This is a genomic window from Pedobacter petrophilus, from assembly GCF_009674725.1.
GTDB lineage: Bacteria > Bacteroidota > Bacteroidia > Sphingobacteriales > Sphingobacteriaceae > Pedobacter > Pedobacter petrophilus.
Genome location: NZ_WKKH01000002.1, coordinates 57282 through 114952, shown reverse-complemented (window position 1 = coordinate 114952; position 57671 = coordinate 57282). Strand labels below are relative to the sequence as shown.

Annotated in this window: 36 protein-coding genes (2 of these 36 cut by a window edge); 21 read left to right on the top strand and 15 right to left on the bottom strand. The window is 38.8% G+C overall.

Annotated elements, in window-relative coordinates:
- From GJU39_RS01675 to GJU39_RS01660, 4 genes are all read right to left on the bottom strand, one after another.
- Positions 1–2339, bottom strand: partial view of a DNA gyrase/topoisomerase IV subunit A gene (locus GJU39_RS01675; RefSeq protein ID WP_154278954.1) — the 5' portion only. The gene continues 646 nt to the left of window position 1, outside the view; 2339 of the gene's 2985 nt are visible here — the first part of the coding sequence; its start codon is at positions 2337–2339; its stop codon lies off the left edge, out of view.
- A gap of 1118 nt (positions 2340–3457) precedes the next feature.
- Positions 3458–3868 carry an endonuclease domain-containing protein gene (locus tag GJU39_RS01670; protein ID WP_154278953.1) on the bottom strand — a complete coding sequence of 137 codons (411 nt, stop codon included), beginning with the start codon at positions 3866–3868 and terminating at the stop codon, positions 3458–3460.
- A gap of 278 nt (positions 3869–4146) precedes the next feature.
- Positions 4147–5826, bottom strand: a complete 1680-nt coding sequence (locus tag GJU39_RS01665) for a PNGase F N-terminal domain-containing protein (RefSeq protein ID WP_154278952.1) — start codon at positions 5824–5826, stop codon at positions 4147–4149.
- Positions 5827–5860: 34 nt separating this feature from the next.
- Positions 5861–6349, bottom strand: coding sequence for a cytidine deaminase (locus tag GJU39_RS01660; protein ID WP_154278951.1), 489 nt, complete (start codon positions 6347–6349; stop codon positions 5861–5863).
- Positions 6350–6496: 147 nt separating this feature from the next.
- Here GJU39_RS01660 and GJU39_RS01655 point away from each other — a divergent pair, with 147 nt between their 5' ends.
- Genes GJU39_RS01655 through GJU39_RS01645 form a run of 3 tightly spaced genes read left to right on the top strand, consistent with a single transcriptional unit; the run spans position 6497 to position 14809 of the window.
- The gene (locus GJU39_RS01655; RefSeq protein ID WP_154278950.1) at positions 6497–11491 is read left to right on the top strand and encodes a translocation/assembly module TamB domain-containing protein; all 4995 of its coding nucleotides are present in this window, start codon (positions 6497–6499) and stop codon (positions 11489–11491) included.
- Positions 11475–13778, top strand: a complete 2304-nt coding sequence (gene tamL, locus GJU39_RS01650) for a translocation and assembly module lipoprotein TamL (protein ID WP_154278949.1) — start codon at positions 11475–11477, stop codon at positions 13776–13778. The genes GJU39_RS01655 and tamL overlap by 17 nt, the downstream gene beginning before the upstream one ends.
- A gap of 8 nt (positions 13779–13786) precedes the next feature.
- Positions 13787–14809, top strand: coding sequence for a YihY/virulence factor BrkB family protein (locus GJU39_RS01645; RefSeq protein WP_154278948.1), 1023 nt, complete (start codon positions 13787–13789; stop codon positions 14807–14809).
- A 17-nt stretch (positions 14810–14826) separates the two neighbouring features.
- On the opposite strand, the gene GJU39_RS01640 is transcribed toward GJU39_RS01645, so the two are convergent.
- Both GJU39_RS01640 and GJU39_RS01635 read right to left on the bottom strand, forming a co-directional pair.
- Entirely contained in the window at positions 14827–16959 is a 2133-nt protein-coding gene (locus tag GJU39_RS01640) for an ATP-binding protein (RefSeq protein WP_154278947.1), read from the bottom strand.
- A 39-nt stretch (positions 16960–16998) separates the two neighbouring features.
- Positions 16999–18870 (bottom strand): DNA topoisomerase IV subunit B, encoded by a 1872-nt coding sequence (locus GJU39_RS01635; protein WP_154278946.1) that lies wholly within the window; start codon positions 18868–18870, stop codon positions 16999–17001.
- A 342-nt stretch (positions 18871–19212) separates the two neighbouring features.
- Here GJU39_RS01635 and GJU39_RS01630 point away from each other — a divergent pair, with 342 nt between their 5' ends.
- Together GJU39_RS01630 and GJU39_RS01625 are read left to right on the top strand one after the other, a co-directional pair.
- Complete coding sequence (locus GJU39_RS01630) at positions 19213–20547, top strand: APC family permease (protein WP_154278945.1); 1335 nt, start codon at positions 19213–19215, stop codon at positions 20545–20547.
- A 267-nt stretch (positions 20548–20814) separates the two neighbouring features.
- A complete protein-coding gene (locus GJU39_RS01625; RefSeq protein WP_154278944.1) occupies positions 20815–22149 on the top strand; it encodes an MFS transporter in 1335 nt (444 codons plus the stop codon).
- Between the two features lie 76 nt (positions 22150–22225).
- Here GJU39_RS01625 and GJU39_RS01620 read toward each other — a convergent pair whose 3' ends face one another.
- The gene (locus tag GJU39_RS01620) at positions 22226–23938 is read right to left on the bottom strand and encodes a RagB/SusD family nutrient uptake outer membrane protein (RefSeq protein ID WP_154278943.1); all 1713 of its coding nucleotides are present in this window, start codon (positions 23936–23938) and stop codon (positions 22226–22228) included.
- 11 nt (positions 23939–23949) lie between these two features.
- Positions 23950–27180, bottom strand: coding sequence for a SusC/RagA family TonB-linked outer membrane protein (locus tag GJU39_RS01615; RefSeq protein WP_154278942.1), 3231 nt, complete (start codon positions 27178–27180; stop codon positions 23950–23952).
- A 521-nt stretch (positions 27181–27701) separates the two neighbouring features.
- Between GJU39_RS01615 and GJU39_RS01610 the strand changes: the two genes are divergently transcribed.
- Positions 27702–29003: a DEAD/DEAH box helicase gene (locus GJU39_RS01610; protein WP_154278941.1), complete on the top strand. Its 1302-nt coding sequence runs from the start codon at positions 27702–27704 to the stop codon at positions 29001–29003.
- A gap of 798 nt (positions 29004–29801) precedes the next feature.
- Here the strand turns inward: GJU39_RS01610 and leuS are convergent.
- Both leuS and GJU39_RS01600 read right to left on the bottom strand, forming a co-directional pair.
- Positions 29802–32606 (bottom strand): leucine--tRNA ligase, encoded by a 2805-nt coding sequence (gene leuS / locus GJU39_RS01605; protein WP_154278940.1) that lies wholly within the window; start codon positions 32604–32606, stop codon positions 29802–29804.
- 268 nt (positions 32607–32874) lie between these two features.
- Positions 32875–33279 carry a hypothetical protein gene (locus GJU39_RS01600; RefSeq protein ID WP_154278939.1) on the bottom strand — a complete coding sequence of 135 codons (405 nt, stop codon included), beginning with the start codon at positions 33277–33279 and terminating at the stop codon, positions 32875–32877.
- A 204-nt stretch (positions 33280–33483) separates the two neighbouring features.
- Between GJU39_RS01600 and GJU39_RS01595 the strand changes: the two genes are divergently transcribed.
- The 9 genes from GJU39_RS01595 (at position 33484) to GJU39_RS01555 (ending at position 42067) form a co-directional block, all read left to right on the top strand.
- Positions 33484–34362: a cell division protein FtsX gene (locus GJU39_RS01595; protein ID WP_154278938.1), complete on the top strand. Its 879-nt coding sequence runs from the start codon at positions 33484–33486 to the stop codon at positions 34360–34362.
- Positions 34362–34592 (top strand): DUF3098 domain-containing protein, encoded by a 231-nt coding sequence (locus GJU39_RS01590; RefSeq protein WP_154278937.1) that lies wholly within the window; start codon positions 34362–34364, stop codon positions 34590–34592. Before GJU39_RS01595 ends, GJU39_RS01590 begins: the two co-directional genes overlap by 1 nt.
- Before the next feature lie 84 nt (positions 34593–34676).
- The gene (locus GJU39_RS01585) at positions 34677–35480 is read left to right on the top strand and encodes an undecaprenyl-diphosphate phosphatase (protein WP_154278936.1); all 804 of its coding nucleotides are present in this window, start codon (positions 34677–34679) and stop codon (positions 35478–35480) included.
- A gap of 25 nt (positions 35481–35505) precedes the next feature.
- Positions 35506–36231, top strand: a complete 726-nt coding sequence (gene truB, locus GJU39_RS01580) for a tRNA pseudouridine(55) synthase TruB (RefSeq protein WP_342448163.1) — start codon at positions 35506–35508, stop codon at positions 36229–36231.
- A gap of 2 nt (positions 36232–36233) precedes the next feature.
- Complete coding sequence (locus tag GJU39_RS01575; protein WP_154278935.1) at positions 36234–37094, top strand: YitT family protein; 861 nt, start codon at positions 36234–36236, stop codon at positions 37092–37094.
- Between the two features lie 135 nt (positions 37095–37229).
- Positions 37230–38228 carry a bifunctional riboflavin kinase/FAD synthetase gene (locus GJU39_RS01570; protein ID WP_154278934.1) on the top strand — a complete coding sequence of 333 codons (999 nt, stop codon included), beginning with the start codon at positions 37230–37232 and terminating at the stop codon, positions 38226–38228.
- Positions 38229–38286: 58 nt separating this feature from the next.
- Positions 38287–38634: a hypothetical protein gene (locus tag GJU39_RS01565; protein ID WP_154278933.1), complete on the top strand. Its 348-nt coding sequence runs from the start codon at positions 38287–38289 to the stop codon at positions 38632–38634.
- 81 nt (positions 38635–38715) lie between these two features.
- Positions 38716–40929: a cation:proton antiporter domain-containing protein gene (locus tag GJU39_RS01560; RefSeq protein ID WP_154278932.1), complete on the top strand. Its 2214-nt coding sequence runs from the start codon at positions 38716–38718 to the stop codon at positions 40927–40929.
- A gap of 103 nt (positions 40930–41032) precedes the next feature.
- Positions 41033–42067 carry a DUF2157 domain-containing protein gene (locus tag GJU39_RS01555; RefSeq protein WP_154278931.1) on the top strand — a complete coding sequence of 345 codons (1035 nt, stop codon included), beginning with the start codon at positions 41033–41035 and terminating at the stop codon, positions 42065–42067.
- Positions 42068–42324: 257 nt separating this feature from the next.
- Here GJU39_RS01555 and GJU39_RS01550 read toward each other — a convergent pair whose 3' ends face one another.
- On the bottom strand, positions 42325–42978 hold the full coding sequence (locus GJU39_RS01550; RefSeq protein WP_154278930.1) for a LysE family transporter: 654 nt from the start codon (positions 42976–42978) through the stop codon (positions 42325–42327).
- Between the two features lie 8 nt (positions 42979–42986).
- Positions 42987–45800, bottom strand: a complete 2814-nt coding sequence (uvrA, locus tag GJU39_RS01545; RefSeq protein ID WP_154278929.1) for an excinuclease ABC subunit UvrA — start codon at positions 45798–45800, stop codon at positions 42987–42989.
- 259 nt (positions 45801–46059) lie between these two features.
- Between uvrA and GJU39_RS01540 the strand changes: the two genes are divergently transcribed.
- The 5 genes from GJU39_RS01540 (at position 46060) to recA (ending at position 50215) form a co-directional block, all read left to right on the top strand.
- Complete coding sequence (locus GJU39_RS01540; RefSeq protein WP_154278928.1) at positions 46060–46644, top strand: RNA polymerase sigma factor; 585 nt, start codon at positions 46060–46062, stop codon at positions 46642–46644.
- A gap of 87 nt (positions 46645–46731) precedes the next feature.
- Positions 46732–46926 (top strand): hypothetical protein, encoded by a 195-nt coding sequence (locus GJU39_RS01535; RefSeq protein ID WP_154278927.1) that lies wholly within the window; start codon positions 46732–46734, stop codon positions 46924–46926.
- 220 nt (positions 46927–47146) lie between these two features.
- The gene (locus tag GJU39_RS01530; protein ID WP_154278926.1) at positions 47147–48334 is read left to right on the top strand and encodes an MFS transporter; all 1188 of its coding nucleotides are present in this window, start codon (positions 47147–47149) and stop codon (positions 48332–48334) included.
- Between the two features lie 69 nt (positions 48335–48403).
- On the top strand, positions 48404–49078 hold the full coding sequence (nth, locus tag GJU39_RS01525; RefSeq protein WP_154278925.1) for an endonuclease III: 675 nt from the start codon (positions 48404–48406) through the stop codon (positions 49076–49078).
- Between the two features lie 123 nt (positions 49079–49201).
- Entirely contained in the window at positions 49202–50215 is a 1014-nt protein-coding gene (gene recA / locus GJU39_RS01520; protein WP_154278924.1) for a recombinase RecA, read from the top strand.
- Positions 50216–50271: 56 nt separating this feature from the next.
- Here recA and GJU39_RS01515 read toward each other — a convergent pair whose 3' ends face one another.
- Both GJU39_RS01515 and tsaD read right to left on the bottom strand, forming a co-directional pair.
- A complete protein-coding gene (locus tag GJU39_RS01515; RefSeq protein WP_154278923.1) occupies positions 50272–50469 on the bottom strand; it encodes a hypothetical protein in 198 nt (65 codons plus the stop codon).
- Between the two features lie 131 nt (positions 50470–50600).
- Positions 50601–51602, bottom strand: coding sequence for a tRNA (adenosine(37)-N6)-threonylcarbamoyltransferase complex transferase subunit TsaD (tsaD, locus tag GJU39_RS01510; protein ID WP_154278922.1), 1002 nt, complete (start codon positions 51600–51602; stop codon positions 50601–50603).
- Between the two features lie 75 nt (positions 51603–51677).
- Between tsaD and GJU39_RS01505 the strand changes: the two genes are divergently transcribed.
- Positions 51678–56108 (top strand): translocation/assembly module TamB domain-containing protein, encoded by a 4431-nt coding sequence (locus tag GJU39_RS01505; RefSeq protein ID WP_154278921.1) that lies wholly within the window; start codon positions 51678–51680, stop codon positions 56106–56108.
- A gap of 380 nt (positions 56109–56488) precedes the next feature.
- On the opposite strand, the gene GJU39_RS01500 is transcribed toward GJU39_RS01505, so the two are convergent.
- Positions 56489–57671, bottom strand: partial view of a bifunctional 3,4-dihydroxy-2-butanone-4-phosphate synthase/GTP cyclohydrolase II gene (locus GJU39_RS01500; RefSeq protein WP_154278920.1) — the 3' portion only. 29 nt of this gene lie beyond the right edge of the window; only the last 1183 of its 1212 coding nucleotides appear in the window; its start codon lies off the right edge, out of view; it ends in the stop codon at positions 56489–56491.

Sequence of the window (57671 nt, the reverse complement as noted above, 5' to 3'; positions counted from 1 at the left end):
GCTGGATGAGCGGTTAAAAACAATAATTTGGATTTTTGCTCTTCGCTGATGAAAATAGTCTTCCTGCCAACAGATTGCAGTTCAAAAACAAAACGTTTGATGAAATAATTCTGGGCTTTGCCTTCGAAATGAACAGCTGCAAAAACTTTCTCCGGATCAAACTTTTCAATTAAAATTAAACCATCATCAAAGTGATTGCTCAACTCAAAAGAACTTAACTCGTAGTAACCATCTTTATGAACCTGTAAAATCCGGTCATCGCCATCAAACTCGCCAAGGTATTTACCTCTGCCATCAACGTTTAGCCGTTTCAATAAATCATCATACCAAATCTTCAATCCTGATAAGGTAGAAACACCTTTACTCTTCAAGGTAATTTTTTTAACCGGGAATTTTGAAATAATATTCCCCTGCGAGCCACGCCCTTTAATCGCCACTTCAGCAAAATCCTGATCGAATTGCAGCTTACGCAGCTTGGAATGCGGTTTCAATGCAACGTTTATAATTTCAGCTTCACCATTGGGATTAGCCGTGAAATATAAAACCTTTGAGCCCTTAGATCCTTTGGTTAAATCGTACTCCTTGTCCCGCGTTACCCCAACAACTGCAAAGCGTTTGATATAGGCTGTGCCGGTGCCGCCATCTTTATAAATCAAATTATAAATGGTCCGTTCGTCATTTTTCTTAAATACATGCGCATGGATAATTCCCTTTCCAACAAAAGTTTTATCAGCCACTTTGGTAATCATGCATTTTCCATCCTCACGAAAAACAATCACTTCATCAAGATCAGAGCAATCGGCAATAAACTCATCTTTACGCAAACCAGTACCAATAAAACCATCTTCGCGGTTTACATATAACTTTACATTCGCCAGCGCTACTTTCGATGCTTCTACCCGATCAAACAGGCGGATTTCAGTTCTGCGTTCTCTGCCCTTTCCGTATTTATCTTTTAATCTCCGGAACCAGGCGATGGTATAATCAGTAAGGTGCTTCAGGTGATTTTTAACCACCTTAATTTCATCTTCCAGATTTTTCATTTGCTCATCTGCCTTTTTCACATCAAAACGGGTGATGCTACTCATTGGCTTGTCGATCAGCTTTTTAAAATCTTCTGGTAGAATTTCGCGGTAAAGCGAGGGTTTGAAAGGATCAAACAATATGTGTAGCACCTCTACAACCGTATCAAAATTATTTGAGTTTTCATATTCAGGATTTTTATACATCCCCTCCTGAATAAATATTTTAAGCAGTGAACTGAAGAAAATCTTTTCCTGCAACTCATGCAGGCGAATTTCCAGTTCCTTTTTTAATAAATGTTTAGTGTGTTTGGTATTCTCAATCAGGATATCATTTACACTTAAGAAATGCGGCTTATCTCCCTGGATAATACAGGTATTTGGTGAGATGGAAACTTCGCAGGCCGTGAAAGCGTACAGTGCATCAATGGTTACATCAGGCGAAATGCCCGGTGCCAGATGCACAATAATCTCCACATGGGCTGCCGTGCTATCCTCAATCTTTTTGATTTTAATTTTACCCTTATCGTTGGCAGCGAGGATACTATCAATCACCGAGCTGGTAGTGGTGCTATAAGGCACTTCAGTAATAACGAGCGTCTTCTTGTCCTTTTCAGTAATTTTCGCCCTAACCCGAATTTTGCCGCCACGCTGCCCTTCATTGTAATTGGAAAAATCGGCCATACCCCCTGTAAAGAAATCGGGAACAATATTCGGTCGAACGTCCTTTAGCACCTCGATAGAGGCATCCAGCAGTTCGTTAAAATTGTGCGGCATCACTTTCGTAGCCAAACCAACGGCAATACCTTCTGCCCCTTGCGCCAACAACAAAGGAAATTTAACAGGTAAAGTAATTGGTTCGTTGTTTCGTCCATCGTAACTTAACTGCCACTCGGTCGTATCCGGATTGAAAACCACTTCGTTCGCAAACTTCGATAAACGGGCCTCGATGTAACGAGGAGCTGCAGCACTGTCGCCGGTAATAGGGTCACCCCAGTTTCCCTGCATGTCAATCAGCAAATCTTTCTGACCAATTTGCACCATCGCATCGCCAATAGAGGCATCACCATGCGGGTGATACTTCATCGTGTTTCCAATCACATTGGCTGCTTTATTGAAACGTCCGTCATCCATTTCCTTTAATGAATGCATAATGCGGCGTTGAACAGGCTTTAAACCATCATGAATGTGCGGTACAGCACGATCCAAAATCACGTAAGAGGCATAATCCAGAAACCAGTTTTCGTATAAACCGTTAATTGGGGTTATCGTATGTTTGTGTTCTTCGTTTACGTTTTGGTTTAATTCTTCACTCATTTATTTACAAAAATTGGCAGCCGTAAATATAAGAAAAATGATGTGACCGAGTGAATAGAGGTTATACACATTTCAGTATTGAAAAACCTGCCGATTCTAATTTGAAAAGCAATGCCTGTAGCTTTTTTCAAGCGTTACTCCTGCTTTACGCTAAATCTTTTTTGTAACCATCTCTGTGAAATAAGAGAAACTTCTATTACAAAAAAGGATATCGCTGCAATCAGGTTTAATGAACTAAAATTTAGCGATTTCTAACTTTGGTAAGGAGCGGCTGTGTAGCCGAAATTCCCTCCCTATTATCTCCTCCAGAGGGGGATACAAGGTGCAGATAGCATGATGGAGAAAAGTATGTAAGTAAGTTTCGTACCAGTATCGGGCACATGGCAGGTAGGCACCCTGTCTCCTCCGCCGGCGGGGGAATTAAAGGGGGGTGGTTCTTATTGACGAGGTTGATGAATACAAATTCCTCCCCCTTGCCCCCTCCAGAGGGGGATACAAGGTGCAGATAGCATGATTGAGAAATGTTTTAGTAAGTTTAGTACCAGTATCGGGCACATTGCAGGTAGGCACCCTGTCTCCCCCGCCGGCGGGGGAATTAAAGGGGGTGGTTCTTATTGACGAGGTTGGTGAATACAAATTCCTCCCCCTTGCCCCCTCCAGAGGGGGATACAAGGTGCAGATAGCATGATGGAGAAAATGTTTAAGTAAGTTTCGTACCAGTATCGGGCACATGGCAGGTAGGCACCCTGTCTCCCCCGCCGGCGGGGAAATTAAAAGCGGTGGTTCTTATTGACGAAGTTGGTGAATACAAATCCCTCCCCTTGCCCCCTCCAGAGGGGGATACAAGGTGCAGATAGAATGATGGAGAAAATGCTTAAGTAAGTTTCGCACCAGTATCGGGCACATGGCAGGTAGGCACCCTGTCTCCCCCGCCGGCGGGGAATTAAAGGGGGGGGGGCTTATTGACGATGTTGGTTAATACAAATTCCTCCCCCTTGCCCCCTCCAGAGGGGGATACAAAGTGCAGATAGCATGACGTAGAAAATGTTTAAGTAAGTTTCGCACCAGTATCGGGCACATTGCAGGTAGGCACTCTGTCTCCCCCGCCGGCGGGGGAATTAAAGGGGGTGGTTCTTATTTCGAAGTTCGAAATCTTCAATATAAAAACAAATAGCCCGATTCACATTTTCAATATCTTTTAAAATTTCATCATCTTCGAATCTAAGAATGGTAAATCCAACATCTGCTAATGCTTTTTCTCTCCTTTTATCATTTTCAGCAACGCTATCCCAAGTATGGGTTAAACCATCAATTTCAATAATTAACATCAGTTCTTTACATAAAAAGTCAGCAATAAAATTTAGTATTGGTCTCTGCCTCCGAAATTGATAACCCATCATTTGTCTGCCGCTTAACAAAAATTTCCATGCGCAAGCCTCAGCTTTTGTCATTTCTTTTCGATTGGAATTAGCAAATTTTTTAAGCTCGGTATTATAATGCCAAAGATTATTTTTATTTGCCTTCTCCATGGTTCAATATAAGAAATTCGAAGAAAAGATTAAGTGGAATTATTAATTAGAGCCTCTAATTTGATCGTAAAAAATATAGATTGCTTAACACACACATTCCTCCCCCTTGCCCCCTCCAGAGGGGGATACAAGTTGCAGATAGCATGATGAAAAAAAGTATGTAAGTAAGTTTCGTACCAGTATCGGGCACATGGCAGGTAGGCACCCTGTCTCCCCCGCCGGCGGGGGAATTAAAGGGGGTGGTTCTTATTTAAAATACAATATGCGCCTGGGAAATACTATTCACTCCCCAGCAATAAACCCGAAACATTCCAGGCGCTAGAACCAGAACCTTCCGGAAGGCCCATTGGTATTGCAATTTTTATTATATGTGTTCCTGCTTTCAAATCGCCTAGAGGAATAATGTTCGGATTCGTTACCGTTCCGGGGCACCAGTTAGAACGACTTAAATCTGATGATGATAAGCCGGTTTCGAAATTTCCAGATGCCGGGTTGGATAAGCGATAAGAACCGCAATCCATCCGCCAGGGAATGAAAGAAAATGTTTCTTTTCCATCTAAAAAGATGGTATTCTTTTTAGGGACAAACTCATCTCCACCACTCCAGCCGCCATGACCAGTAGTGATGTAGCGTAGCCTGGCATCTTTCAAATCTTTTGGAAGCGTAAATGAAACTTCCAATCCCTTTTCGCTGCTAAACATGGTGGCATATTCCTGTCCAGCCATTTCCATCACATTGGTAGCATTAAACAAAGGCATCAAAACTGCTTTGTTGTCTGCCTGGTTTCTATCATTATGTAAGGTAATGTTCATTGATACCCGATGCCCGCCTTTATCATAATTTCCTATAAACACAGCTACCCAAACTTCTTTGCCATTCATCAAAGGAAAAAGTTCTGAAACATCTTGTCTGTAGTAAACCTTTTCAGCCCAATCTTTATCTTTCAACTTGAGGTAATTATATTTCCCAACACCAAAGGGAGTGAAAAATCGCATCAATTCGATTACGGGGCTATAACTGTCAGTAGCGACAACACCCTGATAGGTTTTGCCATTTCCATTATTGTAAACAGGAAGGGCATTTACAGAACTCTTTAATGCATCCAGTAAGCTGATCTTTTTATCCGTCGGGATGATGAATACAGAGCCCGTTCTATCATAAGCATCGCCGTTAGATTGTGCGGTAAGATCCACAAAAACATTTGGACTAGACTGCAACGGAGGAAATTTCACTTTTCTGGCAATTACCGTTCCACCGGCGAACCTGAAAATAGAATCGTTAGATTGTGGTTTCTCCATAAAATTGATGGTCTCATTATTGAAAATATTTAAAGTAGTGAACCTGCTTTTCCACAGCAGGTCTTTGTACGATAAACCATCCGTTAGCTTTAAATCCGCTACATCAATATACTTAAAGCTCTTAACCTCTTCGATTTTAGTGGCCGTAACGTAGCTGTTTCCATTACGGATCTGCTCTAGAACCAATCCAAGATTCTGCCCTAAAACAGTTGGCGCAGCCTTAATGCCGGCATCAGTGGTGTACCATAACTCGATGGTATTGGAGTTAACGATGGTTTTGGCCTTCTTGCAACGATAACCTAGAATTACTTTTGTTTCATCACTAAACTCAAAAACCTGTTTTTCGATAGCCGAACGATCAGCAGTTGCAATTTGGCTTTGCTTTGCTAAATTGGCTATCTGGAATAAGGTATTTTCTGGTTTAGCAATAATGCTTTGTTCATAAGGATAATTCGATCCGTTGCGCAGTATATTTTGCGAAGTGAGCAAATTTTGCCGCTCGTTAACCAAAACAATTGTTGGATTCTTATCTTCTTTTGATTTCCCATCAGCAGACCGGTTGTAGGTTATCTGATATACTGCCTTCGTTTTTAAAACTTTTTGAGCTTGTGCAATAGTCGAAATGGCAAGAAGAAAATGGAGGATGTAAAATCGTTTCATAAATGGGAAAAGACCAAATATAAGCACGCGCATCTTATCTTTCCAACCTATCTTCTACAAACGAAAATGGCAACAAACTCTTTACACTTGGCACTTTTAAAACTTCTCCGTTCAGGCAATAAAATATTACTGCTATCGGCGTTTTTTGTTTCCGCTCAAATTCTGCCATCACTTGCAGGCAGCCCCCGCAAGAAGTAACCGGTTTAGTAATTTCAAAGGTATCAGTATGTGCTGTAATGGCCATGCTTTCAATTACTGCATCAGGCTGATTAGCTCCAATAGTGAACAATGCAACGCGCTCTGCACACAATCCGGATGGATAAGCAAGGTTTTCCTGGTTGCTTCCTAAAACGATTTGTCCGGTTGCCAGGCGAATTGCTGTACCTACTTTAAACTTAGAATATGGAGAATAAGAAGTGGCTAAAGCCTGCTCCGCATTTTCACAAAGCAGCCTGTCATTTTCAGCCAATTCATCAATGCCGGCATATTGCTCAAAACTTATATTTAAATTTAATAATTTCATTTGTAATATTTTACGAAACCGCCAATGTTAAATTTCTGTAGCGGGCGAACAATTTAGGATATTTTTTGTATTAATTGCAGACGCGCTATTAAAATTAATTTTGATAGCTGGTTTTATATATTTTAAAATCACCAAACACCATCCGCTTTGAATAAATATGTACGTAAAAGTTTAAAAGTTTTACTTTGGATAATCGCTTCAATAATTATCCTGGTTGTAGGTATTGCACTCTCACTTAACATACCCGCAGTACAAAACTTTGTTAAAGGAAAGGCAATTAATTACCTTAAAAACAAAACCAAGACAGAGGTCAGTTTGGAAAGCATTAAGATTGCACTGCCAAAAGATGTAGTATTAAACAAATTCTACATCGAAGACAGAAAAGGAGACACGCTACTTTATGCCGAAAAACTGGCAGTAGATATCAGCCTCTTCAAATTGTTAAAAAACACTGTTGAGATTAATAACATTGAGCTAAAAAACATCCGGGCAAACGTAAAACGTATTGATCCGGACACTACCTTCAATTTTTCTTTTCTGGTTGATGCTTTCATGAGCGATCAGAAAAAACCCGAAGAAAAGGTTGATCAGGATACCACTTCAACACTTAAATTCTCTGTTGATAAAGTTTCTTTCGAAGATATTGGCATTACCTACCGAGATGATGTTGCCGGCAATGATGTAAAACTTTACCTCGGCGCTTTAAAAACTAAACTTAAAACCTTCGATTTAGCGAATCAACATTACGTGATCCGCGATTTGAACTTAAATAACACCTCATTAAGATACCTGCAGCAGAAACCGCTAACACAATTGGTACAACACCTCACCAACAGTGTAGACAGTGCCGAAAAGGAAACCGGTAAACTTCCACTCATAGAGGTAGAAAATTTTGCTTTTAATAATGTTAAAGTAAATTACGATGATCAAATCTCGACGACTAAAGCTGTTGCCGATGTTAACGAATTAGGGATTGTAAATTTAAAGGTCGATTTAACAAACAGTAAATATTCTGTTGAAGATGCCAAATTAAATAAGTCGAACATTCTCTTTGCCTTCAAACCCGCCCCAAGCAATAATTTGAAGAAGGTAAAAGATACCGTTGTTCCGGAAAAATCTCCGTTAGGATTAATTATAAAGAATATCAGCCTGGCAGATAACAATGTACAGTTTGATAATCTTGGTGCAAAAGCGGCTCCAAAAGGAATGGATTTTAATCACCTTAAAATTAGCGGCCTTACTTTTGGTGCAGGAGATGTAAGTTACAGCGCCGATGGTATTAAGGCTAACGTAAAAAATGGCTCTATGAAAGAGAAGAGCGGTTTTGCTTTAACTGAACTAAAGGGTAACGCCATTTATAACGATAAGCAAATTAAATTAAGCAACTTCGTTTTAAAAACGCCGAACACCACTATTGAGAATGCTACGGAATTAAACTTCACTTCTATGGAGGATTTGACCAAACATCCTGAACGTGTTAAAATGGCTTTAAGTTTAAAAAATACAACCATCGGGCTTAAAGATGCCGGCTATTTCAGCGATGCAGTTCCTGCCAACTATAGAAATGAGAAAATCAAAATTAATGCAGAATTAAATGGGTATTTGAACGACCTTAAAATTCCACGTTTACAAATTTCGGGATTAAAGAATACGCAAATAGACATTAGCGGAACGGCAAAGGGATTGCCAGATGTGAACAAAACATTTCTCGATCTGAATATCAAAAAACTCTATTTAACGAAGAGTGATATTTTAGTTGTTGTTCCGAAAAAATCTCTTCCACCATCTATAGAATTGCCAAATGTAATTAATGCAAGAGGTAAGTTTACCGGATCAATGACTGATTTCAACACCAACATGAACATTCAGACAGATATGGGTGGAGCAGTTTTAGTTGCTGGAATGAAAGGAGCAAAAGGCCGCGAAAGTTACAAAGCGGATATTACCCTGAATAACTTCAAGGTTGGCAGACTGTTAAAAATGCAACCAAAATTAGGTCGGGTTTCAGTTAAAGCTGATGTTGCCGGTACAGGCCTGGATCCAAAAAAAATAAACGCGAAGTTTAATGCCCGTGTTTTAAGTGCTTTTTATAATAAATATACTTACCGCAATTTGAAACTTGCAGGCACATATGCCAACCAGAAAGTAGTCATCAAAAGTAGCATGCCAGATAGCAATGCGAACTTTGCATTAGATGCAAATGTTAACCTTGCAGGAAAATATCCTGCTGTTAGGGCAGATTTAAATTTAAAACAAATTAACCTTCAGGCATTAAATTTTAGTCCGACAGTGTTAAGTGCTGCTGGGGTTGTAAAGGTTGACCTGGCAACCGCCGATGCAGATTACTTAAATGGAAATGTTGACATTACAGGTTTACAATTGGTAAAAGATCAACAACGAATTAATGTAGATACCATCTCTGTTTTTGCTAAAACGAATGAAACAGAGAACTTACTGACTTTAAAATCAGAAGTGTTATCAGCAAAATTAGATGGCAAATACCAGTTAACAAAGGTGAGTAATGCCATCATTAACGAAATCAATAAATATTATGCGTTTGGGGAAGTAACAAAGATTCCGGATCAAAGGATACGATTCTTTGTACAGGTTTACGATTCTAAATTGTTAAAGCAGTTTGTACCGGAACTAACCGTTTTCAAACAATCGCAATTTTACGGTTTAATCGATACACAAAAAGACAGTCTGCAAATTAAAGGGAACTTCCCGCAAATTGTTTACGGTGATTTTAAGGTAGATACCACCGTTTTAAATATTAATAACGATAATAATAAATTAGATTACGCCTTAACTGTTAAAGCGCTTCAAAGTCCGTCGGTTTCCCTGTTCAATACCGAAATTAGCGGCAATGCAGCTAACAATTTACTGGGTGTAAATATTTTCCTTCGTGATAGACAACGCAAGGATAAATATGTAATTGGTGGAAATTTCCAGTCGATTAATAAAGATTTCAAATTTACTTTAGATCCTCAAAAACTCTTACTTGACTACCAAAAATGGGTTGTTTCACAAGATAACTACATACAGTTTGGTGCATCTGGAATCTTAGTGAATCAATTCCAGATCAGTAATAATGGTCAATCGCTATCTATCAACAGTAATCCAACAAAGCCCAATGCGCCATTGGCAGTTGAGTTTAAAGATTTTCAGTTGGAAACATTAACCAAGTTTGCAGAAACCGATACTACCCTGGTTGGCGGACGCTTGAACGGAACAGCGAACGTGAAAGACTTGGCCACTGCCGCGAAGTTTGAAGCGAATTTAACGATTGATCAGCTGCGCTACCAAAAAGATCAATTGGGAACGCTACGTTTAGCCGTAAATAATGATACCAAAAATGCTTTTGAGGTTAACGTTGCTTTAAGTGGTGTTCATGATTTACGTGTAAACGGTTTTTACTATACCGCACCACAAAGTGCATTGGATCTGACGGTTAATATTGATAAGATTGAGATGAAAAATATTGAAAGCTTATCTGCAGGTCAGTTAAAAAACGGAACCGGAACACTTTCGGGTGCACTTACTGTTAAGGGCGCATTAACCGCTCCAAAAATCTTAGGTGATCTGACTTTTAATAACGCAGGAATCAATGTAGCCTATGTGAATTCATATTTCAGAATGCCTAATGAAAAGATTTCCTTTACCAATGAGGGAATAGCTTTTAACAACTTTACACTGATTGATTCACTTAACCAGAAAGCAACCATTAATGGAAAGATATTAACGACCGATTACAGAAATTATCGCTTTGGTTTGGATATCAAAATGAATAACTTCCGGGCAATTAATTCTACTGCCGCAGATAATGAGATGATTTACGGTAAAGTTTACCTCACCAGCGACATTAAAGTTCGGGGAGACTTGAATCAGCCGGATGTAAATATGAATATCAAGGTAAATAAAGATACCAGGTTCTTCTTCGCCTTACCAGCTAATGATCCATCAATTATAAGTCAGGAAGGAATTGTACAATTTATAGATGCAGATGCGCCACCGTTTAATGGTCAAAAAGCCTTGAAGGTTGATAGCATCAGTAAATCGCCTGTTAAAGGAATCAATCTTGTTGCGGCCATTTCCATCGATCCAGAGGCAGAACTTAACGTAGTGGTAGATCCATCCAATGGCGATGCCTTAAACATAAAAGGAGAAGCCAATTTAAATGCAACGATGGATCCGAGTGGTAAAATCAGTCTGACTGGCCGTTACGAAGTAGTTGATGGCTCTTATAACTTATCGATTGGTCCGTTAGGTAAAAAAGAATTTAGATTAGTAAAAGGAAGTACCCTCATTTGGACCGGGGAACCGACTGCTGCAAACGTAAACTTAACCGCACTTTATGAAGTTAATGCCGCACCAATTGATTTATTAAATCAGCCGGATTTATACGAGGCCAGAACAAAATTACCGTTCCAGGTTTATTTAATGATGAAAGGAGAGTTATTGAAACCCATCATTTCATTTAGGTTAGACTTACCAGAAAATGAACGTAATGCTTTAGGCGGACAAGTTTACACCAAATTAATTAATGTAAACAGAAATGAAAGCGAGTTAAATAAACAGGTATTTGCATTGCTGGCCCTGAATAGATTTATCGCCAATAATCCATTTGAAAGTTTGGCCGGCGGCGGAGGTGGCGTTTCTACATTAGCCCGTTCGAGCGTAAGTAAACTCTTAACTGAACAATTAAATAACCTAACATCTGACTTAATTCAGGGTGTAGACCTTAATTTTGGCGTAAATTCATCAGAAGACTATTCTACAGGATCAATGCAGCAAAAAACAGATCTTGAAGTTGGTTTATCTAAAAAGCTACTGAATGATAGATTAACAGTAACTGTTGGAAGCTCATTTGCTTTAGAAGGTCCGCAGGCGCCGGGTGAAAAATCTACAGATATTGCAGGTAACGTGAATGTGGAATATGCATTATCAGCAGATGGAAGATATAGATTGCGTGCATACAGAAGAAACCAAAACGATGTGATTGTGCAGGGACAGATTATAGAAACAGGTTTAGGATTTACCCTTGTTGTAGATTACAATAAATTCAGAGAAATATTCCAGAAGAAAAGAAATAGAAGATCAAAAAACATTGAACAGAAAGCACAAAATGAGAAAACTAACTAGACCTACCCTATTTTTATTGGCCTGTTTAGTTTACGCGGGCTGTAGCAGTACCAAATCCTTAAAGCCAGGGCAGATTTTATATACCGGAGCTGAAATAAACATTAATCCGGATTCTTCGGGCAAAATTGATGATGAAAAACAGGTAAAGGCAGATTTAAAAAGCAAAACAAGGCCAAAGCCAAATAACAAATTAAAACTGGCCATTTATAACTTTGCCGGCGAGCCTAAAAAAGCAAAAGGCGGTTTAAGGAACTGGATTAGAAAAAAAGGTGAGGCACCTGTGCTTTTGAGTGAAGTAAAATTAAAATACAACAACGATGTATTAACCAGCTATCTGCTAAGTGAAGGGTACCTTCAGGCTGAAGTTACAGGTGATACCGTGGTGAAAGCGAAAAAAGGAAAGGCCATTTACACGGCAAATACTGGTGAGCGGTATAAAATTAATAGCATAACGTTTCCACCGGATACGGGTTTATTAACTAAAATCATCAACAATAATAAAGGTAAAACTTTATTAAAAGTGGGCGACTATTACGACTTAGACACTTACACAAATGAGCGGATTAGAATTGATAATGATTTAAAGGAAAATGGTTTCTTTTATTTTAGTCCTGATTATTTAATTATGCAGGTGGATAGTACCATTGGCAAAAACCTGGTAAATGTATCCGTTAAGGTTAAAGATATTGCTCCTGATGCAGGGTTGAAACCTTATACCATCAAAAACATTAATATCTATCCAAATTATTCACTAAGAAGAGATACCGTTTTAAGACGCTTAAAGCCTTTAGAATACAAAGATTTTAATATCTACGACGACCGAAATACTTTCAAACCAAGATTGTTTGATCGTTTGGTATTCTTTCAAAAAGGAGAACCATATAACCGTAGAGATCATAACCAGTCATTAAACCGAATGGTAAATGTGGGTGCTTTTCAGGATGTAAGGGCGGAGTTTTTACCTGTTGATAGTTTTCAAAATAATCAGCTTGATCTGAATATCTATTTAACACCACTTAAAAAGAATTCACTAACATTTGGGGTTACAGGAACAAGTAAATCGAATAACTTTGTGGGTTCTGAAGTTAGGGTAACCCAAACAACCAGGAACCTTTTTAGAGGTGCTGAGCAATTAGACATTAGCGTTGCCGGCGGTTTTGAAACGCAAACCAGGGGAACATCATTAGGTAAAAATTCTGTCTCGCTCACTACCGAGGCAAAATTAACTTTTCCAAGATTTATTGTTCCCTTTTACAAACCAAACAGTACCACAGCCTTTATTCCGAAAACGATTGCATCACTTTCTTATCAAATGCTAAACAGGGGTGGTGAATACACATTGAATGCTTTTAAAGGAGAATTTGGTTATAACTTCAAAGAAAACCAGTATAAGGAACATAACTTTAACCCGATTTCCGTGAGTTATATCGCAACGGGCTTTCCCTCAACTGACATACGAGACAGTTTATATAAAGTAAATCCATTGCTTAGAACAACTTTAGAAAATCAGTTTATCATTGGTAGTAACTATAATTTCACTTACACCAACCAGATGGAAACTAACCGGAGGAACAATACTTTCTTTTTTGGGAGCATAGAAACCGGCGGAAACCTATGGGGTGCTTTTGTTCCTAAAGATGCCGAAGGTAAACGCTCTATCTTTAATGTACCCTTATCTCAATTCATCAGATTAGAGGCCGACTTAAGAGATTATTATAAAGTTACCAGAAATGTAACCTGGGCAAACCGCTTAAATCTTGGTTATGGTTATGCATATGGAAACAGTACGTCTCTACCATTTGTGAGACAATTCTTTGCTGGCGGAAGTAATGATATCAGGGCTTTTCCAGCCAGAACATTAGGTCCTGGAACGTACAAAGTTTCGGAAGATGCTATATTTGCGGATCAGGGCGGGGATATAAAGCTGATGCTAAACTCAGAATTAAGGTTTAAATTAGTGAGCGTTTTATACGGAGCGTTATTTGTTGATGCCGGTAATGTTTGGTTAAGAAAAGAAGATGTTGGTGTACCTGGAACAGCAAATACCGGAAGACCAGGATCTGAATTTAAACTGAAAAATACTTTAAATGAACTGGCTGTAGGCACTGGTGCTGGTTTAAGGGTTGACGCTACTATTTTCGTAGTTCGCTTAGATGTGGCATTCCCGGTACGTAAACCTTATTTACCAGAAGGCCAGCGTTGGGTATTTGATAATATCGCCTTTGGCGATAAAGCCTGGAGAAGAGAGAATTTAATCTTTAACATTGGAATAGGATATCCGTTTTAATTTTTCGAATGAAGTTAGTTAAGAAGGTCAGACAATTTTTCATCGCTTTATATCATTTATTCATTGCCGCCGGAAAAGGGTTTGTAGAAGATAGAGTGACGAAACTTAGTGCGGCATTGGCCTACTATACCATCTTCTCTTTAACACCACTTATCATTATTGTTTTATCTGCTGCCACGATCTTTTTAGGTAATAAAAGCAATACAGATACCCGTGATAAATTCTTCGCACAAATCACCAATATGGTTGGGAAGGATGCTGCTACTCAAATTCAAGGTTTTGTTGAACACTCAACCAAAAGCGGGCAATCTACCATCGGACTAATTATCGGAATCGGTACACTGATTATTGGATCGACGGCAATATTTATTGAGATTCAGGATAGCATCAACATGATCTGGAAAGTAAAAGCGATTCCTAAAAAGGGCTGGCTGAAAATGTTAACTAACCGGTTGCTTTCTTTTTCGCTTATTGTTTCCATGGGGTTTTTACTTCTCGTATCACTTGTAATTAATAGTGTAGTAGTTGGTCTTGGAGATAAGCTGATTTCTCTGCTGTCTAAAAGCCAGATAGATGAGGTTATTCCTGTCGCTGATGATACGATGGCATTGATCATCTATATTTTAAATAATGTGATTACCCTGGCCGCAGTTACAGCGGTGTTCACCGTAATATTTAAGGTACTTCCAGATGTGGTAATTAAATGGAAATCGGCTATTATAGGCGCGTTATTTACCGCAGTACTTTTTAGTTTAGGTAAATATTTAATTGGAATTTACATTGAGAAAGGTAATCCCGGTTCTGCATTTGGTGCCGCAAGCTCGATCATCGTTATCTTACTTTGGATTTATTATACCTCGATAATACTTTATTTCGGTGCTGAGTTTACTCAAGCTTATGCCGAGAAGTTCGATGGCGGTATTTCACCTAGCAAATATGCAGTATTTACCAAAATTACGATTGTAGAAAAACAGGTTGATGTTCTTCCCCCGCAGCATCCGGAAGATACGGTACATGCACCAGACAAATAAAGCCTGCCTTTAATTCTTTAACGGATGAACTTCAGTATTTTTTCTACTAACTCATGTTCTAAAAACGGCTTAAGCACAAGTTCATCCATCCCCGAAGCTAAATATTTTAATCTGTCTTCCCATAGAATATTGGCTGTTACTCCCAATATGGGTGTATTTTTCTTTTTTATATCATGGTTTTTTCTGATTTTCTGTGTAAGTTCTATACCACCCATTTCTGGCATTTGTATATCTGTAAGAATAAGATCGTATTCATTTTCCTTAAAATATCCGTAAGCTTCTTTTCCATTATATACAGCATCAAAAGAGATTTTATATTTCTTAAGGATGGTACTGGCCAGTAAAATATTCAACATGTTATCATCCACCAGCAAAATTCTTTTTCCAGTCAGAGAAGCAGCGCTGTGATATAATTTTGATGTTGAAGATTCTATTAGAATCGGTTTCACCGTTGTTCGATAAGATAGTTCAAAAGAAAAGACAGATCCCTCTCCTTCCCTACTTTTCACACCTATCGTGCCACCTTGAAATTCTACAATCTTCTTACAGATAGCCAACCCTAATCCGGTACCCTGTTGTCTCTCTTTAGTAGAAGGATAATAAACCTGGGTAAATTCCTCAAAAATAATTAGCTGATCGATCGGGTTTATGCCCATGCCGGTATCAGTGATATTCACATTCAGTTTCGCTTGCCCTTCCTGCACAATGGTTAAATCTGCATGTAGTGTTACCGTTCCATTTAAAGTAAATTTGATGGCATTGCTTAATAAATTCATCACAACTTGTTTTAAGCGCAAAGGATCACCCAATATATATATGTCATCGTTAATATTCAGGTCCATTTTGAAGCCAATTTTCTTTATGGTGGCCTGTACACTCATGCTATCAAAAACGTCTTTTATTGCGGCATATGGAGAGAAAGATACTTGTTCTAAAATGACTTTCCCTGTCTCATATTTAGAGAAATCGAGGATATTATTTACTACTTCGAGTAGCATAAGGGATGACCTTTCGATTGCGCTAACCTGTTCTCTTTGTTTTTCTCCAAGGTTGATCTGCGCTAACTGCTCCGAAAAACCGACAATAGAGTTTAAAGGCGTTCTGATTTCATGACTCATATTAGCCAGAAAGCGGCTTTTCGAAATAGCATAGTAAGCTGCCTTATCACTGTGTGCTATTAATGCTTTTTCATTCTTATAAAAATGATAAATCATATAAAAAACAAATGCCAACAGCCCTATCGCGAGTGCAAGCAAGACCCTTGTAAACTTATCTAGATTTTCTATTTCATCAAGCACTGTCATATCAGCGATTTGATGAGCAGAGGAATGATAATCACGCTCAGTTGATTTATATTTTTTCAGTCTGTCAACAATTGCCAAAATCAACAGATGATTTATATTAAGCAATTGCTTTTCTTTGTTTTTGAGCTTGTTATTTGTTAAAAAAAGTTTGAGGTAATAATTGTTAAGAGCAGTAAGCTGTCTATTATTATCAATCAGGTTTAAGGAAGAGGTATCTGCAATGGCTGTTTCTGCTAAAATTGATTTAGCGCTATTAGTTTCATTTTTAGTTCTACCGTTAATAGCAGCAATTACCCGACAAAAAAAATGCTTTTTCTGATCCGCAGCTATTTTTGGTTTAATGGTATCAATTATGTTTTTGAATTGTTTTGTGGTGAAAAGCCTGGCTTGAGGACTATTTCCTTTTACCACCTCACTTACCTGGACAGAAAAATTAATTAGACTATCCGAAAGCCGTTTTAGAAAAATAAATTGTTGGGTTTGTAGTTTCTTTTGAGCAATTAAGCGATCAAAATCTTTGGAAACGAGGGCATTTTCTTTATTATTCTTATTATTGAGGCTTTCCATAGTTAAGGAGATTTCGGCAATCTCCTTAACAAATAAATCATAGTAACTTCGATCCTCGCTAAGGATATACATTCTGCAGCTGTTTTCTGCATTATAAAGTTTAAAGATACAGCTATCAAATTTAACACATCCGTATTGTACCTGGGTACTTTTCTTCACCGACTTTAGCAGTGGTATGTTAGAGAAATTTACGAATAAAACTGCCGTTATACCGAAAATCGCTAAAATTGAAGATACGACTACTAAATACTTTCTGGCTGAACTTTTTACAGGTTTCAAATGCGTTGATTTAATTTGTGATTACATCAACGCCGAAATTTATGCTACTTCATCAATAATTTTAGGTTCTTCTTCTACTACCTCGTCTTTTTCTACTCGCAGATTTCTGATGATGTGTTGCTGCCTGTCGGGAGTGTTTTTTCCCATGTAGTATTCCAGCAAACTTTTAATGGTCTGATCTTTCAAAATAACAGGGTCGAGCCTGATATCTTTACCAATAAACAAACCAAATTCATCAGGAGAAATCTCTCCCAACCCTTTAAAACGAGTAATTTCAGGTTTGTTGCCTAATTTTGCAATAGCATTTCGACGCTCTTCATCACTATAACAATAAATAGTTTCTTTTTTATTTCGAACCCGGAATAATGGGGTTTGTAAAATGTAAACATGACCTGCCTTTACTAAATCAGGAAAGAACTGAAGGAAGAAAGTCATCATAAGTAAACGAATGTGCATTCCATCTACGTCTGCATCAGTTGCAATAACGATGTTATTATAATGCAGGCCTTCTAAACCATCTTCAATATTAAGTGCATGCTGTAATAAATTAAATTCTTCATTTTCATAAACTACTTTTTTCGTTAACTCGTAGCAGTTAAGCGGTTTACCCTTTAAACTAAAAACTGCCTGGCAATCTACATCTCGTGATTTTGTAATTGAACCTGATGCCGAGTCTCCTTCGGTGATAAACAATGTTGTTTCGTAACGCTTTTCGTGTGTACTGTTGAAGTGCACTTTGCAATCGCGAAGCTTCTTATTATGTAACGAAGCTTTCTTTGCACGATCATTTGCCAGCTTTTTAATGCCTGCAATATCTTTACGCTCACGCTCAGACTGGTTGATTCGTTTTAAAAGCGCATCGGCTACATCCGGATTTTTGTGGAGATAATCATCCAGTTCCTTCTTCACGAAATCATTAATGAACGTGGCTACTGATGGTCCTTCTGGCCCCATGTTTTGAGAACCAAGTTTAGTCTTCGTCTGTGATTCGAATACAGGTTCCTGAACCCGCACTGAAATGGCAGCAATGATAGATGAACGGACATCGGCAGCATCAAACTCTTTCTTAAAAAACTCTCTTACTGTTTTTACTACCGCGGCACGGAAAGCTGCCTGATGAGTTCCCCCCTGTGTGGTATGCTGTCCGTTAACAAATGAGTGATAATCTTCGCCATACTGCTGGCCGTGAGTCATGGCAATTTCAATGTCGTTACCAATCATATGGATAATTGGATAACGAATTTCTTCCGGCTTATTGAATTTAGAAAGGAGATCATACAATCCTCTTTCCGAAAAATATTTTTGATTATTAAAATTTACGGTTAAGCCGGTGTTCAGGAACACATAGTTCCACACCATACTTTCTACAAAATCAGGAATGTAGTGGTAGTTTCTAAAAATGGTTTCATCAGGATAAAAGGTAATGGCAGTACCATTTCGCTGAGTAGTATCAATAATGGGTTGTTCGTTAACAATCTCCCCTTTCGAAAACTCTACCTTTTTGCTTTTACCATCCCGGTAGGATTGAACGGTAAAACTGGCAGATAATGCATTTACTGCCTTCGTACCCACTCCGTTTAACCCTACTGATTTCTGAAAGGCATTACTATCGTATTTACCTCCTGTATTAATTTTACTTACGCAATCTATAACTTTTCCTAACGGAATGCCACGACCATAATCCCTAACATTTATTTTTTGCTCGGAAACTGTAATTTCGATGGTTTTTCCTGTGCCCATTACGAACTCATCGATAGAGTTATCGACGATTTCCTTTAACAAAACATAAATTCCATCGTCTTGCGCAGAGCCGTCACCCAACTTACCGATATACATACCGGGCCGTAATCTGATGTGTTCTTTCCAATCTAATGAGCGAATACTGTCGTCGTTATAAACTACTTCTGCCATAAATTTTATATTTGTCATCAGGTTGATAGAACTTTGTGATTACACAAAGGAGCGATACCGAGAGATGTTCGGAGCAAGCTTTAACATTCAACCTGACAATATTTTTGGGATGATTTGATATCGAGTAAATGAGAAATATCAAAAAAGGATTCTCAAAAATCGAATAGCAAAAATTATTTACAATAATACTCCTAATCTTCGAAGCAAGCAAATGAAAATTTCAACATTAAAAGGCTTTTGATTTTCGTTGTTTGTTTTTAGTTTTTAGTTACTCGTTTTCCTGTTCTCAGTTTCTCTTATCCATATTTTCCCTATCTTCATCCCTTAATTATTATTCTTTTAATGCAACAAAAAAAGCAACTTTCGCTCTTCGATTTATCCATGATTGTGGTCAGTTTGGTAATCGGAATGGGCATATTTCGTACGCCGGTAAACGTGGCTGCGAAAGCCCAGATTCCCGAATTATTTTATCTGGCCTGGTTTATTGGTGGTTTTGTTGCATTTTGTGGTGCACTTACATATGCCGAAATCGGCTCAAGATATCCGGTAACGGGAGGTTATTATAAAATCTTTTCTGCCGCTTACCATCCTTCCATTGCTTTTGCCATCAATTGCATCGTGATTATTTCGAGTGCAGCCTCTGTAGCAGCAATCTCCATTATTGGCGCTGAATATTTGGGCAAAATCATTTTACCAGCAGATATGCAAACAGATTTTTACAGGGTTATCATTGCAATCACTACGATATTGGTTTTCTATTTCATTAATTTACTTGGGCTAAAAGCAAGTGCTAAAACACAGAATGTATTAACCATTGTCAAAATCGCCTTAATCTTATTGCTCATTTGTGCCGTCTTTTTTGGCTCACAAACTCAGGCAGTGACACCTGTTTTCAAAACTCAAACCGGTACCGTACCTACCTGGTCAGATTATGGAAAAGCATTAGGCTTATGTTTAATAGCCGTTTCATTCTCTTACGCAGGCTATGCACAAACCATCAATTTTGGAGGTGAGGTAAAAGAAGCAAAGAAAGTTATTCCGCGTTCAATCATTATTGGTTTATCGATAATCGTATCACTTTATCTAATTATTAATTATGTTTATGTAAAGGTAATCGGCTTCGAAGAATTGAAAACTGCTGAAAGTATTGCGGCAATTTTAGCTTCAAAAATATTTGGTCCGGCGGGATTTAAAATGCTTTCGGTGATCATTTTCGTATCCGTGATGGGTTACGTCAATGTGAATTTATTAAGCAACCCGAGAGCGATGTTTGCCATGGGCGAAGAAGGCGCGCTTCCAAAAATATTCAGTAAGATAAATCCGAAAACGGAAGTAATCACCCTGAGCCTGACTGTTTTTACGCTAATTGCTGTGGTGGTTATTTTCTATGCGAAAACCTTCGATAAAATTTTAAACTATACCATCTTTCTGGAAAGCATCAGTATGGCAAGTTCTGCTGCCACTATCTTCATTTTAAGAAAAAGAACTGCACATCTTGATAAAAAAACAATTTACACTGTACCCCTATATCCAATATTACCAATCATATTTATCGCTGCTTATACTTTCGTTGCCTTTAGTATCTATGCGGATGATCCTGATGCAGCGCTGAATGGGCTATATATTTTTACAGGGTTTATAATTATTTATTTCGTTTCGAGGTTTTTCAAAAAATAAGTAATTAATCAGTCTTTTAAACAACCCGATTAACTTATCAGCACTAAATCGCTTCCATTCTTGTCTTTTCAGGAATCAAAAAAATTATGCCTGAAATCCACCCGGCTATTGTGAAATGACGATATCAGTTTTTAAGACTTAAACTTTCCAGGTAACCAATTTCACGAGAATAAATCGCCGCAAATCGAACAGAATAAAATGAAAAGCAAGGCTGGTTTTACCAATTAAAAATAAGACCTTGCTTCACAAAATAATTTAACCAGATTAATGAATAAAACACTCTCTCTAAAACAAGAAATTGCTTACGCTGCAGGTATGATTGGTTGGAGCACAATGACGAACATCATCATTGTTATGCTTCCTTTTTTCTACCTGCCACCCAGTAATTCGGGTTTACCCACCTTAGTTCCGCAACTTGTTTTTTTGGGCGCATTTAACATTTTATCAATTATTGCTGCCTCTGGCAGATTGGTTGATGCCATATTTGACCCGTTTATTGCAAGCAGAAGTGATGCCAGCGAAAATCCAAATGGCCGACGCATGCCTTTTATGAAGTGGGCAATTTTACCTGCAATGATATTTTGTGGATTGGTATTTTATCCCATTCAGAAGGGAGAAAGTTTACATAATGCGTGGTGGCTTACCATTACACTCTGCTTATTTTTTGTATCGGTAACCACTTACATCATTCCATACAACGCCTTACTGGCAGAAGTAACCAATACACCCCGTCAAAAGGTTAAACTATCCAGCTATCAACAAGTGGGTTTTGTAATCGGCATTATCTTCTCTGCCTGCACCAACAACTTTGCAGATTTGGTACAAAATCATTTTAATGTTGCAGATCGCAGCGAGTCTGTACAAATTGCCATCTGGGGTTTATGCGTTTTATCTGGTCTGGCTATGTTGATGCCAATATTTTTCATTAAAGAGAAAGAGTTTTCAGTGGCAAAACCAACCCATGTTCCGCTTTGGCCTGCTATAAAAAACACCTTTAAAAACAGCAATTTCAAATATTATTTAATTTCTGATTTCGCTTTTTATACCGCTTTAAGTATTATTTCCAGTGGCTTGTTATTCTTTTGTACCGTTTTGCTCGGCTTGCCAGAATCAGAAGGCGGCAAATTTATGGGCGCAATGGTATTGGCATCGCTTTTATTCTATCCACTGGTTACTTTAGGGTCTGCAAAAATTGGCAAGAAACCCTTTGTTTTATTAGGTTTTGGCGTACTCTGCTTAATTTTTGTGACCATCTTCTTCCTCGGGAAACTACCTTTCGGACCTTATACACAGATTTACCTTTTGGTACTTTCGGCCTCTTTTCCTTTGGCAGCTTTGGGTATCTTACCCACAGCAATCTTAGCAGATATTGCTCAAAAAGACACGATTAAAACGGGAGAAAACCATGAAGGAATGTTTTTTGCCGTAAAATACCTTTTTGTGAAACTAGGCCAAACGCTCGGCATTGCCATTTTTGCCATGCTAACCATCTATGGAAAAGATCCGGGAAATGATTTCGGATTACGGTTAAACGGCGTAGTAGGTTTTGCATTGTGCCTCATCGCTCTGCTTGTTTTTAGCAGATTTAAAGAAGAGAAATAAACATTCGAATTCTACTACCATAAAAAAACGCATGGAGCAAGTTGCTCCATGCGTTTTTTTATGAGGTTTACCAAATTTAGTAGCCCGGGTTTTGTTTCAACGTGCCCTTGCTTCTGTCAATCTGATCTTGTGGCAGCGGGAAATATTCATCTCTGGCTTCAATGGTAATGCCTTTTAAGTAGTTAAAGTACCCACCTTCAAAAGAAAAATAACTTTCGAGGGCTTGTTTGGCTATACCCCAACGCACCAAATCGAAAAACCGATGGCCTTCCATTGCCAATTCCAATCTGCGTTCGAAACGCACAGCATTTCGTGCATACGTAGCATCTGGAAATGTTGCATACTGACTCACTTTGTAAGCGGCTGCAGGCGCTCCGTTAACCAGTTGAGGCGTTATTTTTGAAGCCCTTTGGCGAACCAGATTTACCAGCGTTAAAGCCCTTTGTAAATCGCCTTTCTCAACTGCACATTCTGCAGCCATTAAATATACATCACCTAAACGGATCAGGTTAACATTTAGTCCGGTTACGTTGGTTGTTCCTGGTGCTGATCCGCTGGAAATCTGTGAAGCATCAATGGTGTTTTTAATTGCTAAGAACGGACCGCCATTGCTTGCATCACGGATCCAGGTATCGCCAGCCATTAATCCCCAATCGCGGTAAGGAACACCACGTCTACCCAAAGTAGATTCTATTCTTGGATCTAATGGTAATGTTTTATCAACCACATAACTATCTTTTTCTGCAGCTGATAAACCGAAATCAGATTTATAAGGATTATTACGGTAACTGCCATCTAATAAAGGAAGGCCGTTGGCATCTACTTTGAATGCGTTTGCTAAATCAATAGTTGGCTGAAAGAAACCGCAGCAATTAATTGGTGTGTTACCATATGGGAAGTTCAAAATATCTCCCACATTACCATTATCACCACCGGTACCATCTGTACCCACAGCGTGTTCAACTGCTAAAATTGCTTCAGGCCCGCCTTCTTTGGTAATGTCAAAATTATCTGAGTAAGGCAAAGTAGTAATATCTGGTTTAGCCAGAATAACTGCATTAAGCAGATCGTAAGCCTCTGTATATTTTTTCTGATAAAGCAACACTTTCCCGAGATAAGCTTGAGCTGCATATTTATCTACACGACCTCTTTGTCCTCTTGGTTTGGTGGTAGAAAGATTAGCCACTGCATAAGTAAGATCATCTACAATGTTTGGGTAAATATCTTTATCATTCGGCACAAAGGCACCATTAGTTGTTTCTGTTATATATGGAACGAACTTAAAGATTCTCACTAAAAAGAAATAATAGTGCGCACGCAACAATCTGGCTTCGCCCTGTATCTCTTTTGCACGGGCATCGCTGAACTTACCTGAACTTCCAGCCTGCAAACTGGCTAAAACTTTAATGGTTGTGTTCGACCGTTGAATACCTTCAAAGCACCTGTCCCAGATATTGGATAAATTATCGTTGGTACTGGTTGGAGCATGTTGTTCTATGGCATTCATAGGTGGCTGATCGCCTACGCTACTGCCTTTATGCGCATTATCTGATGCCACTTCGCCAAATAACCATTGGCTTGGAGCAGCGCCGTAATTTCCATAAGTACCATTTATATTGCCATTTAATAAACTGTATGCACCTACTAAAAGGCCTTCAACGCCGTCTTGCGTCATCAATTGTTCCTCAGTGAGTTCACCCTGTGGCTGTAGTGTTAAAAATTCCCGCTTGCAAGACATACTGCTGCAAATTAATACGGAAAGAATGATATATTTTATATGTTTCATCATGATAATTTTAATTAAAACCCAACATTAATACCGATTAAAAATTGACGTGGCGAAGGATATACACCCTGATCTACCCCGGGAGCAGTAAAACCATCAGTAATCTGACTTACTTCAGGATCTAACCCCGTGTATTTGGTAATGGTAAATAAATTGGTTGCACTCACGTAAACCCTCAGTCTGCTAATTTTAGAATTCGGTCCGAAAGCTTTAGCTGTTGGAACTGAATAACCAAGTTGAATATTTTTCAATCTTACAAAACTTCCATCCTGAATGTAATAGCTGGAAGAAGCAAACTCAAGATCAGATGCACCAGCATATGCAGAAGGGATAAGGCTTGAGGTATTAGTAGGGCTCCAGGCATTTAACAATCTTGTGCTTTTTGCACCATCAAAAGATGGGAAGTCGGTAAAGTAACGGGTAGCCTCAAAAATATCGTTGCCTTGTACACTGTAGATAAAGGCAGAAATATCGAAATTACGGTAAGAAGCATTCAGGTTTACCCCTAAATTGAAATCAGGATTCGGATCACCGATAATGGTACGGTCTTTCGGATCCAATACACCATCGCCATTAATATCCTGATAACGAAGTCCGCCAACCCTTGCACCAGCATAAGATGGATTGTTCGCAATATCAGCAGCGCTTTGGTAAATACCCGTTGTTCTATACCCAAAGAAAGAACCAAAAGGAGCGCCCTCCTGCAATACACTGGTTTGCAAACTTCTATAGTTTCCATAAATCTGATTTAAGATTCCCGGAGCCAGCTGCACGATTTTGTTTTCGTTTTTAGAGAAGTTTACCCCAATATCAAATTTAAAAGGACTATCTGCTTTTCTGCCATAGTGATAAGCTACATTAAATTCAATCCCTTTATTACTCATATCACCGATATTTACAAACGGAGAGCTACCCAAACCTACCACACTTGATGGTAATGGTAAGTTGTAAAGCATATCTGTGGTTTTCTTATCGTACCAATCCAATGATCCATCAACCGCGCCATCTAACAAAGTAAAATCTAAACCAATGTTAAGCGATTTTAAAGATTCCCATTTCACATCAGGGTTTTGGTAAGCGTTTTGACGTACCCCTGTACTAAGACCATTGCCACCGCCAACAGCATAGGCTGCATTAATGATAGAACTTTCAAATCGGTTAATATATTGATAAGCAGGAATCCGTTGATTTCCGGTTTGTCCGTAACCAACCCGAATTTTCAAATCGCTGATCCATTTAACATCTTTCATAAAATCCTCTTCAGAAATTCGCCATGCACCACTTACTGCCGGGAAATTTCCATACTTATTATTCTCGCCAAAGTTTGATGAACCATCTCGACGAATGGTAAAGCTGGCTAAGTAGCGGTCGTCAAATGAATAATCAAGTTTAGCAAATAAAGAATATAAAGATCCGATTGATCCGGTACTCGAATTACTTATGTTGGAAGAACCTGTATTTAAGTAGTAGTAATCCGGATTACCTAAAAGGAAGAAGTCGTTCCTTCCGGCATTTAATTGTCTGGATCTGGATCTGATCGCTTCTGTTCCAATTAAGGCATTCACCCTGTGCTTTTCATTAAATACTTTACTATAGTTTAAAGTATTGGTCCAGGTCCATTCCGTGTTATAACCCTGGTATTCGTTTAAGTTATTGGAGTTATTCCCTTCAGAAAATTCAAGGTTTGGATAACGCATTGATAAGCCATTATAATTTTCGTAGCGTAAACCAAAGTTTGTACGCAATACTAAACCTGGGATAATATCCCCTTCGCCAAAAATATTCCCGAAGAAGAAGTTATTCTTATTTTTGTTATCTTTTGCTCTGTATAAGAAAGCCAAAGGGTTTTCTGCATTACCTAACTGACTACCACGACTCCCTGCAAAATTACCATTGATATCATACACAGGAATGATGGTTGGAATCCGGTAAGCCCATCCTAAGGCACTTCCCTGATCCTGATAACCGCCAGGAAGATTTGGATTCACTCCAAATCCGAAGCCTTCTGAATAACTGTATTGTGCATTTTCACCAAAACGCACGCGTTTGTTAAATGCAGATATACCTGTATTAGACCTGAAGTTATAACGTTTAAAACCAGTGTAATCTATAGTTCCTTTTTGATTCAGGTAACCGGCAGAAACCGCATAAGTTGCATTTTCGCCACCTCCAGTTGCACCTAACTGATAATTCTGAACCGGAGCAGCTTTTGTTATTTCATCAAACCAGTTGGTACCTGCTTTATTGGCGCGGGTAATCTGGTAAAATAAGTTTGGATCTCGGCTATAATTATATTTCGATGGATCAGCATCGGCAGCAATAACATCCTGGCCTAATTTCGATCCTGCTACCAGGTATTCCGGTAATACAGGCGTTGTACCCGAACCATAGTTTCTACCTGCAGCAATTGTTTTTCCGGCATTGGTATACCCATCAAATACGTATTGCGCATATTGCTGAGGGTTCATCATTTCCGGGAAACTGCTTGATCTTGGCACCTGCGTACCGTAATAAGAATCTACTGTAATCTTTGGTGCACCCCCCACACCTTTTTTAGTGGTGATGATTACCACACCGTTATTCGCTCTTGAACCATAAATAGAGGCAGAAGAAGCATCCTTCAATACTTGTAAACTTTCAATATCATTTTGGTTGAGCCACGATAATTTACCTTCAAAAGGTACTCCATCGATTACATAAAGTGGTTCATTGTTGTTAATGGTACTCGTACCACGAATCCTGATTTGTGGTGTAGAGCCCGGGGCACCATCATTAATAACCTGAACACCGGTAGCCTTACCTTGCAGCGCTTCTACTGCACTTGCAGCTGGCTGTGCTTTTAAAAGATCCATACTTACCACAGCCACAGCTCCGGTTAAATCTTTCTTCCGCTGGGCAGAATAACCTGTTACCACAACTTCTGTTAAATTGTTATTCTCTGCCTGCAATACCACAGCAATATTGGTCTGACTGCCTACCGTTACTTCTTTATTTGTAAAGCCAATAAAAGAAATTACGAGAACATCAGTCGGTTGTACACTGAGAGAGAAAGCACCATTTGCATCCGTTGTGGTACCGCCGGTTGCATTTTTAATTTTAATTGTTGCGCCAACAATAGGAAGTTTGTCATCACTGGCAATGATTTTACCAGTAATTTTAGTTTGGGCCGTTGCGCCGATGGCATACAACAAACCCAAGCACAGAAGAAGAAAGCCCCTCCTGAAAATGGATAGATTTTGTGTCATAGTTTATATATTGGTTAGTATTAGTTTTCGGTTCGAATTAACCAGCTTAATGAAGTGGTTTCAATTCAATCAGGCGTTCATCAGCAACACCTTTGAAAAATAAAAGTGCAAGGCAGATCTGATCGAAAATGTAAAAATTCGATTGAATGAAAGCTTGGAAAATCACTTTGAAGATTAGGTACGTGTTGTGCCATAGATAGAAATTAATTTGGTTAGATATTTGGTATATTTAAACAGACGTAAACAAAAAAACTTGCATATTTCTGATTATAAACTGATTACAATTTAATAAAAAATAAATAGGCAACCAAACAATAAATTTTTAATTCGTTTTTTTATCAATTTCTAACGCCTGAAGATGGCCTTATATAAAAACTTCTGTCTTCCCAAATATTTCTGTATCTTTGCCGCTGAAGCAGGAATATGGGCTTGCCATTCTGAATGGCATATTCTCTCCGCAAGTTAGTCCTTCAACAAATGATTGTTCTAGCTTCTTCGATAAATATTACATAGAAACATACATGTTATTCAAAGAATTAAACCTCATAGAGCCAATTTTACAGGCGCTTGAGAAACAAGGTTATACACAACCTACCCCAATACAGGAGCAATCCATTCCCACTATATTAAAAGGTAAAGATTTACTAGGTTGTGCACAAACAGGAACAGGTAAAACCGCTGCTTTTGCCATTCCAATGTTGCAGTTATTGCACGAAAAACACATCAATACCAAGGCGAACAAAAACATTAAAGCTTTAATATTAACGCCTACACGCGAACTTGCCATTCAAATTGAAGAAAGTTTTAAAGCTTATGGCAGCAATTTAAATTTGCGTCACCTGGTAATATTTGGCGGTGTAAACCAGCACTCGCAGGTAGAAGCGCTTAAAAAAGGTATCGATATTTTAGTGGCAACCCCCGGTCGTTTATTGGATTTAATGAACCAGGGTTTCATCAGCTTGAGCACCATCGAACTTTTTGTTTTAGATGAAGCCGATCGTATGCTGGATATGGGCTTTATTCACGATGTAAAGAAAGTAGTTGCAAAATTACCTGCAAAACGTCAGACTTTATTTTTCTCTGCAACTATGCCGGATGAAATTCAAAAGTTGGCGAATACGATTTTATCAGACCCAACCAAGGTGGAAGTTACACCAATTTCTTCTACTGCCGAAACCATCGTTCAATCGGTTTACTTTGTAGATAAGCCCGATAAAAAGAAGTTGTTAATTCACCTCCTGGACGATAAAAATATTCAAACTGCTTTGGTTTTTACCAGAACCAAACATGGTGCAGATAGAATTGTTAAAGATTTAGGCTTCGCCGGAATAAAATCTGCAGCTATTCACGGAAATAAATCACAAAATGCCCGTCAGCGTGCATTAACAGATTTTAAAGATAGAAAAATCCGGGTGTTGGTAGCTACAGATATTGCTGCCCGTGGTATCGATATTGATCAGTTATCACATGTAGTGAACTACGAATTACCAAATATTCCTGAATCTTATGTACACAGAATTGGCCGTACTGGTCGCGCTGGTGCAAACGGGATTGCGATTTCTTTTTGCGATGCGGAAGAAAACGAATACTTATTAGATATTCAGAAACTGATTAAAATTACGCTGCCAGTAGTTGATGATCATCCTTATCCATTAAGCTGGGAAAGTATGTTGGCCAAAAACCAGGTGAAACGTAAACCACAGGCACAATCTAAAGGTGGTGGCGGTGGCGCCAGAAAAGGTGGTGATGGCAACATGAGCGGCAAACCTCGGAATGCAAGCAGTCAAAGAACGTTTGGTGGGAATAGAAGGAAGAGAGACTAAGTGGAAAGCCGAAAGCTTAAAGCTTAAAGAGAAACCCAGGTTGTGAAAAACAGCCTGGGTTTTGTTTTTTACTATCCTTTATCCGTTGGCTGAAGCCAACGGCGATGAAATGGCAAGCTGCTTAACATGAGATTTAAAAAGTAGCGGACTTGCAGTGACGATTTTTGGGAAGCAAAAGCCGAAAGCTTAAAGGCTAAAAAGAACTCAGGGCTTTCCCTGATCCGTTGGCTGAAGCCAAGGGAGATAAAATGGCAAGTTGCTTAATATGAGATTTAAAAAGTAGCGGACTTGCAGTGATGATTTTTGGGAAGCAAAAGCCGAAAGCTTAAAGGCTAAAAAGAACTCAGGGCTTTCCCTGATTCGTTGGCTGAAGCCAACGGCGATGAATGGCAAAGTTGCTTAATATGAGATTTAAAAGTAGCGGACTTGCAGTGACGATTTTTGGGAAGCAAAAACCGAAAGCTTAAAGGCTAAAGAGAACTCAGGGCTTTCCCTGATCCGTTGGCTGAAGCCAACGGCGATGGAATGGCAAGCTGCTCTTTACCCATAGTCTAATAAAAATCTAACTAGGGTAATATGTCTAATGATAATTTTTCTGATTGGAAGATTTACAAGAAATGCAATGTTATAAAGTATTACTGCTTTGAAGTGAACTTGAGACTAACAATTTTGAACTAAGGGCTAAAGTCCACCTACAAAAGGCGAAACAAAAAGCCCTGATTTGCAAAACGGCATATCAGGGCTTCTATAAAACTAAGCAGGCAGCTTTCGGCTTTAAGCTCGGTCTTTATGCTTCTTTTAAACCACTACATTGATAATCTTTCCTTTAACAAAAATGATTTTCTTCGGTGCCTTGCCATCCAAGAACTTTTGGAACTGCTCATTAGCGAATAAAATTGCCTCCACTTCTGGCTGGGCCAAAGTTAAGCTCAAATTTAAATTCATCTTCATTTTACCGTTCACAGAAACCGGATAAGCAAATTCGTCTTCTACAAGGTGTTCCGGATTGAAAACCGGGAAAGCCGTATACGACAATGTTCCAGCCTCATTACCCAATTGTACCCAAAGTTCTTCACAAATGTGCGGCGCATATGGCGACAAAATAACCACCATATCTTGCAAAATGCTGCGTTTGTTACATTTAAGATCCGTTAATTCATTAACTGCAATCATGAAACTGGAAACAGATGTATTAAAAGAAAAACGCTCAATATCTTCCTGAACTTTTTTAATAATCTTATGTAATGATTTCAATTCTGCTTTTGTAGGTTCCGTATCAGAAACTGTAAACTCCCAGGCTTCATTATGGAACAATCTCCAGAACTTCCGTAAAAACTTAAATACACCCTCAATACCATTCGTATTCCAGGGTTTACTTTGCTCTAACGGACCTAAGAACATCTCATACATCCGTAAAGTATCAGCTCCATAACGCTCAATCAAATCATCCGGGTTAACCACGTTGAACTTTGATTTCGACATTTTTTCTACTTCGACACCGCAGATGTACTTGCCGCCTTCAAGAATGAATTCTGCATTTGCATATTCTTCTCTCCAGGCTTTAAATTTATTTAGATCTAATGTATCATTCTCTACAATGTTAACATCAACATGTAAGGCTGATGTTTTATATTCCTTCCTTAATCCGGCAGAGACGTAAGTATTAGTTGGCTTTCCATTCTCGTCATTAATGCGATAAACAAAATTACTTCTCCCCTGAATCATTCCCTGGTTAATCAGTTTTTTGAAAGGTTCTTCTTCTTGGGTGTAATCCAAATCTTTCAAAAATTTGTTCCAGAAACGGCTGTACAATAAGTGGCCTGTAGCATGTTCAGAACCGCCGATATACAAATCAACAGCTTTCCAATACTCAACAGCCTCTTTTGAAGCAAAGTCAGCATCATTATTAGCATCCATATAACGGTACCAGTACCAGCTACTTCCGGCCCAGCCCGGCATAGTGCTCAACTCATAGTGTTCTCCATCTTTTGGCACCCAACCTTCAGCCCTCGCCAAAGGTGGCTCACCAGTTTCAGTTGGTAAATACTTATCTATTTCTGGCAAAATTAAAGGTAATTCTTCCTCTTTTACCAAGTATGGCAAACCATCTTTAAAATAAACCGGAATAGGCTCTCCCCAATACCTTTGGCGACCGAAAATTGCGTCGCGCTGGCGGAAATTAACTTTTGCCTTGCCAACTTTATTTTCTTCCAACCAGTTATTTAAAAATGGCACCGCTTCTTTATAAGTTAAGCCATTGATGAAACCCGAATTGATATAGGTTCCTGCTTTGGTAGCATCCGCTTGCACATCAATATCTTGCTGACCATCCAGAATCTGAATAATCGGCAGATTGAAATGGGTTGCAAATAACCAGTCGCGCTGATCGCCACTTGGCACGCCCATCACCGCTCCGGTTCCGTATCCTGCAAGTACATAATCCGCAATCCACAGTGGTACACGTTCACCGCTCACCGGATTAATCACATAAGTACCAGTGAAAGCACCCGAAACAGTTTTAGTATCCGCCATGCGGTCTAATTCAGATTTCTTCCTCGTTTGAGCGATGTAATTCTCAATATCCTGTTTTTGTTCTGGTGTAGTTAATTCAGCCACCCATTCGTGCTCTGGCGCTAAAACCAAATAAGAAACACCAAAAATGGTATCCACACGGGTAGTGAAAACCTCTATATAGTCAGAAGTCCTGAGTTCAGAGTCCGAAGTCTCGATCTTAAACTTAACAGAAGCTCCAACACTTTTACCAATCCAGTTGCGTTGCATTTCCTTAATAGGCTCTGGCCAGTCGATGGTATCTAACCCTTGTAACAGCCTTTCAGAATAAGCAGTGATTCTCATGCTCCACTGCATCATTTTTTTCTGTTCTACCGGAAAACCACCACGTTCAGAGAAACCATCTTTTACTTCATCATTGGCCAGTACCGTTCCCAAAGCAGCACACCAGTTCACGGTGCTTTCTCTAAGATAAGTTAAACGGTATTTCAGTAATTCAATCTGTTTTTCCTCATCGGTAAACGTTGCCCAATCACTTGGCATAAATGATTTCACATCTTCATCACAAGCTGCTTTCACATCCGCAGACCCGGAAGTATTAAATTTTTCAATTAAAGTGGTGATATCTTCTGCACGATCATTTTCCAAGTTATACCAGGAGTTGAACAACTGCATAAAAATCCACTGTGTCCATTTATAATAAGATGGTTCGCTGGTGCGCACTTCTCTGCTCCAGTCGAAAGAAAAACCGATTTGGTCTAACTGGCGGCGGTAAGTTGCAATATTTGCTTCGGTAGTGATTGCCGGATGCTGACCCGTTTGGATGGCGTATTGTTCTGCCGGCAGACCGAAAGAATCGTAGCCCATTGGGTGCAAAACATTGAAGCCTTTAAGGCGTTTGTATCTCGAAAAAATATCTGATGCAATGTAACCCAGTGGGTGACCAACGTGTAAACCTGCTCCTGATGGGTAAGGAAACATATCTAACACATAATATTTTGGTTTTGTAGAATTGCTTTCGGCTTTAAATGTTTGATGATCTGCCCAGAATTTCTGCCACTTTTGTTCTATTTCTTTGAATTGGTAATCCATTGCAAGTTTTAAATTTTTAAAGGAGCGAAAATACGGAAATTAAGGGGCTTAAAAAAACAGAATGAGTTACTATAAATAAGACCTGGACTCATAACAGAAAAATGTTATCCTGCGCCTGTATAAGAACGCGTAAAATATTATATTCAGCTTTCTAGAAGAATATATCAAAACTTCTTCTCAAAGCAACATCATCTTTCAAAGCAACAAAAAAAAGCGCCATTGGCTATCAAAAACCAATGGCGCAAGCAAACACTAGGGGATTAGACCTTTATCTGGTTAAGTAATAAGTTTTCACAATATTGGTTTTATCAATTTTAGCAGTGAATTGAAACTGCGTAGCAGTGAGGTTGGTAGTCGTACAATATGAAGTTCCCTCAGGAAAAATCATCCCGAATTCATCTCCTAACGAGGTGGTATAATTACCAATGGTCCGCTGATTTGTCAGGCTCAACTCTACCTGATCCTCGCTGTTTAATTTAAAATCCATATAATCATCCCGGGTATAATTGAATGTTCCATTAAGAGATTGGTTCGTATTTCCCGACACTTCGATTTTATTTACCATCCATTTCCCTACAATCCGGGCTTTAAATGAAGTTTGATCCTTTTTACATGATAATAATGCCGTTGTTGCTATAAAAAGCAATCCAATAATGGTAATTTGTTTTTTCATTTAGAATAGATTTAGGGTTTTGTTATGATTAGTTAACGCCGTTTACTAAAATTTCGTACTGATTTCTAAAAAAGTGTCCGTTAAAATTATAATGATCCACTCAAACTAAATCGTTTACCAATGCGTTAAAGTTCATTTAGCGTAGGTTTATATTGGTGTTTATCAGGTATAATTTCTATTTTCGCAAAAACTAAATTGAAATACATGGAAGAATTCGAAGTAAGTGATGCATCTAAGAAAACCAAAACCGTATATATCTCTACGATTATCAGTATTGCGCTGGTTTTATTAATGCTGGGCCTGCTTGGGTTGGTAATTGTACATGCCAAAAACCTGTCTAATTACGTAAAAGAAAATATTGTGCTTAACATTATTGTTGATGAAGGCGCAAAGGAAACTGACGTTCTGGCTTTTCAAAAAGAATTAAATGCAAACCGTGCGGTAAAGCAAACCCAATATGTAAATAAAGAGTTGGCAGCAAGAAACTTAACGCAGGATTTAGGGGAAGATTTTGTTAATTTCTTAGGTTACAATCCACTCACCTCTACTTTCGATGTTTATTTAAAAGCAGAATATGCTAACAATAAAAGCATCGAAACTTTAAAAGCAAGCATTGCTAAAAACCCGGTGGTTAAAGAAGTGGTTTATCAGAGTTCTTTAATCGATATGGTAAACAAAAATATCAATACCATTGGTTTAATTATTTTGGCATTTGCAGCACTGCTTTTAATCATTGCAATTGCACTGATTAACAACACCATACGCTTAGCAATTTATTCACAAAGATTTTTAATTAAAAGTATGCAGCTGGTTGGTGCAACGAAAAACTTTATCCGACGTCCTTTTTTATTATACGCTGCCTTGCATGGTTTAATTGCTGCATTTATTGCAATCATCATCTTGTTAGCTACTTTAATTTATGCACGTAAAGAGGTTCCTGAAATTATTATCTTAAACAACTATAAAGAATTTGGCTTTGTATTCGTTGGCTTAATTATTATCGGAATATTTATTACCGGCATTAGCACCTGGTTTGCAGTGAGCAGGTATTTACGTTTAAAATCTTACAATCTTTATAGATAATGGCATTAGAAAAAAAGACAAGTCCGATTACAAAGGACACCAAAAGCGAGTTGGTTTTTACCGGGAAAAATTACAGGTTATTATTAATCAGCATTGGAATTGTAGCCTTAGGCTTCATTTTAATGATGGGAACAACCGGCGATATTTACGATTTCAGAAGGACTTTATTGGCACCAATCGTGGTGTTATCTGGCTTCGCCTTCGGTATTTATGCTATTCTTAAAAAATAATTTTATTTTAATCTGATAACCGGAACACGCTTAATTTTTCAATTTAGCGTGTTCTATTTTATTGGATATTTTCTAAAAAATTTCATGGCTCAACTAGATTATTTTAAAGCTATTATCCTGGCTATAATTGAAGGATTAACTGAATTTTTACCGGTATCGAGCACCGGGCACATGATTATTGCATCATCCTTTATGGGTATTGCCAGCGATCCGTTTGTAAAGCTATTTACCATTGCAATTCAGTTAGGCGCAATCCTTTCCGTACTGGTATTATATTTCAAAAGATTCTTTAAATCCATTAACTTTTACCTCAAATTATTGGTTGCCTTTATCCCCGCAGCAGTTTTTGGGTTACTGTTGAGCAAAAAAATTGATGAACTTTTAGAAAGTCCGATGGCTGTAGGAATCTCATTATTAGTTGGCGGTGTCATTCTTCTGTTTGTTGATAAATGGTTCAATAAGCCAACGCTTCATGAAGAGGAAGAAATCAATTACCTAACCGCTTTAAAAATTGGTTTTTTTCAATGTATAGCGATGATTCCGGGCGTTTCCCGTTCAGGAGCAACCATTATTGGCGGAATGAGCCAAAAACTAAGCAGAAAGTTAGCAGCCGAATTTTCGTTCTTTTTAGCCGTTCCGACAATGTTCGCCGCAACAGGCAAAAAATTATTCGATTTCTATAAAGAAGGAAACACCATTACACACGAACAGGTTAATTTATTAATTATTGGGAATGTAGTGGCCTTTATTGTAGCCCTTTTAGCCATTAAAAGCTTTATCGGCTTTTTAAACAAGCATGGTTTTAAAGTTTTCGGTTATTATAGAATTGCAGCCGGTCTGATCATCATTATCTTGTTGTATACCGGCCATACAATGCAAATAATTTAATCTTATCTTTGCGCAAAAAAGATTTGTGAGTACAGAAAATTCAAAGTTTAAAGATTTCAATTTTGCCGAGGGCGAACTGCTTTTAATTAACAAACCATACAAATGGACATCCTTTGATGTGGTTGGCAAAATCCGTAACTCTTTAAAGCCATTAAAACTAAAGGTAGGTCATGCAGGCACGCTGGATCCACTGGCTACCGGCTTGTTAATCATTTGCACAGGGAAATTAACCAAGCAGATAGATACTTTCCAGGCAGAAGAAAAAGAATATACCGGCACCATGATTCTAGGCGCCACTACTCCATCGTTCGATATGGAAACGGAGGTGAATCAGACTTTCGATATTTCTTCTATTACACCCGAAGAAATTTACGCTGCAACAGCACCTTTTACAGGCGATATTGAGCAGTATCCGCCTGCACATTCTGCAGTAAAAATTAATGGCGAACGTTTATATGTAAAAGCCCGTTTGGGTGAGGAAGTAGAATTGCGCAAACGCTTCGTAAGCGTACCAACCTTCGAAATCACCAGAATAGCACTCCCTGAAATAGATTTCCGGATTGTGTGCAGCAAAGGCACTTACATTCGCTCTTTGGTTTCCGATTTTGGAAAAGCCCTCAACAGCGGTGCCTACTTATCTCAGCTCACCCGTACCAGAAGTGGAAACTTTTTGCTTTCAAATTCGTTTGAGGTTTTAGAGCTTGTTAATTATATTCGTAGCAAGAAAGAAGAAATTAAAATTCAGGAATAAAGATGAACCGGATAAAAAACAAGAATGCCCGCTTTGCAAAAGAAATTCTCTTAATTGCCGCGGGGGTTACTTCAGCTTGTTTTGGTTTAAAAAGCTTCCTTATGCCCAGCCATTTTATTGATGGTGGCGTAACCGGAATCTCGCTGCTTTTAAGCACCTTAACCGGGTGGAACCTCTCCTACCTCATTGCCATTATTAATATTCCTTTTGTAATATTAGGTTTCAGACAGATTGGAAAAGGTTTTGCCATCAAAACTGCGATTGCTATTGCGGCTTTATCCGTAGCCCTCATTATATTGCCATTTCAGCCCATCACACATGATAAATTGCTGATCGCTTTTTTCGGCGGGTTGTTTTTAGGCGGAGGAATCGGTTTGGCCATGCGTGGCGGCTGCGTAATCGATGGTACGGAGGTACTCGCGCTTTACATCAGTAAAAACAGCATTTTAACCGTCGGCAATATCATCCTTATTTTAAACATTATCATCTTCGCCTTCGCGGCTTACTTTTTAAATATTGAAACGGCACTCTATGCAATATTAACTTATCTATCAGCCTCTTACACGATCGATTTTATCGTAAACGGAATAGAGCAATACACAGGCGTAACCATTATTTCAGAACATCAGGATGAAATTAAAAGTTATATCATCACAGAAATGAAACGCGGTGTAACCATTTACAAAGGCGAAGGTGGTTATGGCGAAAGAAATGATATAGACATTGTGTTTACCGTTGTAACAAAACTGGAAATGAGTAAATTACAAACAGCCATCAGAAATATAGATCCTGATGCATTTGTGATACAACAACAAATTGCTGATTTAAAAGGTGGCGTAGTGAAGCGTCATGCTTTGCATTAATAAAATATTTATAGAAATTTGGGCGTGTCCCCAAGCTACGCAAGGGGTCGGGCTGTACGCTATATTCCCGATGAAAAATCGGGAGATGCCGCTGCCATCCCTCACGCAAAACCCATAGTTTAAAAGATTATCCCATTGAAAATATACCATAACCTATCAGAATTTACCAAGCTTAACAACGCTGTAGTAACCATCGGCACTTTTGATGGTGTTCATTTCGGGCACCAGAAAATCATCAGACAATTGGTAGCAAAAGCAAAAGCAAATCACGGTGAAAGTGTAATCTTAACCTTTTTCCCACATCCAAGACTCATTATAGATCCAGAGAATCAGGATCTGAAGATGATCAATACCATTAATGAAAAGGCAGAAATATTAAAGAGCCTTGGGGTAGATCATTTAATTATCACGCCTTTTACCCGCGATTTTTCCAATCAGCTACCAGAAGACTACATCAAAAACACACTGGTAAATGATATCGGAACCAAACACATTATCATCGGTTATGATCACCGTTTTGGAAAAGACCGTACCGGTACTCTGACAGATTTGAAAGCTGCAGGCATTCATTTTGACTTTACAGTAGAAGAAATTATGGAACAGGATATTCACGATGTTGCCGTAAGTTCAACTAAAATCCGTCAGGCACTGCTGGCTGGAGATGTAGGCCTGGCATCAGATTATCTGGGTTATGCCTTTTCCATTTTCGGGCGTGTAATAAAGGGCGATAAAATTGGCAGAACAATTGGTTTTCCAACGGCCAACATTTTTGTAGAAGAAACCTATAAGCTTATTCCCGGTGATGGCATTTACGCCGTAACGGTAGCGATGAGTTTAGGGTCAGAAGTCCATAATCATGAGTCGCGCAATGCCAAACTTCAGACTCCGGAGTCCGGACTCCGGACTTTCAAAGGTATGGCTTACATCGGCCAAAGGCCAACCATTAACGGCATGACCAGAAATATTGAAGTAAATATCTTCGATTTTAACCAGGAAATTTATGGTCAGGATATCAAAATGAATTTCCTAAAATTCCTTCGTCACGATGTAAAATTTACCGGTTTGGAAGCTTTGAAAGTACAGCTCCATAAGGATAAAGAAGATACCTTAGCTTACTTCTCAGCTCTGGAATAGGGAAGTTTAATCGAAATTTAACTTTCAAAAAAGCCTCATTTTCGCTATATTAGCAGCAATGAGGCTTTTTTATATAATTATTTTTTTAAGTACGCTGGTGAGTTTCGCAAGCTTTGCTGCTCCAAAAAAAGATAACACCTCAAAAATTCAGTCGGCACAACCCGTTCGCAACTTCAAAAAAAGCACTTTTAAATTTCACTTCGGCCATACGCAAGATCAGGAAAGTTTCCAAAAAGACCTGATGAATCATACTGTTGTAAAAAATTTTTTAGTTGTATTTGCTGTTTTGATTATGGCGTTACTACTTTCCATCACTTCAACAATTAGTAAGGCGGTTTTAAAACGGTTAAAACACAACTATTGGTGCTTGTTTAAAATGCTTTATCCGAAACACTTTTTCTGGTAAATACTGTTTTGCGCACCACCATGCGGTGGAATACACAGCCGGCCTGCCCGGAAATTATTTACCACAATACCGATTAACAAAATGCATTTACCAGATTTAATTGCCGATTTAGGATTAATCCTCGCCGCAGCAGGGATTACCACACTCATATTTAAAAGAATAAAGCAGCCCCTGGTTTTAGGTTATATTTTAGCGGGTTTACTTGTTGGCCCACATTTAGATTTTTTTCCATCCGTTACCGATACTAAAAGCATTAACATTTGGGGTGAGATTGGTGTAATCTTCCTGCTCTTTAGCCTGGGTTTAGAATTCAGTTTTAAAAAACTTGTTAAAGTAGGTGGCTCAGCTTCCATTACTGCCATTGTAAAAGTACTTTTCATCATCCTTGCAGGTTATTTAACGGGTAAAGCAATGGGGTGGAAAGATATGGATAGCCTTTTCTTTGGTGGAATTTTGTCCATTTCATCAACCATGATCGCCATTAAAGCTTTTGAAGAATTAGGGTTGAAACATAAAAAATTCGCTGGTTTAGTTTTCGGTGTTTTAATTGTAGAAGATTTACTGGCTATTTTACTCCTGGTTTTATTCTCCACGCTTGCGGTGAGCCAGCAATCTGCCGGAACAGAAATGGTCATGTCTATCTTAAAATTAGCATTTTTCCTTGTTCTTTGGTTTTTAGCGGGAATATTTTTAATCCCATCATTTTTAAAAGCGACCAAAAAATTAATGAATGATGAAACCATGCTCGTGGTTTCTTTGGCGCTTTGTTTGGTGATGGTGCTGCTGGCCGATAAGGTTGGTTTCTCTCCCGCATTAGGGGCATTTATTATGGGCTCAATCCTGGCCGAAACAACACAGGCAGAAAGAATAGAACATTTAACCAAATCAGTTAAGGATTTGTTCGCCGCTGTTTTCTTTGTATCAGTAGGAATGCTGATCGAACCTGCAATGCTGGTTAAATATGCCGGACCCATTATCTTAGCTACTGTTGTAATCATCTCCGGGAAAATTTTATTTACCATTTTGGGGGCTTTACTTTCTGGCCAGCCTTTAAAAACTGCTGTACAGTCTGGCATGAGTTTGGCGCAAATAGGCGAATTTTCATTTATCATTGCATCATTAGGTTTAACCTTAAAAGTAACCAGCGATTTCCTTTACCCCATCGCTGTTGCCGCAGCAGCAATTACTACTTTTACATCGCCTTATCTAATCAAATTGTCCGAGCCGTTTTATAATTTTTTAAACAGGATTTTACCAAAGAAATGGCTTGATGGAATCTCGAGATACAGCTCCAGTACTGAAGGGATGACTACTTTAAGCGATTGGAAAATCCTTTTGCGCGGATATGCTTTTAACACCGTAATTCATTCCGTAATTATAGTCTCCATTATTTTCCTTGCATCCCGGTACCTCCAGCCTTTTATTGCCAATAACGTTGTAAACGGCATGAAATCTACCATTATTAGTTTGGTGGTTTCGTTCGTAATCATGGCCCCTTTTTTATGGGCGCTGTCCATCAGGAGGATTCAGAAAACTGCCTATTCGCATTTGTGGCTCAGCAAAAAATTTACGCGGGGGCCGCTTATCGCAATTGAGGCTTTTAGAATTGCCTTAGGTGTGTTTTTCGTGGGTTTCCTGGTATACGAATTTTTCGATACCTGGATAGCTGCCGGATTAGCACTGGTGCTCATGGTGTTGATGATGTTTATCTTCTCTAGAAAACTCCAGTCGTTTTATAATAAGCTGGAAAAACGTTTCATCTTAAACCTGAATGCCAGGGAAAATCAAAAACCAGATATTTTACCCTGGGATACCCACTTAACAGAACTGGTGGTTTCGCCGGAATCGGAGGTAGTTGGCCAAACACTTGCCAGCCTGATGATCCGTGAAAAATATGGTGTAAACATTGCCATGATTGAACGCGGAAGAACCAATATTCCAACACCGGGTAGAGATGAAAGACTTTACCCGAATGATAAACTATTGCTGATTGGTGCAGATGATCAACTGGCAGCGGTAAAGACAATTTTAGAGGTTGATATTCCGGAGACAGAAAGCGAGAAAAACTTCCCTGATAAGGAAATGACCTTACAGAAAGTTGTGGTCAACTTGGAATCTCCTGTTTATGGTTTAAGCATCAGAAATGCAGGTATTCGGGAAAAAGCACAGGCGCTGGTTGTTGGAATTGAACGTGGAACGGAAAGAATTTTAAACCCATCATCTGATTTCACTTTTGATAATGGTGATGTGATCTGGATTGTCGGGAATAATAAGAAAATTAAAGAGGTAATATAGAAAGTCCGGAGTCGGGAGTCTTTAGTCCGGAGTCGATATCGCCTTACGACTTCAGACTCCCGACTTCGGACTTATTTTTATATCTTCGTATACAACCCTACCTATGAAAGTTGATATAGAAAAAAGTGAGTTTCTGGATGATATGATTGAGCAATGGCAAAATGATGGCTTAATCAATGCAGAAACGGGAAACAAACTTCGCCAGAGTTATGAAGCCAAAAATTTTGATTGGTTAAGACTTGCTCAATATGCCTTTTGGGTAGCTTTAGCTTGTGGCTTTATAGCGCTTGGATCTTTATTGATCGACAATGCAATTCTGAATTATCTCAAAAGGGTTTACAACACACCAAATATTGTAATTGCGCTGGTTTCTGGCGGACTTGCAGGCTGGCTCTATATTTTAGGTTTCCGAAGGAAGAAAAAGCTTCCCAATCTGCGTTTCAGCAACGAAGCGATCGTATTTTCAGCGATATTACTCACGGCGAATGCCATTGCTTATTTTGGCAAGTCGCTCGATAATGGCTCTGGGAATTTCACTGTTTTGATCCTGATTTCCGTGTTTATCTACGGCGGACTAGGATATTTTTTCAACTCCAAGTTGATCTGGATTTTTGCCTTAATATCTTTAGGTGCCTGGTTTGGTACTGAAACCGGCTATTTAAGCCGCTGGAACTATTATTTCCTCGGAATGAATTACCCGCTGAGATTTGTGGTGTTCGGTGCTGCACTAACAGCATCATCTTTCATTATGAAGGCAATCCCCAAAACAAAACAATTTTTCCAGGTAACTTACCTTGCCGGAATGGTTTATTTATTCATCTCCCTCTGGGCTTTGTCGGTTTTTGGAAACTTCGCCAGTTTAGAGGAGTGGTATTCGGTTAGGCAGTTGAACTTGTTTTATTGGGCCTTAATTTCTGCTATAGTTTGCGTAGGTAGCACTTTATATGGTTTAAAATACCGCGATGATATTGCCCGTGAATTTGGAATTACTTTTCTCTTTGTAAATCTCTATACCCGCTATTTTGAATACTTCTGGGATAGCTGGCACAAAGCACTCTTCTTTTCAGTATTGGCGGCATCGTTCTGGCTCATCGGCAGAAAAGCAGAGAAAATCTGGAATGTAGAATTTTTAAAGTAAGAAGTGTTTTAATAAAAAAGATTTCTTCAAGATGAGGCTGAGGGTTTTCGATATATATATATGTATTCAATTGTCGTTTTTCGTCTGACGTTTTTCTTTTTAGGAGTAGGCTTCTTGTTTTGGTCTTTAACATTGTCCTTGCTCTTGATCCATTTTAAGAACGGTAATCATTGCTGTAATTAGGGGCTGAGTAATAAGCTTTACCACCCTGCAACTCCCAACTAAGGACTAAAGACTTACGACTCAAGACTAAAACCCTAAAGGATAACAACAATCTGTTTCACGATCAGGTAAGCCGCCAGTACATATAAAAATATGGCAATAGATTTATTAATAATCAGGCTACTTAAGGCGAATTTCTCCTGGATAAAGGTGGCAAAATGCGCATAAACATATAGTGCTCCGGCGGAGCCAAAACCAGAGCCAATAGCAAAAATAATCAGGGATAAATAATCCGTTTCTATCCATTCGTGCAAGATTACATAATTGCCAAAGAATAGCCAAAAAGGAATTTGAACCGGATTCAGTACGCCCAGGATCAGGCCATACAACACACTTCCGCTTCGCTTATCTTCCTTTTTATTACTGGTTACCGGTACCTTTTTCCGGTTAGCCCAGGTAATTGTTCCCATGGTAATGAACATGAGAATCATAAAGCAATCTACCAAAGTGCCTAACCTTACTTCACTTACGGCCTCGTTAGGGTTGATATCACTCATGGCCCAACGGGCAAAACGCATCATCCCGAAGGTAAAAAATATCTCTACACAGGAAAATGAGATGATAAAATACCACACCTGACGCATGCCTTTATTAATGGCAAGTTGCGCAACCGTAAGGTTGATATTGCCAGGGGGAATGTAGCCCATGGCATTGAGAATGATGCCTATAAAAAAGGTGAGGAAAAGCATTGCCGAAATTATGGATTTAAATTTAAATGCGATGCTAAATATTTGCCGGTATAAGAATTTTTCTCTTTAATTAAATCTTCAGGCAGGCCTTCAAAAACCAGCTTGCCTCCGCCATCGCCACCTTCCGGACCGATATCGATTACCCAATCTGCACATTTAATCATATCCATATTGTGTTCAATCACTAAAATAGTATTCCCCTGCTCTATCAAAGTGTTTAAAGCCTTCAATAGTTTCTTAATATCGTGAAAGTGCAATCCTGTTGTTGGCTCATCAAAAATGAATAACGTTTTATTGGCATTATTGCCTTTGATCAGGAACGATGCCAGTTTAATCCGCTGTGCTTCCCCTCCTGACAAGGTATTTGATGATTGACCCAAATGCACATAGCCCAAACCAACATCTACCAATGGATTCAGTTTATTTAAAATCTTCTGCTCATCGGCAAAGAAATCAACCGCTTCATCGATGGTCATATCCAGAATTTCAGAAACATTTTTTTCTTTGTAAGTAATGTCTAAAACCTGCTGTTTAAACCTTTTTCCACCGCAAGCCTCACATGGCAAATAAATATCCGCCATGAACTGCATTTCGATTTTCACTTCACCCTCACCCTGGCAAACATCGCAACGTCCGCCTTCCACATTGAAAGAGAACGCCGCAGGCTTCAATCCGGCAGCTTTAGCAGCAGCCAAACCTGAAAACAGCGCACGGATATCATCCCAGGCTTTAACATAGGTAACCGGATTCGAACGACTTGAACGACCAATCGGATTCTGATCCACCATCTCTACAGCACTTACTAAATCGGTATTTCCGAAAATACCATCATAAGCACCAGTTTGCTCACCAGCATAATTACCAATGGCTTTCTGCAAAGCAGGATAAAGGATTTTCTTTACCAAACTTGTTTTTCCAGAGCCCGAAACGCCACTCACAGCAGTAAAAACACCCAATGGAAACTTTACATCAATATTTTGAAGGTTATTTTCTCTGGCACCTTTAATCAGGATATGATCTTTCCATTTCCGACGCTTTTCCGGGATGGCAATTTTTTCTATGCCAGCTAAATAACGCCCGGTTAAGCTCTTGGTATCTTGTAATATTTCTTCGTAATTGCCGCTAAAAACCAGGTTACCGCCATGCGTACCTGCTTCCGGGCCAATATCAATAATATAATCAGCTGCACGCATCATTTCCTCCTCATGTTCTACCACGATAACGGTATTCCCAACGTTCCTTAAAGATATCAGTACCTCAATTAATTTGTTGGTATCCCGCGGATGGAGTCCGATACTGGGTTCATCCAACACATAGATGGAACCGACCAGGCTACTGCCTAATGAAGTTGCTAAATTGATTCTTTGCGATTCACCGCCAGATAGGGTATTAGATAAACGATTCAGCGTTAAGTAACCCAAACCTACATTGTTCAGGTAAAGGAACCGGTTATCAATTTCAGCCAATAAACGTTTTGCAATTTTAGCATCATTTACACCCAGTTTTAAATCATTGAAGAAAACCAGTGCTTTAGACAATGGCATCAATACAATGTCAATGATAGATTTTTCAGCAATCTTTACATAAGATGCATCTTTACGTAAACGAGATCCCTGACAATCGGGGCAGGTTGTTTTTCCGCGGTAGCGCGATAACATTACCCGGTATTGTATTTTATAGGTTTGTTCTTCCAGTTCTTTGAAAAAAGCATCAAGTCCGGCAAAATATTTATTACCCGACCAAAGTAAACGCTGTTCTTTATTGGTGAGCTGGCTATATGCCCTATGAATAGGAAAATCAAATTTTGGAGCGGCTTTAACAAAGTTCTGCAGCCAAACGCTCATCTTCTCCCCTCTCCAGGGCGCAATGGCATTGTCGTAAACACTTTTACTTTTATCCGGAATCACCAAATCTTCATCAATACCGATTACATTTCCGTAACCTTCACAGCGTTTACAGGCACCGTATGGATTATTAAAGGAGAAAAAATTAGGCGTTGGTTCTTCAAAGCGAATGCCATCCAACTCAAACCGATCGCTAAAATGTTTGGTTTTCCCTTCGGCTTCTACATAACAATCTCCTTTTCCTTCAAAGAAAGCAGTTTGTGCAGAATCTGCCAATCGGCTTAAAGTTTCTTCTTCCTGATTAACAACGATCCGATCGATCAGAATTTGCACCGTTTTATCATCAGTTAATTCTGAATCCTTAAAATCTGCATCATCAAGAACCGATTCTATTTTTAAAATTTTCTCATCAATCAGCACCCGTAGAAAACCCTTCTGTAATAAGATGGCAAGTTCTTCTTTAATAGTCCGGTTGTTGTGTGGATAGAGCGGGCAAAAAATGGTTACCGTTGTATCTTCGGGCATGGCGCCTACATAATCTACCACAGCACTTACCGAATCTTTTTTCACCTCTTTACCAGATATCGGGGAGATTGTTTTTCCGATCCGGGAGAAGAGCAATTTCAGGTAATCATAAATTTCTGTTGAGGTACCTACTGTTGAACGGGGATTGGAAGTAATCACCTTTTGTTCTATGGCTATGGCAGGCGCAATTCCTTTAATATAATCTACATCAGGTTTATTCATTCTCCCCATAAACTGCCGGGCATAAGATGATAAACTCTCTACGTAACGGCGTTGTCCTTCAGCATATAAAGTATCAAATGCAAGCGAAGATTTCCCCGAACCAGACATACCCGTAACCACCACCAGTTTATTTTTCGGAATAGCAACATCTATGTTTTTAAGGTTGTGCACACGGGCACCTTTAATGATTATATTTTTATGCGGATCTTTTTCGGCCTCTTTTTTGCTCATGTATCGTTAAGAATATATTATGAAAACCCCAGAAAGTAATTTGGGTTTTAAGATGATACAAAAATAGGGTACTGAGACGGTTAATTTATTTTTTAACATTTTATTTTTTGCATTTTGATAAAAAAATAACTTTCTTTGGGCATTAACAACCTCAAAACCAAACCAACTCAATCAAAAAACATAGGAGATAAGCTATAGAAATTAAACATCTACAAATTAATTTTTAGCAAACAGTACGGGATTTAGTGTAGGTAAACCTATGAATTTACAATCATATAACGATCAGGACCTCGTAAAGGTATATATTACCGGAAACGAGAACGGATTGCAGGAACTTTTACGAAGACATAAAAGCAAGATTTATACTTCTATCTACTTATTGGTTAAGGACCAATATCTGGCAGAGGATATTTTTCAGGATGCCTTTATCAAAGTAATTAACACGCTGCGATCAGGAAGATATAACGAAGAGGGAAAGTTTTTGCCTTGGGTAATGCGGATTGCGCATAACCTCGTTATTGATCATTTCAGAAAAGAGAAACGAACTCCAATCATCACCAGTTCTGATGGAATGGATGTCTTCAATACGCTACAGTTTTATGATGAGAGCGCGGAAGATAAAATGCTTCGTGATCAAACCCATAAAGATCTAAAGGAAATGATTCATTTATTGCCTGATGAGCAGAAGGAAGTGCTTCTAATGCGTCATTATGCCGATTTGAGTTTCAAGGAAATAGCAGATTTAACCGATGTAAGCATCAATACCGCGTTAGGGCGTATGCGCTATGCCTTGAGTAATCTGAGGAAAATGCTTAAAACGAAAGAGATGACATACAAAGGGTAGCGTAAATGTTACGTTTTTTGTAGTAGGCTATAAAATAAAGCATCTGAACTATCGTTAAGTTTATAAACTTATCACATTTAGTTGCTTATGACAAAAACCTCTACATCAAACACAAGTGTAAACTTACCTATTCAAAACATGTTTCAGCCTAAAACTGACATCGAATCTGACGCAGAAATCAGCTTATTTTATGATCAAATAAAAGGTAAGCTAGATCGTTTAGCGAAAAATCCTCAGGATGAAACCATCAAGAAGATCTTAGCCTACAGCAGAAAGAAGTAAGAATTTACATGAGCTAAAAAAGGCTGTTCTACAAGTGTAGGGCAGCCTTTTACTTTTTTGCGATATTTATCCGGTTCAAAATATAGAAATGCTGCTTTATTTAAAATAATGGTAGCGTTGCGTACCAGGGACAGGCACCACTAAGATGGCCGGATTTTTACAATTTTAAAAAATAAAAAGCCATACCTTTGCATAGTGTAATTCTAACACTAAGTACGCTATGAATAAAAATCTTCTGCCCTTAACTTTAGGTGGTTTAGGCATCGGAATAACAGAATTTGTAATGATGGGACTGCTTCCGGACATTGCCAAAGATTTAACGGTAAGCATTCCCAAAGCCGGACATTTAATTTCCGCATACGCATTAGGCGTGGTTATTGGCGCTCCATTATTAATTATGATTGCCGGAAAATATCCGCCTAAAAAAATCCTCATCGCATTAATGGTTATGTTTACCGCTTTTAATGCATTTTCTGCATTTGCACCAACCTTTAATACTTTATTTATTGCCCGGTTACTTTCCGGCTTACCCCACGGCGCGTTTTTTGGTGTTGGTTCTGTAGTAGCCAGCCGGATAGCTAAAAAAGGAAAAGAAGCACAAGCAGTTTCGCTGATGTTTATGGGTTTAACCATTGCCAATATTGTGGGCGTTCCGTTGGGTACCTTTATCGGACATAACTTCTCCTGGCGCATTTCGTTCGCAGTAGTGGTTGCCGTTGGCTTGATTACTTTGTTAAGCCTTAAATTATGGCTTCCGGCTTTAGAAGCCGCCAAAAACCGCGACCTGAAAGCCGAACTCAGTTTCTTTAAAAAGAGAGAAGCATGGATTATCATCTTAATGATCTCCATCGGTACAGGTGGTTTATTTACCTGGTACAGTTACATTGCGCCATTGATGACTGATGTTGCAGGCTTTTCACCAGAATCGGTAACCTATATTTTGATGCTTGCCGGCTTAGGTATGATGGCGGGAAACTTTATCGGCGGCTTACTGGCGGATAAATATTCACCGGCCAAAGCCTCAGCTGTGTTGTTACTGGCGATGGTTGTTGCCCTAACTATTGTACATTTCGTTTCCGGAAACCAGGTTTTTGCACTCGTGATGACCTTTATCACTGGTGCAGTTGCTTTTTCACTTGCCGCACCCATCCAGATGTTAATGATTCAATCGGCCAAAGGTTCTGAAATGCTGGCCGCATCTGCCAGTCAGGCGAGTTTTAATATCGGAAATGCCCTGGGTGCCTTTTTTGGAGGATTGCCTTTGGTTTATGGTTTTGACTACACGTCTCCAGCTTATGTAGGTGCCGCTATGGCATTAATTGGTGCCTTTTTCGCCTTTTGGCTAATTAAAAGCAAATCTGGTAAAGGATCCGTAGCAACAGCACAAAAGTATGTCGTAATGCATTAATTATTTTCCTGAATCTTTATGCAAAGCAGAGAAAGTGGTAACTCACCAATTTGCTTGTTATATTTGCCCATGCTTAAAAAAGAACGTTATAAACTTTTTGTAGAACATTTCTCGGCCAAACAGCCAGATGCAGAAACCGAATTACATTACAATAATCCATACCAATTATTGGTTGCGGTAATTCTTTCTGCTCAATGTACCGATAAGCGGGTGAATATGGTTACACCTGCCTTATTTCAACGCTTCCCAAATGCAAAAGCACTGGCTGAAGTTACACCAGATATTGTTTTTGATTATATAAAAAGCATTAGCTATCCAAATAATAAAGCAAAACACCTGGTGGGCATGGCCAATATCCTGGTTAATGAATTTAATGACGTGGTTCCTTCCGGGATAGATGACCTGCAAAAAATGCCAGGCGTAGGGCGTAAAACCGCTAATGTAATTGCTTCAGTAATTTATAACGCACCGGCGATGGCTGTAGATACACACGTATTTCGCGTGGCTAACCGCCTGGGATTAACGGATGGTAAAACACCTTTAGCAGTAGAAAAAGACCTGGTTAAAAATTTACCACAACACGATATCCATATTGCACACCATTGGCTTATTCTTCATGGAAGATACGTTTGTGTAGCCAGAAACCCTAAATGCGAAGTGTGTGAAATTACCTATATGTGCCGCTATTTCGAACGGCTAACGGCTCAAAAGGAACGCGACTTACTTAAAATAAAAATAATTTAACTTTACTATTGACATTAGCTAAAAAACTTTTAACTTAGCTAAATATTTTAGCAATACAAGTTATTAACACGAGCATATTTAGCCGACAATTCAATTATATTTACGGAATCAAATTTTAAAAAAATGGCAAGCGCAAATCCTGATAAATTAAAAGCATTACAGTTAACTCTAGATAAATTAGAAAAATCTTATGGTAAAGGTACCATCATGAAACTTGGTGATACTGCTATCGAACCTATTGATTTTATCTCAACTGGTTCAATCAGTTTAGATATCGCATTAGGTATAGGCGGTATTCCAAAAGGAAGGGTAATCGAAATCTATGGCCCGGAATCTTCTGGTAAAACAACTTTAGCTACCCATATTATTGCTGAAGCACAGAAAAAAGGCGGTATAGCAGCATTTATTGATGCGGAACATGCTTTCGATCAGTTTTATGCGAAAAAATTAGGGGTTGATACTGACAACTTATTAATTTCTCAACCAGATAATGGTGAGCAGGCATTGGAGATTGCTGATAACTTAATTCGCTCTGGTGCTATTGATGTGATCGTGATTGACTCTGTCGCAGCATTGGTTCCTAAAAGTGAAATTGAAGGTGAAATGGGCGACAGTAAAATGGGCTTACACGCACGTTTAATGAGTCAGGCCTTAAGGAAGCTAACCGGAACGATTTCAAAAACCGGATGTTGCTGTATTTTCATCAATCAGTTACGTGATAAGATTGGAGTGATGTTTGGTAACCCGGAAACCACAACTGGTGGTAACGCATTAAAATTCTATGCTTCGGTACGTCTGGACATCCGTAGGATTTCACAAATTAAAGATTCTGACGAAGTTTCAGGTAACCGTGTTAAAGTTAAAATCGTTAAAAATAAAGTGGCTCCACCTTTCCGAATTGCAGAATTTGACGTAATGTTTGGTGAAGGAATTTCGAAAAATGGTGAGATCGTAGATTTAGGTGTTGACTTCGGAATTATCAAAAAAGCCGGTTCATGGTACTCTTACGGAGATACTAAATTAGGTCAAGGTAGAGATGCAGTAAAACAACTGTTAAGTGATAACCCTGAATTGGCAGATGAACTTGAAATTAAGATTAAAGCTGAAGTAACCGGAGAAAAACTGGCTGAGAAATAACTCAAAATATAAAGGAGAAAAGCGCTGAATCAGCGCTTTTTTTGTTAAAAGGAAAATTAGTTCTGGCTAAATATTGCGTTAAAATCTTTGGTTACATAAACGATAACTAATAATGCCGAAATAATCAAGGCGCCTAAAATAATTACCCCCCAACTCCCGTTCAGCTTATTTTTGTCTTTTCTAATCAGGTAATATAAAATTCCGATAAGTGGTATCGCGCAAACGATCCAGAATATCAATGATGCTCCAGTCATATCTATAAATTCAATTTAATTATTCTTAATTGGAAGTTTAGAATTGCAATTGTGTTGTTTAGCTAATCCTTTCCCTAGCGCTCCAAACACCTCACCTATCTAAACCTCTAACCTATCTAAACCCCTCTAACCTAAAACTCCATTCTTGCCATCGGCGATACTTCCTGCCCAACAAAATCTTTAACCAGGTACTTTTGATATCCGGCAATGGCAATCATTCCGGCATTATCAGTGCAATATTGAAATGCAGGAATATAAACGTTCCATCCAAGTTCATCAGCAGTTTCCTGCAAACCGTTCCTCAAACCGGAGTTCGCAGAAACGCCACCTGCAATGGCCACTTCATTAATCCCATATTGTTTGGCCGCTTTCTTTAACTTATTCAATAAAATTTGAACAATGCTATGTTGAACAGATGCACAAATATCATCTAAATTTTCGGCAATAAAGTTTGGATTTTCCTTTTCCTGTTTTCTGATGAAGTAAAGGATCGAAGTCTTAAATCCGCTAAAACTAAAATTCAGGTCTGCAATCTGTGGTTCAGCAAATTTGAACGCCCTGGGGTTACCCAATTTTGCATGCTGATCAATTAATGGTCCGCCGGGGTAAGGAAGCTGCAAGATTTTGGCCGTTTTATCAAAGGCCTCTCCTGCTGCATCATCAAGGGTTTCGCCAACAATCTCCATATCAAAATAATCCTTAACCAGCACAATCTGTGTGTGCCCGCCAGAAACGGTAAGGCATAGGAACGGAAAATTCGGTTTTGGATCATCAATGAAATGCGCCAGGATATGGGCATGCATATGATTAACAGAAATTAATGGTATATTTAACGCAAGTGCAAAAGATTTCGCAAAGGAAACCCCCACCAAAAGGGAACCGAGCAAACCTGGCCCGCGCGTAAAGGCAACAGCATTTATGTCCTGTTTTGTAACCTTTGCATTGTTTAATGCTTGCTCAATAGTTGGAACAATATTTTGTTGATGTACCCTGGATGCCAATTCGGGGATTACGCCACCATAATTTTCATGAATAGTTTGGTTTGCAATAACATTGGCCGTAATTTTGCCGTTGTTACATATAGCGACTGAAGTATCATCGCAAGAAGACTCGATAGCAAGTATAACAGACAAATTATTTAAATTTTAAGCTGCGAAATTATTAAAAAACTATTTAAAATACTCCTTTGGGTAATTGCATCAATAATTTTGCTGCTTGCGCTTATTATTTTCTCATTACAGTTTAAGCCCGTTCAAACCTATGTTGCGCAGAAAGCAGCGGCATATTTGTCTAAAGAGCTGAATACGACTATCACCATTAAAAGCCTTTACATTAAGCCTTTCAAATCTGTTGTGCTCGAAGATTTAGTGGTGCTCGATTTACAAAAAGACACTTTACTGCGCACGCCTCAATTTATGGTTGATATTAATCAGCTCTCTCTTGATAAAAAGATAATCGATATCAATACCGTTCAGATCAATAACGGGCAATTTTTCCTAAAGGATTTTAAAGATAAGTCTTCTAATCTCGATTTCCTCATAGACTACTTCGATTCTGGTAAACCTAAGGTAAAGAAAAAGAAAAGTAAGCCTTATGATGTAAAGTTAAGCCGGCTTATTTTAAATCAATTTGCTTTTCGCTATACAAACTACGCCGCTAAAGATACCACTCAAGGCAAAGCTGTCAACTTCGACAATGTTGACGTTAAAGCCATAAGCGGAATCTTTGAAGGGCTTGACATGAAAAACCACCTGCTTAAAACTAATGTTAAAAACCTGACATTAAAGGAAAAAAGTGGCTTTTACCTTAAAAATCTTACCGCAGAAACTACCCTGGATAGTAACGCCATAGAATTAAAAAATTTACTATTGGTTACCGATAATAGCTACCTGACCAATTATTATCAAATGAAATATAAATCCCTGAAGGATTTTAATCATTATGTGGATAATGTGAGGATGAAAGCCGTGTTTAAGAATAGCCACCTATCCTCCAAAGACGTTGCTTTTTTTACACCGGAACTTAACGACATGAAACTGGACCTGGATATAGATGGGCAGATTACAGGTTTGGTGAACAACCTCCGGGCGAAGAATCTTTCTATTAAAGCAGGTAAAGCCACTTATATTAAAGGAGATTTCATTCTTAAGGGTTTACCAAAGTGGCGCGAAACCTTCATGGATATGAAGATTGAAATGGCTGGCACCAACAAAACCGATCTTGATGCCATTCTTGCCGGCGTAACCAATAGCAAGAAAAAAGTGATTCCCGTAATCGTTAATAAGTTCGGCAACATTAACTTTAATGGAAGTTTTACAGGCTTTCAAAATGATTTTATCGCTTATGGCGAGTTCAAAACGAAGCTGGGCAGAATCGTTTCTGATGTAAACATGAAGATCGATAAAAACAATGTTCCATCTTATACGGGTAATGTTAAAACTTTCGATTTTAATATCGGTAATCTTATCGATGAAAAATCTTTGGGAAGAATTAGCTCTTCACTTTATGTAAAGGGCCGCGGAACTGAACTCAAAAATCTTACAGAAAAGATTAATGGAGACGTAAAGTATATCGACTTCAACGGATACCGGTACAGCAATGTGAAGATTGACGGAACATTCAACAAGAAATATTTCGATGGAAAGTTAAGCATCAATGACCGGAATGTGAAACTTGTTTTTGATGGCGGCGTTAACCTCAACCCAAAACTTCCGGTATTTAACTTCAATGCTACAATTTCAAAAGCGAAGCTTAAAGCATTAAAACTTTTAAAAGATTCCTTAATCGTTGATGCAAAGTTCAGTACAAATTTTGCCGGAACCAACCTGAATAATATTGAAGGAAGTTTGTTGATTGAAAAAATCAGGCTTCAAAATCCAAAAGGAATATACAATGTTGATTCGGTACAACTGATGGCTAAAGGCACGGGTATCAATAGAAATCTAAATATTAAATCTGATATATTAGACGCCAGTATTGCTGGTGAATATGACCTTAACTCTATTGTATCTTATTATAAAGCGATAGCAAAAACGTACATTCCTTCGCTAAAGACAGACATTATAAAATATAACAATCAAATCTTCAAGTTTGATTTGCGCATTAAGAAGTTCGAACCATTGGCTCAGTTCATCTCCCCGGGATTGGAAATGGAAGAGGGCGCTATCCTGCTAGGCGATTTTGATTCCAGAAATAACACCGCCACACTTACCGGGTTTGTTAAAAAACTGAAATACAATGGCATCGTGGTGAACAATATCATCCTCGATGAAAATACCACTAAAGAGCAACTTCAGTTGATTATAACTTCTGATCGTGTTCAGTTGAATGATAGTTTGTTTATTAAAGATGTCAACGTTTCGAATATCCTTCGCAATGATAGTTTGGCTTTTAACATCAAGATGTCTAATTCTGACGAAGCCAACCAACTGGATTTAAACGGACTGGTTGAATTTACTAAAAATCAGGATACCACAGCACGCTTAAGTTTGTTACCCTCCATTCTTAAAATAAACAGTGAAGAATGGCGGATTCAGGAGAAAGTTAGAATTGTGCTGAACCAAGGCAAAACCCTCATCAGTAACTTTGATTTAACCAATGGCAATCAGCAATTAACCATTGATGGTTTACTCTCTGATGATCCGAAAGATTTGCTTCAGGTCGGATTTAAAGATTTTAATTTAAAAACACTTAATCCTTTTACAAAAGGTTTCGGGGTAAAACTTGGAGGAAAGGCAAATGGAAACACAAAACTTTATGGTATTTTAAAGGGCCCGAGAGCTACAGACGATTTGAAAATCGATTCCCTCAACTTTAATGATATCTACATCGGAACACTTCAGGATACCTCATCTTTCAATAGCGAAACAAATAAAGTTAACATCTTTACCAGGATTACTGCCGATAATACCGAAACTTTCAAACTTACCGGAAATCTGGATTTGAATGAAAAACAGATCGACATGGATGTGAAGATGAACAATAGTAAACTTACCATTCTGGAGCCGTTCGTGAAAACGCTGGTATCTAATCTGAAAGGAAATATCTCTGCCGATTTAAGTGTTAAAGGCCCCTTAGATAAACCTGCTATTAACGGATCGCTGGCGCTCGATGAAGGACAGTTGATGGTGAATTACCTGAAGACCACTTATGTAATTACCGATAAAGTAAATATTGAGAACAGCGTGGTGAAGTTGGATAATTTTAAACTCCGTGATTTAGAAGGCCACCTGGCGAATGCAAGGGGTTCGGTAGATTTAAACAATCTTAATGATCCAACTTTAGCCGTTGAGGTTAACGCCACTGATTTCATGGCGCTAAATACCACCTCGAAAGATAATGCGGTCTACTTTGGAAAGGCATATGGTACGGGTGTTTTTAAATTCAATGGCCCTACCAGTAAAATGAAGATTGATATTAAAGCCAGAACAGGAAACGGAACAGTTTTCAATCTGCCTTTGAACAGTTCAGAAACGGTATCTGATAAAGACTTTATCAACTTTATTAGTCGCGATTCGAGTAAAGTAGTCAAGAAAACCACCAATTTTGATGGTTTAACCTTAACATTTAAACTCACGATAGATCCGAATACAACAGCAAATATTTTTACCACATTAGGCAATTTGAGTGGTAAAGGTAATGCGGAATTAAACCTGAATATTAATAGTCTGGGCGATTTTGAAATGTCAGGAGATTATATCATCGAAACGGGTAGTTTTGACTTTACGGCACAAGAGGTAATCAATAAGAAATTTGAAATCAGGCAAGGTGGTACCATCCGGTGGACGGGAAACCCTACTGCTGCGCAGATTAATTTGAAAGCGATTTATGCGTTAAGAGCCAACTTAAATGAACTCTTTAAAGCGGCTAACCGCGATGCGAGTAGTTTAGCCAACCAAAGGGTAGATACAGAAGTGGAGATGGGACTAACCGGTCTCCTGCTGCAGCCGGAAATTAAACTCGACATTAATTTCCCTTCACAGCCTTCCATTAAAGAACAACTTCAAACCTATCTTAGCGATCAGAATAACCTGAATTTACAAGCCTTTAGTTTAATTATCAGGCGGAGTTTCGCTTCAGGGAATGGTGGTGAATCTATTGGTAACCAGTTAAGCTCTACCGCAACAAGTACAGCTACAGAATTGGTGTTCAACCAGTTCAACAATGTACTATCGTCGCTAAACCTGAACTTTGTAGATTTAAATGTTCGCTCACTGAACGAAGCCAATGCATCTTTCAAATTATTCAATAACAGGCTAATTATCAATGCCGGTATTGTCGACAGAAACAGTGTGAACGATTTCAACGTAATCGACTTTTCTAACGATAACGTAGGCAGAGAGGTTGAAGCATTATTTTTAATTAGAAAAGATGGAAGCTTAACCGCGAAAGCCGCGAATAAACCACCTACACAACAAAGTATCTTCCTGAATAGTGGAATCAGTCCGACGGCAAACGTAACTTCTTTTGGTTTGGTGTACACGCAGCAGTTTGATACGTTTAAAGAGTTTATTCAGAAAATCTCCGGCTCTTACCGTAGAAATCTGAAGCGGAAACAAAGCGAAACACCTGTTAAAACGAATAAATCGATTAGCAAGGAAGCGATTATCAATCAGAGCAAGGGAAATCAGCGGAGGTAAATGTGAGTGTTTTGTGAGAAGTCGTTGTTCGTCTCTCGTATTTCGTTCACAGCGGGAGGAAATAAATGCTGTAGGGTCAATTTGCAGAAATATTTTACGCAATCGCTATTACCCATAAATCTACTCTCCTCCTTCTTTTAAGGAGGGGTGCCTGAAAGGCGGGGTGGTTATTGCCATATCCATTCTGGCAAGAGATAAAATTCTGTTTCAACTTTCCTGGCAAACATGCTCCGGCCAGGCAAAAACCACCCTTTTTTTTAAAAAAAATCACGTCAACAAAAAAGCCAGTAGTTGAACTACTGGCCCAGATATGCTTTATATATTTAAATTCCCGGTTACCGAATCAACCGGCAACTGAAAATCGCAAACCAAAAACTCAACTATCCTTTCATAATTGAATGCCCCATTTTATCACGTTTAGTTTTTAAATAACGCTCATTATGGATATTGCTTTCAATTTCAATAGGAATATTCTCTATCACTTCCAGACCATAGCCAATCAGCCCTGCCCTTTTAGTTGGGTTATTACTCATTAAACGCATTTTAGTGATGCCTTCAGACCTCAATATTTGAGCGCCTACGCCATAATCACGTTCATCACCCTTGAAACCTAATTTAATATTAGCTTCAACGGTATCAAAACCAGCATCCTGTAAGTTATATGAACGAAGTTTATTGATTAGTCCAATCCCTCTGCCTTCCTGATTCATATAAACTACAATTCCTTTGCCTTCTTTCTGAATCATTTCCAAAGCTTTATGCAGTTGTGGTCCGCAATCGCAACGGCACGATCCGAAAATATCACCAGTCACACAAGAACTGTGTACACGGGCAAGAACCGGCTCGTCATCGCTCCATTCACCTTTTGAAATCGCCAAATGTGTGGCGTTGTTATCCAGCTGGGTATAGGCAGTCATTTTGAAATCGCCCCACTGCGTTGGTAAATCAATGGTTACTTCTTTTTTAATTAAACTATCAATGTTTAACCTGTAAGCGATTAAATCTTCAATAGAAATAATTTTCAACTGGTGTTGTTCAGCAATTTTGAATAAATCCGGAAGTCTGGCCATTTCGCCATCCTCTTTCAAAATTTCAACTAACAAACCAGCAGGTTTCATTCCGGCTAAACGGGCTAAATCTACCCCGGCTTCTGTATGGCCGGCGCGACGGATTACACCGCCATCTTTAGCAATCAGCGGAAAAATATGTCCAGGTCTTCCTAATTCTTCAGGTTTGGTTTTCGGATCTACCAAAGCCAGCATCGTTTTAGACCTGTCGCTCGCCGAAATTCCGGTGGTACAACCATGACCAACAAGGTCTACAGAAACTGTAAAATTGGTTTCGTAAGCGGCAGTATTTTTACCAACCATTAAATCAAGGTTCAATTCCTGGCAACGCTCTTCTGTAAGCGGCGCACAAATTAATCCCCTCCCATAGGTGGCCATAAAGTTAATTACCTCAGGTGTCGCATTCTCCGCAGCAGTTAGAAAATCACCTTCATTCTCGCGGTTTTCATCATCTACTACAATAATCACTTTGCCTGCCTTAATTTCAGCAATGGCT

Excerpts from the sequence above, each read along its gene's own strand:
- GJU39_RS01625 (WP_154278944.1), top strand. The coding sequence starts at position 20,815 with ATGAATAAAACACTCTCTCTAAAACAAGAAATTGCTTACGCTGCAGGT.
- recA (WP_154278924.1), top strand. The coding sequence starts at position 49,202 with ATGGCAAGCGCAAATCCTGATAAATTAAAAGCATTACAGTTAACTCTA.
- GJU39_RS01550 (WP_154278930.1), bottom strand. The coding sequence starts at position 42,978 with ATGCTTTTCCTCACCTTTTTTATAGGCATCATTCTCAATGCCATGGGC.
- uvrA (WP_154278929.1), bottom strand. The coding sequence starts at position 45,800 with ATGAGCAAAAAAGAGGCCGAAAAAGATCCGCATAAAAATATAATCATT.
- GJU39_RS01530 (WP_154278926.1), top strand. The coding sequence starts at position 47,147 with ATGAATAAAAATCTTCTGCCCTTAACTTTAGGTGGTTTAGGCATCGGA.
- GJU39_RS01555 (WP_154278931.1), top strand. The coding sequence starts at position 41,033 with ATGAAAGTTGATATAGAAAAAAGTGAGTTTCTGGATGATATGATTGAG.
- GJU39_RS01560 (WP_154278932.1), top strand. The coding sequence starts at position 38,716 with ATGCATTTACCAGATTTAATTGCCGATTTAGGATTAATCCTCGCCGCA.
- GJU39_RS01620 (WP_154278943.1), bottom strand. The coding sequence starts at position 23,938 with ATGATGAAACATATAAAATATATCATTCTTTCCGTATTAATTTGCAGC.
- GJU39_RS01590 (WP_154278937.1), top strand. The coding sequence starts at position 34,362 with ATGGCATTAGAAAAAAAGACAAGTCCGATTACAAAGGACACCAAAAGC.
- GJU39_RS01600 (WP_154278939.1), bottom strand. The coding sequence starts at position 33,279 with ATGAAAAAACAAATTACCATTATTGGATTGCTTTTTATAGCAACAACG.
- GJU39_RS01565 (WP_154278933.1), top strand. The coding sequence starts at position 38,287 with ATGAGGCTTTTTTATATAATTATTTTTTTAAGTACGCTGGTGAGTTTC.
- GJU39_RS01630 (WP_154278945.1), top strand. The coding sequence starts at position 19,213 with ATGCAACAAAAAAAGCAACTTTCGCTCTTCGATTTATCCATGATTGTG.
- nth (WP_154278925.1), top strand. The coding sequence starts at position 48,404 with ATGCTTAAAAAAGAACGTTATAAACTTTTTGTAGAACATTTCTCGGCC.
- GJU39_RS01535 (WP_154278927.1), top strand. The coding sequence starts at position 46,732 with ATGACAAAAACCTCTACATCAAACACAAGTGTAAACTTACCTATTCAA.
- GJU39_RS01595 (WP_154278938.1), top strand. The coding sequence starts at position 33,484 with ATGGAAGAATTCGAAGTAAGTGATGCATCTAAGAAAACCAAAACCGTA.
- GJU39_RS01645 (WP_154278948.1), top strand. The coding sequence starts at position 13,787 with ATGAAGTTAGTTAAGAAGGTCAGACAATTTTTCATCGCTTTATATCAT.
- GJU39_RS01515 (WP_154278923.1), bottom strand. The coding sequence starts at position 50,469 with ATGACTGGAGCATCATTGATATTCTGGATCGTTTGCGCGATACCACTT.
- GJU39_RS01615 (WP_154278942.1), bottom strand. The coding sequence starts at position 27,180 with ATGACACAAAATCTATCCATTTTCAGGAGGGGCTTTCTTCTTCTGTGC.
- GJU39_RS01670 (WP_154278953.1), bottom strand. The coding sequence starts at position 3,868 with ATGGAGAAGGCAAATAAAAATAATCTTTGGCATTATAATACCGAGCTT.
- tamL (WP_154278949.1), top strand. The coding sequence starts at position 11,475 with ATGAGAAAACTAACTAGACCTACCCTATTTTTATTGGCCTGTTTAGTT.
- GJU39_RS01665 (WP_154278952.1), bottom strand. The coding sequence starts at position 5,826 with ATGAAACGATTTTACATCCTCCATTTTCTTCTTGCCATTTCGACTATT.
- GJU39_RS01585 (WP_154278936.1), top strand. The coding sequence starts at position 34,677 with ATGGCTCAACTAGATTATTTTAAAGCTATTATCCTGGCTATAATTGAA.
- leuS (WP_154278940.1), bottom strand. The coding sequence starts at position 32,606 with ATGGATTACCAATTCAAAGAAATAGAACAAAAGTGGCAGAAATTCTGG.
- GJU39_RS01660 (WP_154278951.1), bottom strand. The coding sequence starts at position 6,349 with ATGAAATTATTAAATTTAAATATAAGTTTTGAGCAATATGCCGGCATT.
- GJU39_RS01610 (WP_154278941.1), top strand. The coding sequence starts at position 27,702 with ATGTTATTCAAAGAATTAAACCTCATAGAGCCAATTTTACAGGCGCTT.
- GJU39_RS01575 (WP_154278935.1), top strand. The coding sequence starts at position 36,234 with ATGAACCGGATAAAAAACAAGAATGCCCGCTTTGCAAAAGAAATTCTC.
- GJU39_RS01540 (WP_154278928.1), top strand. The coding sequence starts at position 46,060 with ATGAATTTACAATCATATAACGATCAGGACCTCGTAAAGGTATATATT.
- GJU39_RS01635 (WP_154278946.1), bottom strand. The coding sequence starts at position 18,870 with ATGGCAGAAGTAGTTTATAACGACGACAGTATTCGCTCATTAGATTGG.